55 protein-coding genes and 1 tRNA gene (1 of these 56 only partly in view) are annotated in these 57,671 nt (G+C 63.1%); 54 read left to right on the plus strand and 2 right to left on the minus strand.

Features of this window, described 5'->3' with window-relative positions:
• Nucleotides 1–69: 69 nt before the first annotated feature.
• From HMPREF3172_RS06540 to HMPREF3172_RS06610, 15 genes are all read left to right on the plus strand, one after another.
• Nucleotides 70–141 (plus strand) — tRNA-Val (locus tag HMPREF3172_RS06540).
• Between the two features lie 200 nt (nucleotides 142–341).
• Nucleotides 342–1,472: a DUF4190 domain-containing protein gene (locus tag HMPREF3172_RS06545; RefSeq protein WP_070516330.1), complete on the plus strand. Its 1,131-nt coding sequence runs from the start codon at nucleotides 342–344 to the stop codon at nucleotides 1,470–1,472.
• 276 nt (nucleotides 1,473–1,748) lie between these two features.
• Nucleotides 1,749–2,483, plus strand: a complete 735-nt coding sequence (locus HMPREF3172_RS06550) for a DUF4190 domain-containing protein (RefSeq protein WP_141741600.1) — start codon at nucleotides 1,749–1,751, stop codon at nucleotides 2,481–2,483.
• Nucleotides 2,484–2,672: 189 nt separating this feature from the next.
• Nucleotides 2,673–4,625, plus strand: a complete 1,953-nt coding sequence (thrS, locus tag HMPREF3172_RS06555; RefSeq protein ID WP_370919346.1) for a threonine--tRNA ligase — start codon at nucleotides 2,673–2,675, stop codon at nucleotides 4,623–4,625.
• Nucleotides 4,625–5,206, plus strand: coding sequence for an HIT family protein (locus tag HMPREF3172_RS06560; protein WP_070427929.1), 582 nt, complete (start codon nucleotides 4,625–4,627; stop codon nucleotides 5,204–5,206). The genes thrS and HMPREF3172_RS06560 overlap by 1 nt, the downstream gene beginning before the upstream one ends.
• On the plus strand, nucleotides 5,193–5,807 hold the full coding sequence (gene pgsA / locus HMPREF3172_RS06565) for a phosphatidylinositol phosphate synthase (protein WP_070516639.1): 615 nt from the start codon (nucleotides 5,193–5,195) through the stop codon (nucleotides 5,805–5,807). Before HMPREF3172_RS06560 ends, pgsA begins: the two co-directional genes overlap by 14 nt.
• A complete protein-coding gene (locus HMPREF3172_RS06570; protein WP_070516335.1) occupies nucleotides 5,804–6,301 on the plus strand; it encodes an NUDIX hydrolase in 498 nt (165 codons plus the stop codon). The genes pgsA and HMPREF3172_RS06570 overlap by 4 nt, the downstream gene beginning before the upstream one ends.
• A gap of 74 nt (nucleotides 6,302–6,375) precedes the next feature.
• A complete protein-coding gene (locus HMPREF3172_RS06575) occupies nucleotides 6,376–7,131 on the plus strand; it encodes a YebC/PmpR family DNA-binding transcriptional regulator (RefSeq protein ID WP_070516337.1) in 756 nt (251 codons plus the stop codon).
• Nucleotide 7,132: 1 nt separating this feature from the next.
• A complete protein-coding gene (ruvC, locus tag HMPREF3172_RS06580; protein ID WP_019175146.1) occupies nucleotides 7,133–7,735 on the plus strand; it encodes a crossover junction endodeoxyribonuclease RuvC in 603 nt (200 codons plus the stop codon).
• A 52-nt stretch (nucleotides 7,736–7,787) separates the two neighbouring features.
• A complete protein-coding gene (gene ruvA, locus HMPREF3172_RS06585) occupies nucleotides 7,788–8,387 on the plus strand; it encodes a Holliday junction branch migration protein RuvA (RefSeq protein ID WP_070516338.1) in 600 nt (199 codons plus the stop codon).
• Complete coding sequence (gene ruvB / locus HMPREF3172_RS06590; protein ID WP_070516340.1) at nucleotides 8,384–9,454, plus strand: Holliday junction branch migration DNA helicase RuvB; 1,071 nt, start codon at nucleotides 8,384–8,386, stop codon at nucleotides 9,452–9,454. Before ruvA ends, ruvB begins: the two co-directional genes overlap by 4 nt.
• A gap of 105 nt (nucleotides 9,455–9,559) precedes the next feature.
• Nucleotides 9,560–10,003 carry a preprotein translocase subunit YajC gene (yajC, locus tag HMPREF3172_RS06595; RefSeq protein WP_070427934.1) on the plus strand — a complete coding sequence of 148 codons (444 nt, stop codon included), beginning with the start codon at nucleotides 9,560–9,562 and terminating at the stop codon, nucleotides 10,001–10,003.
• 20 nt (nucleotides 10,004–10,023) lie between these two features.
• Nucleotides 10,024–11,946 carry a protein translocase subunit SecD gene (gene secD, locus HMPREF3172_RS06600; RefSeq protein WP_070516343.1) on the plus strand — a complete coding sequence of 641 codons (1,923 nt, stop codon included), beginning with the start codon at nucleotides 10,024–10,026 and terminating at the stop codon, nucleotides 11,944–11,946.
• Nucleotides 11,946–12,965: a protein translocase subunit SecF gene (gene secF, locus HMPREF3172_RS06605; RefSeq protein ID WP_070516345.1), complete on the plus strand. Its 1,020-nt coding sequence runs from the start codon at nucleotides 11,946–11,948 to the stop codon at nucleotides 12,963–12,965. The genes secD and secF overlap by 1 nt, the downstream gene beginning before the upstream one ends.
• An 89-nt stretch (nucleotides 12,966–13,054) precedes the next feature.
• A complete protein-coding gene (locus HMPREF3172_RS06610; protein WP_070516347.1) occupies nucleotides 13,055–15,361 on the plus strand; it encodes a RelA/SpoT family protein in 2,307 nt (768 codons plus the stop codon).
• A gap of 38 nt (nucleotides 15,362–15,399) precedes the next feature.
• Here the strand turns inward: HMPREF3172_RS06610 and HMPREF3172_RS06615 are convergent, their stop codons facing one another.
• Both HMPREF3172_RS06615 and HMPREF3172_RS06620 read right to left on the minus strand, forming a co-directional pair.
• Nucleotides 15,400–15,969, minus strand: coding sequence for a hypothetical protein (locus tag HMPREF3172_RS06615; protein ID WP_070427936.1), 570 nt, complete (start codon nucleotides 15,967–15,969; stop codon nucleotides 15,400–15,402).
• Nucleotides 15,970–16,070: 101 nt separating this feature from the next.
• On the minus strand, nucleotides 16,071–17,417 hold the full coding sequence (locus HMPREF3172_RS06620; RefSeq protein WP_070516349.1) for a DUF349 domain-containing protein: 1,347 nt from the start codon (nucleotides 17,415–17,417) through the stop codon (nucleotides 16,071–16,073).
• A 152-nt stretch (nucleotides 17,418–17,569) separates the two neighbouring features.
• On the opposite strand from HMPREF3172_RS06620, the gene HMPREF3172_RS06625 reads away from it, so the two are divergent.
• From HMPREF3172_RS06625 to HMPREF3172_RS06815, 39 genes are all read left to right on the plus strand, one after another.
• Nucleotides 17,570–18,289, plus strand: a complete 720-nt coding sequence (locus HMPREF3172_RS06625; RefSeq protein ID WP_256173270.1) for an MBL fold metallo-hydrolase — start codon at nucleotides 17,570–17,572, stop codon at nucleotides 18,287–18,289.
• A 47-nt stretch (nucleotides 18,290–18,336) separates the two neighbouring features.
• On the plus strand, nucleotides 18,337–19,680 hold the full coding sequence (hisS, locus tag HMPREF3172_RS06630; RefSeq protein ID WP_062021107.1) for a histidine--tRNA ligase: 1,344 nt from the start codon (nucleotides 18,337–18,339) through the stop codon (nucleotides 19,678–19,680).
• A 65-nt stretch (nucleotides 19,681–19,745) separates the two neighbouring features.
• Nucleotides 19,746–21,527 carry an aspartate--tRNA ligase gene (gene aspS, locus HMPREF3172_RS06635; protein WP_070516352.1) on the plus strand — a complete coding sequence of 594 codons (1,782 nt, stop codon included), beginning with the start codon at nucleotides 19,746–19,748 and terminating at the stop codon, nucleotides 21,525–21,527.
• Nucleotides 21,528–22,952: a replication-associated recombination protein A gene (locus HMPREF3172_RS06640; RefSeq protein WP_070516354.1), complete on the plus strand. Its 1,425-nt coding sequence runs from the start codon at nucleotides 21,528–21,530 to the stop codon at nucleotides 22,950–22,952.
• A 225-nt stretch (nucleotides 22,953–23,177) separates the two neighbouring features.
• Nucleotides 23,178–23,801 (plus strand): 30S ribosomal protein S4, encoded by a 624-nt coding sequence (rpsD, locus tag HMPREF3172_RS06645; protein WP_019175133.1) that lies wholly within the window; start codon nucleotides 23,178–23,180, stop codon nucleotides 23,799–23,801.
• A gap of 123 nt (nucleotides 23,802–23,924) precedes the next feature.
• A complete protein-coding gene (alaS, locus tag HMPREF3172_RS06650) occupies nucleotides 23,925–26,582 on the plus strand; it encodes an alanine--tRNA ligase (protein ID WP_070516356.1) in 2,658 nt (885 codons plus the stop codon).
• Nucleotides 26,579–27,055, plus strand: a complete 477-nt coding sequence (gene ruvX / locus HMPREF3172_RS06655) for a Holliday junction resolvase RuvX (RefSeq protein WP_019175131.1) — start codon at nucleotides 26,579–26,581, stop codon at nucleotides 27,053–27,055. Before alaS ends, ruvX begins: the two co-directional genes overlap by 4 nt.
• Nucleotides 27,052–28,185 (plus strand): endolytic transglycosylase MltG, encoded by a 1,134-nt coding sequence (gene mltG / locus HMPREF3172_RS06660; protein WP_070516358.1) that lies wholly within the window; start codon nucleotides 27,052–27,054, stop codon nucleotides 28,183–28,185. The genes ruvX and mltG overlap by 4 nt, the downstream gene beginning before the upstream one ends.
• The gene (locus HMPREF3172_RS06665; RefSeq protein ID WP_070516359.1) at nucleotides 28,178–29,023 is read left to right on the plus strand and encodes a shikimate dehydrogenase family protein; all 846 of its coding nucleotides are present in this window, start codon (nucleotides 28,178–28,180) and stop codon (nucleotides 29,021–29,023) included. Before mltG ends, HMPREF3172_RS06665 begins: the two co-directional genes overlap by 8 nt.
• Nucleotides 29,020–29,769 carry an A24 family peptidase gene (locus tag HMPREF3172_RS06670; RefSeq protein WP_070516361.1) on the plus strand — a complete coding sequence of 250 codons (750 nt, stop codon included), beginning with the start codon at nucleotides 29,020–29,022 and terminating at the stop codon, nucleotides 29,767–29,769. Before HMPREF3172_RS06665 ends, HMPREF3172_RS06670 begins: the two co-directional genes overlap by 4 nt.
• A gap of 10 nt (nucleotides 29,770–29,779) precedes the next feature.
• Nucleotides 29,780–30,964 (plus strand): chorismate synthase, encoded by a 1,185-nt coding sequence (gene aroC, locus HMPREF3172_RS06675; protein WP_070516362.1) that lies wholly within the window; start codon nucleotides 29,780–29,782, stop codon nucleotides 30,962–30,964.
• A complete protein-coding gene (locus HMPREF3172_RS06680; RefSeq protein WP_061943049.1) occupies nucleotides 30,961–31,593 on the plus strand; it encodes a shikimate kinase in 633 nt (210 codons plus the stop codon). Before aroC ends, HMPREF3172_RS06680 begins: the two co-directional genes overlap by 4 nt.
• On the plus strand, nucleotides 31,590–32,693 hold the full coding sequence (aroB, locus tag HMPREF3172_RS06685; RefSeq protein ID WP_070516364.1) for a 3-dehydroquinate synthase: 1,104 nt from the start codon (nucleotides 31,590–31,592) through the stop codon (nucleotides 32,691–32,693). Before HMPREF3172_RS06680 ends, aroB begins: the two co-directional genes overlap by 4 nt.
• 52 nt (nucleotides 32,694–32,745) lie before the next feature.
• The gene (gene efp / locus HMPREF3172_RS06690) at nucleotides 32,746–33,309 is read left to right on the plus strand and encodes an elongation factor P (RefSeq protein WP_061943046.1); all 564 of its coding nucleotides are present in this window, start codon (nucleotides 32,746–32,748) and stop codon (nucleotides 33,307–33,309) included.
• Nucleotides 33,306–33,785, plus strand: a complete 480-nt coding sequence (nusB, locus tag HMPREF3172_RS06695; protein WP_070516366.1) for a transcription antitermination factor NusB — start codon at nucleotides 33,306–33,308, stop codon at nucleotides 33,783–33,785. Before efp ends, nusB begins: the two co-directional genes overlap by 4 nt.
• A 70-nt stretch (nucleotides 33,786–33,855) precedes the next feature.
• On the plus strand, nucleotides 33,856–34,416 hold the full coding sequence (gene pyrR, locus HMPREF3172_RS06700) for a bifunctional pyr operon transcriptional regulator/uracil phosphoribosyltransferase PyrR (protein ID WP_070516367.1): 561 nt from the start codon (nucleotides 33,856–33,858) through the stop codon (nucleotides 34,414–34,416).
• Nucleotides 34,416–35,396, plus strand: a complete 981-nt coding sequence (locus HMPREF3172_RS06705) for an aspartate carbamoyltransferase catalytic subunit (protein WP_070516369.1) — start codon at nucleotides 34,416–34,418, stop codon at nucleotides 35,394–35,396. Before pyrR ends, HMPREF3172_RS06705 begins: the two co-directional genes overlap by 1 nt.
• On the plus strand, nucleotides 35,393–36,697 hold the full coding sequence (locus HMPREF3172_RS06710; protein ID WP_070427950.1) for a dihydroorotase: 1,305 nt from the start codon (nucleotides 35,393–35,395) through the stop codon (nucleotides 36,695–36,697). The genes HMPREF3172_RS06705 and HMPREF3172_RS06710 overlap by 4 nt, the downstream gene beginning before the upstream one ends.
• Nucleotides 36,685–37,167, plus strand: a complete 483-nt coding sequence (locus HMPREF3172_RS06715) for a PH-like domain-containing protein (protein ID WP_061943037.1) — start codon at nucleotides 36,685–36,687, stop codon at nucleotides 37,165–37,167. The genes HMPREF3172_RS06710 and HMPREF3172_RS06715 overlap by 13 nt, the downstream gene beginning before the upstream one ends.
• Nucleotides 37,164–38,309, plus strand: a complete 1,146-nt coding sequence (gene carA / locus HMPREF3172_RS06720; protein WP_070516371.1) for a glutamine-hydrolyzing carbamoyl-phosphate synthase small subunit — start codon at nucleotides 37,164–37,166, stop codon at nucleotides 38,307–38,309. The genes HMPREF3172_RS06715 and carA overlap by 4 nt, the downstream gene beginning before the upstream one ends.
• Complete coding sequence (gene carB / locus HMPREF3172_RS06725; RefSeq protein WP_070516372.1) at nucleotides 38,309–41,581, plus strand: carbamoyl-phosphate synthase large subunit; 3,273 nt, start codon at nucleotides 38,309–38,311, stop codon at nucleotides 41,579–41,581. Before carA ends, carB begins: the two co-directional genes overlap by 1 nt.
• Entirely contained in the window at nucleotides 41,578–42,414 is an 837-nt protein-coding gene (gene pyrF, locus HMPREF3172_RS06730) for an orotidine-5'-phosphate decarboxylase (RefSeq protein WP_070516375.1), read from the plus strand. The genes carB and pyrF overlap by 4 nt, the downstream gene beginning before the upstream one ends.
• Before the next feature lie 48 nt (nucleotides 42,415–42,462).
• The gene (gene mihF / locus HMPREF3172_RS06735) at nucleotides 42,463–42,774 is read left to right on the plus strand and encodes an integration host factor, actinobacterial type (RefSeq protein ID WP_061943028.1); all 312 of its coding nucleotides are present in this window, start codon (nucleotides 42,463–42,465) and stop codon (nucleotides 42,772–42,774) included.
• A complete protein-coding gene (gene gmk / locus HMPREF3172_RS06740) occupies nucleotides 42,767–43,339 on the plus strand; it encodes a guanylate kinase (RefSeq protein WP_070516377.1) in 573 nt (190 codons plus the stop codon). The genes mihF and gmk overlap by 8 nt, the downstream gene beginning before the upstream one ends.
• A gap of 15 nt (nucleotides 43,340–43,354) precedes the next feature.
• Nucleotides 43,355–43,675, plus strand: a complete 321-nt coding sequence (gene rpoZ / locus HMPREF3172_RS06745) for a DNA-directed RNA polymerase subunit omega (RefSeq protein WP_141741601.1) — start codon at nucleotides 43,355–43,357, stop codon at nucleotides 43,673–43,675.
• Entirely contained in the window at nucleotides 43,672–44,913 is a 1,242-nt protein-coding gene (gene coaBC / locus HMPREF3172_RS06750; RefSeq protein ID WP_070516380.1) for a bifunctional phosphopantothenoylcysteine decarboxylase/phosphopantothenate--cysteine ligase CoaBC, read from the plus strand. The genes rpoZ and coaBC overlap by 4 nt, the downstream gene beginning before the upstream one ends.
• Nucleotides 44,914–44,922: 9 nt before the next feature.
• Complete coding sequence (metK, locus tag HMPREF3172_RS06755; RefSeq protein WP_070516382.1) at nucleotides 44,923–46,110, plus strand: methionine adenosyltransferase; 1,188 nt, start codon at nucleotides 44,923–44,925, stop codon at nucleotides 46,108–46,110.
• A 5-nt stretch (nucleotides 46,111–46,115) separates the two neighbouring features.
• The gene (locus HMPREF3172_RS06760) at nucleotides 46,116–48,221 is read left to right on the plus strand and encodes a primosomal protein N' family DNA-binding protein (RefSeq protein ID WP_083281454.1); all 2,106 of its coding nucleotides are present in this window, start codon (nucleotides 46,116–46,118) and stop codon (nucleotides 48,219–48,221) included.
• Nucleotides 48,222–48,248: 27 nt separating this feature from the next.
• Nucleotides 48,249–49,163 carry a methionyl-tRNA formyltransferase gene (locus HMPREF3172_RS06765; protein ID WP_070516385.1) on the plus strand — a complete coding sequence of 305 codons (915 nt, stop codon included), beginning with the start codon at nucleotides 48,249–48,251 and terminating at the stop codon, nucleotides 49,161–49,163.
• Entirely contained in the window at nucleotides 49,160–50,569 is a 1,410-nt protein-coding gene (locus HMPREF3172_RS06770) for an RsmB/NOP family class I SAM-dependent RNA methyltransferase (RefSeq protein ID WP_070516387.1), read from the plus strand. The genes HMPREF3172_RS06765 and HMPREF3172_RS06770 overlap by 4 nt, the downstream gene beginning before the upstream one ends.
• Nucleotides 50,570–50,579: 10 nt before the next feature.
• Complete coding sequence (gene rpe / locus HMPREF3172_RS06775; protein WP_070423507.1) at nucleotides 50,580–51,242, plus strand: ribulose-phosphate 3-epimerase; 663 nt, start codon at nucleotides 50,580–50,582, stop codon at nucleotides 51,240–51,242.
• Nucleotides 51,236–51,907: a nicotinamide riboside transporter PnuC gene (gene pnuC / locus HMPREF3172_RS06780; protein ID WP_062021172.1), complete on the plus strand. Its 672-nt coding sequence runs from the start codon at nucleotides 51,236–51,238 to the stop codon at nucleotides 51,905–51,907. The genes rpe and pnuC overlap by 7 nt, the downstream gene beginning before the upstream one ends.
• Before the next feature lie 88 nt (nucleotides 51,908–51,995).
• Entirely contained in the window at nucleotides 51,996–52,259 is a 264-nt protein-coding gene (locus HMPREF3172_RS06785; RefSeq protein ID WP_019175105.1) for a phosphoribosyl-ATP diphosphatase, read from the plus strand.
• Nucleotides 52,260–52,270: 11 nt separating this feature from the next.
• Nucleotides 52,271–53,140, plus strand: coding sequence for an ATP phosphoribosyltransferase (hisG, locus tag HMPREF3172_RS06790; protein WP_062021174.1), 870 nt, complete (start codon nucleotides 52,271–52,273; stop codon nucleotides 53,138–53,140).
• 51 nt (nucleotides 53,141–53,191) lie between these two features.
• The gene (locus HMPREF3172_RS06795; protein WP_070516389.1) at nucleotides 53,192–54,385 is read left to right on the plus strand and encodes a CaiB/BaiF CoA transferase family protein; all 1,194 of its coding nucleotides are present in this window, start codon (nucleotides 53,192–53,194) and stop codon (nucleotides 54,383–54,385) included.
• A complete protein-coding gene (locus tag HMPREF3172_RS06800) occupies nucleotides 54,382–55,887 on the plus strand; it encodes a carboxyl transferase domain-containing protein (RefSeq protein ID WP_070516391.1) in 1,506 nt (501 codons plus the stop codon). The genes HMPREF3172_RS06795 and HMPREF3172_RS06800 overlap by 4 nt, the downstream gene beginning before the upstream one ends.
• A complete protein-coding gene (gene hisF / locus HMPREF3172_RS06805; protein WP_019175101.1) occupies nucleotides 55,887–56,642 on the plus strand; it encodes an imidazole glycerol phosphate synthase subunit HisF in 756 nt (251 codons plus the stop codon). The genes HMPREF3172_RS06800 and hisF overlap by 1 nt, the downstream gene beginning before the upstream one ends.
• A complete protein-coding gene (gene hisI / locus HMPREF3172_RS06810; RefSeq protein ID WP_061943002.1) occupies nucleotides 56,639–56,986 on the plus strand; it encodes a phosphoribosyl-AMP cyclohydrolase in 348 nt (115 codons plus the stop codon). Before hisF ends, hisI begins: the two co-directional genes overlap by 4 nt.
• Nucleotides 56,967–57,671 carry the beginning of an anthranilate synthase component I gene (locus HMPREF3172_RS06815; RefSeq protein WP_070516393.1) on the plus strand. The gene runs 834 nt beyond the window's last position, so the window shows 705 of its 1,539 coding nt (coding positions 1–705); it begins with the start codon at nucleotides 56,967–56,969; the stop codon falls past the right edge of the window. Before hisI ends, HMPREF3172_RS06815 begins: the two co-directional genes overlap by 20 nt.

The raw sequence follows: 57,671 nt of genomic DNA on the forward strand, positions 1-57,671 counted from the left end.
AAGAGGTCACTGGTTCGATCCCAGTATCGCGCACGGAGTTCGCTCCATTAACTGAATAGCCTTTTATAGGCGCGATTGGCGCAGCGGTAGCGCGCTTCCCTGACACGGAAGAGGTCACTGGTTCGATCCCAGTATCGCGCACAGACAGCCGGGGGTTTAGGCCCCCGGCTTTTTTGTGTCTCGAAGCTGTTGTTTCCCGTTTCTGGTGATTGTCGGTGAACGGGAGATGAAGTTCTCCTGGAAACTTCCGCCCGTATCGGCGATATGCTGTTCGAACCTTTAATGATCATTGAAGATCATTCGCGAACGCAGGACGCCGATCAGATACGTAAGGAAAAGACATGAGCAACAACCCGTTCGGACATGACGGATCCAATCCGCAGAACAATCCGTACGGCGGCGATTACGACCAGTCGGCGAACGGTTCAGGCAGCTACGACCATGGCAATTACGGCAACGGCGACTACAGCCAGGGTGATTACGGCAACCACTACTCGCAGGCTGACTTCGGCAGCAATTACGGGCAGGATGCTCCGCAATCGGTAGGCAGCCAGGGTGGCTACGCCGACTACCAGCAGCCGGTTGGCAGCCAGGGTGGCTACGCCGACTACCAGCAGCCGGTTGGCAGCCAGGGTGGCTACGCCGACTACCAGCAGGATCCGCAGGCTTACGGCGGCAGTGATCTCTACGGTGCTGGTGGTCCAGGCGGCCCGGTGGGTCCAGGTGGTGCCTCCAGCGCTGAAAAGAACAGTCTGGGTGTTATCTCGCTGGTCTCGGGCATCGTCGGCTTCTTCATTTGGCTGGCCGGCATAGTTGCGATCATCACGGGCTTTATGAGTCTCAAGGCCGTTAAGAACGGTCAGGCGAACAACAAGGGTGTCGGCCTGACCGGTCTTATCCTGGGCTTCTTCACGACTGTTGTCGGGTTGATTGTCACGGTTATCGTCGTGATCGTCTTTGTTATCGGCATCGGTGTCGCGGGCAAGGATCCAGGTCCGGCCGATCCTGGCGGCGGCACTGAAGCTCCGGCGGATCCGCAAGATGACGGCATCAACGCGGGGTCTGACAAAGCCGAGCTGATCGGCACCTACGAAGGCATTGAAATCCGCGCCTACGTCACCCACGGCAAGACTGATGAAATCACGGTTCCAGAAGAATTCGCCGAACGTGATGTTCTTGTCATCAAGTACTTCCTGAAGAACACGAGTGACCAGTCCGCACAGCTTGGCTACACCTCCGTCAAATGTGCTGCGGGCGGTAAGGACTGCTCTAAGAGCGTTCACGGTCGGATTGGTGATAAGCGGCTTGACAGCGCTGTTCTCAGCCTCGGTGCAAATCCCATCGGGGCCGGTGAAGAAGAAGAGTTCGTCACGGCTCAGTCAGTCGAATACAAGGATGCCGGTGACGCCGAGATTTCGCTGCTGGTCTCGGACAGGGATTTCAAGGACGAAAAGGAATTCAAGATCAAGTGATCTTGCCTGAGACAGGCCGGTGAGCGCGGGGTGGGAACTGGAAGTTCCCACCCCGCGCGGCCTTTCGGGATGCGGTCGATTGATGAGGAGCTGTAAAGTTCATCACCGTAATTCAAGTTGAGGCCCATGAGCTCGCGCCAGTTCTGGGCGTTTTTCACTGAGGAAACCGATAGGTCAATGAACAACAGCACGCCAGAATCGCCGTACGGACAGGCCCCACAGCCGCCCGGCCGCCCACCGCACTCGCCTGACAACTCCGGAAGCAGCTTTCCTTCTATGCATCAAGGGCCTGTAGGCAGCGATGACAACAAAGCTGGCCGCATCGGGCTGATCGCAGGCCTGGTTGGTTTGCTTGTCTGGATCCTCGGTCCCGTTGCGGCAGTTTTCGGATTTGTGGGCTTTCGAGCAGTCAAAAAGGGCAAAGCCGACAACAAGATTCCCAGCCTAGTGGGTCTGGTGTTGGGGCTTATTGAGACGCTCGCCCTCATCATTGTGACGATCGTGCTGGTAGTGACTCTGACGGCAGGTGGTTCTGCCATCAAGGGCGGTTCGAAGGGTGCCAGCCCGGCGGACGGAACCATCGACTCAAAGATTGACGACGCGAAGATGATCGCCGAAATCGACGGCGTTGAAATTCGCGCGGTGATTACAACGGCCACGCTTAGGTCGGACTACTTTGACCCTGAACTGCGCAGCAAAGAGATTCCGGTCGTCAAGTACTTCGTGACGAACAACTCCGACAGTATTACCTCGCCGAGGCTTCAGCACTCGTGCTCCGTACACGATGGGCTCCGGTGTGGAGACGTTCCCGATGGAACTGAAATCGACGACGACGTTGCAGACCAGCTCGGTTCAGTGGGAGGGGAGATGCGGCCGGGCGAAACGCACATCAGGGTCATCGGCCTCGGTTTCGCAGAGTCCCGCATCGACACAGCCGAGGTTACCCTCCACGTAAAGCTGGGCTACAGCGGAGACGAACAAACTTACGACATCATTACGCCGAAAAAATAAGGCCTGAACAGCAGAATCGGGGTGCGGGCGCAGGCCCTCATCCCGATTCTGCTGTTGTCTGCCCCTGCTCCTGGCCTTGTCTGACACAGCCAGCGGGTACAGTAGAAACGCTGAAACGACCACATAAAAGGAGAAGCCGTGTCTGACACGCTGACCGTCGCCGGAGAAGAGATTCCCTACACCGAAGGGATGACGAGCACAGAGCTCTTTGCATCCGATCCGACGACAGTGGCCGTCTGGATCAACGGCGCTTCCTGCGACCTTCACCGTGAGCTGCAGCCCGGCGATGTCGTCGAGCCCATCAGCATCAGCAGCGAAGAAGGCCTCAACATTCTTCGCCACTCCACGGCGCACGTTGTCGCACAGGCCGTACAGGAACTGTTTCCGGGAACCAAGCTCGGCATCGGCCCCTACATCACTGACGGCTTCTACTACGACTTCCAGGTTGAAGAGCCGTTCACACCGCAGGACCTCAAAGCCATTGAGAAGCGCTGCCAGCGGATCGTGAAAGAAGGCCAGACCTTCCACCGCACCGAAGTCAGCGACGACGAAGCTCGCACCCGCCTGGCCGACGAGCCCTTCAAACTCGAGCTCGTCGAAGACAAGGGCAAGGGCGCCGAAGGTGCCAGCGTTGAGGTCGGCGGCGACCAGCTGACCATCTACGAAAACCGCAACCGCAAGGGCGACATCGTGTGGGAAGACCTCTGCCGTGGTCCCCACCTGCCGTCTACCAAGCTCATCGGCAACGGCTTTGCCGTCACCAAATCCTCCGCAGCGTACTGGCGGGGCGACCAGTCCAACGCCAGCCTGCAGCGCGTCTACGGAACCGCGTGGCCATCGAAGGACGAACTGCGCGCCTACCAGGAGCGCATCGCAGAGGCCGAACGCCGTGACCACCGCAAGCTCGGTGCGGAACTCGACCTATTCTCCTTCCCCGACGAACTCGGTTCGGGCCTTCCCGTATTCCACCCCAAGGGCGGCGTCATCAAACGCGTCATGGAGGACTACGTCCGCCAGCGCCACATTGAAGAGGGCTTTGAGTACGTGGGCACCCCGCACATCTCCAAGGAGACCCTGTACTACACCTCGGGCCACCTGCCGTACTACGGCGAGAACATGTTCCCGCCCTTCACCGTCGACAAGCACGTTGCCGAAGACGGCACCGTCACCCACGAAGGCACGGACTACCGGCTGAAGGCAATGAACTGCCCGATGCACAACCTCATCTACCGATCCCGCGGCCGCTCCTACCGCGACCTCCCGCTGCGTCTGTTTGAATTCGGCACCGTGTACCGCGACGAACCGTCCGGTGTTATCCACGGCCTGACGCGCGTGCGCGGCTTCGCGCAGGACGATTCGCACTCGTACGTGGCAGAAGAAGACGCCGCAGCGGAAATCAAGCACCTGCTGGACTTCATGCTGTCGCTGCTGCGTGATTTCGGCCTGGACGACTTCTACCTCGAACTGTCCACCCGCGAAGTCGACGGTACTAAGAAGGACAAGTTCATCGGCTCCGACGAACAGTGGGAAATCGCCACGAACACCCTGCGCGAAGTTGCCGAAGCCACGGGCCTTGAGCTCGTACCGGACCCGGGTGGTGCAGCCTTCTACGGTCCGAAGATCTCGGTGCAGGCGCGCGATGCCATCGGCCGCACCTGGCAGATGTCGACGGTGCAGATGGACTTCAACCAGCCGGAGCGCTTCGACCTTGAATACAGCGCCTCGGACGGCACCCGCCGCCGCCCCGTCATGATCCACTCGGCCAAGTTCGGCTCGATTGAGCGTTTCATCGGCGTGCTCACCGAGCACTATGCCGGTGCGTTCCCCGTGTGGCTCTCACCGGTCCAGGCCACGCTGGTTCCGGTGGCCGACGAGTTCGACGACTACTGCCACGACATTGCCCAGAAGCTCAAGGCCAGGGGAGTGCGCGTGGAGGTCGACACCTCCGACGACCGCTTCCCCAAGAAGATCCGCAACGCATCGAAGTCCAAGGTGCCCTACACGCTCATCGCAGGCGGCGAAGACCGTGACGCAGGCGCTGTATCCTTCCGCTTCCGCGACGGCAGCCAGGACAACGGCGTGCCGATCGACGAAGCCGTCGAACGGATCGTCAAGGCGATTGAGGAACGGGCACAGGTCTGATGGCGGGAATCCCCGAACCGGAAGCAGCCGCCGGGTTTCCCGGCGAACCCGACGGACTGCAGCGACTGTGGACACCCCATCGCTTCGTGTATGTCGGCGGGGAGGACAAGCCCGCCGACTCCACCGAACAGTCCTGCCCGTTCTGCTCGGCACCTGAGCGCAGCGACGAAGACGGGCTCATCGTTGCCCGCGGCGAGCACGCATTCGTCATCCTCAACCTGTACCCGTACAACCCGGGCCACGTGCTCGTCTGCCCGTACCGCCACGTGGCCGACTACACCGACCTGACGGCCGAGGAGACCGTTGAAATCGCCCAGATGTCGCAGAAGATGATGCGTGTCATTCGGGCGGTGTCTTCGCCTCACGGCTTCAACTTGGGCATGAACCAGGGAGCCGTCGCGGGAGCGGGAATTGCCGCTCACCTGCACCAGCACATTGTGCCCCGGTGGGGAGGGGATGCGAACTTCTTCCCGATCATCGCCGAAACCAAGGCTCTGCCGCTGGTCCACGGGCAGGTGCAGAAGCTCTACAGCGAAGAATGGAACCGACAGGAACCGCACGACGGCGATGCTGACCTCTAAGCTCCGCGGTGCGGCCGAGGTCTGTACGCGTCCCGTTGCGGCCGTGCTGGGCAGGCTGGGGCTGACACCGAACGCGATCACGGTCATCGGCACCGTCGGCACCGTCCTATCAGCCGCTGTCCTGTACCCGCTCCAGCACTACTTCTGGGGCACTGTGGCTGTGACGATCTTCGTCCTGTTCGACATGCTCGATGGGACGCTCGCCCGCCTACGCGGCACCACCAGCAGGTGGGGAGCTTTTCTGGACTCGACACTCGATCGGGTTGCCGACGGTGCGGTGTTCGGCAGTCTTGCCGCCGCCGCTTTTCTCACCGACCGGCCGGTCACGGGTGGGCTGGCTCTGTTTGCCCTGGTCTTCGCCTTCACCGTGTCCTACACCCGCGCCCGAGGTGAAGCTGTCGGCGGGGACGGTTCGGGTGGTCTGATGGAGCGCACGGAGCGTTTGGTCGTGGTGCTGGTGGCCGCTGGTTGTGTCGGCCTCGGTGCGCCGTATAGTCTGCTCACTATTGCTCTTGCACTGGTTGCGGCCGGTGCCCTTGTGACTGTTTTTCAGAGAATGCGCTCAGTGTTCCTGAGCGTGAAATCGGAGGACGCGCTATGAAGGTCCGCACGGCTGCCCGCGTGGTGCTTCTCAATGCCGAAGACGAAGTCTTCATGCTCCAGTGCCGCGACCTGGGCGATGACTCGAGGCGCTACTGGTTCACCGTCGGCGGCGGAGCCGAACTGGGGGAGACCTCGAAGCAGACCGCGGCACGCGAACTCGCCGAAGAGACCGGCATCGAGTGCGACCCCTCTGAGCTTCTGGGTCCCCTGGCCACCCGCCGCGTTTCCATCCAGTTCTCGACCGGTGTCCTGGTGCAGGACGAGGTGTATTTCGGTATGCGCTGCATGGAAGACATCGACCTTGACGAAGCCATGTGGAGCGACAAAGAGAAAGCCGCTATCACCGGTTCGCGCTGGTGGTCCAAAGAGGAAGTCGAGAGCTCTTCCGAGGTGATCTACCCTCCTGAGCTTCCCTTGCTGATCGACCTTGTCAGCACGGGTGCCGAGCCCGTGTCGCCGCTCTCCCTGGGCGTTCCCAGCGGCGTGGAGTAGACGGCTGGACGCGTAAGTCCGTCAGTGGTCTTACAATGTAGGCCGGACATCAATCGAACGCGAGGAGAGAATTCGTGGCAGGTCACTCAAAATGGGCGACAACCAAACACAAAAAGGCCGCTATCGACGCAAAACGCGGCAAACTCTTCGCGAAGCTGGTCAAGAACATCGAAGTAGCCGCCCGTGCCGGCGGCCCCGATGTTGAAGGTAACCCCACCCTCTTCGATGCCATCCAGAAGGCCAAGAAGAATTCTGTACCCGCCGATAACATCGATCGCGCAGTCAAGCGCGGCGGTGGTCTTGACGGCGACGGTGTGGAGTATTTCCCCATCACCTACGAAGCCTACGGTCCCGGCGGTGTCGGCCTGCTCATCGAATGTCTGACCGACAACAAGAACCGCGCGGCTTCAGAGGTCCGCGTGGCAGTCAGCCGCAACAACGGCAACCTGGCCGATCCCGGTTCGGTTGCGTTCAACTTCGCACGCAAGGGCGTCGTCGTGGTCAAGCAGTCCGCTGCTGACGACATGGCGATTCTTGAGGCGACCATGGACGCAGGTGCCGAAGAGGTCAAGGACCAGGGCGAAACTTGGGAAGTCATTTCGGAGGCCACTGACCTTGTGCCGGTCCGCTCCGCTCTGCAGGAAGCGGGCATTGACTACGACAGCGCCGACCTGGCCTTCGTGCCGAACGTCGAAGTTCCGCTCTCAGTTGAAGATGCGCGTAAGCTCGCCACGCTCGTCGACGCGATCGAAGACCTCGACGACGTGCAGAACATCTACGACAACGCAGACATCTCGGATGAAGTAGCGGCTGCGCTGGCCGAAGACTGACATGCGTGTTCTCGGCGTCGACCCGGGGCTGACCCGCTGCGGTATCGGCGTGATCGACTCCGGGCGCGCATCCCGGCCGTCGCTTGTGGCCGTCGACGTCATCCGCACTGACGCCTACGGGGCCTCGGACGTTCGTCTGGGCCTCATTGCGGATGCCTTCGACCGTTTCCTCGATGACTGTCGGCCGGACGTCGTTGCCATCGAACGCCCATTCGCGCGTTCGGATGTTTCGACCATCATGGGGACCGCGCAGGCTTCAGGGCTGACGATGGGCCTTGCGGCCCGGCGCGGAATCCCCGTGGCCATGCACACGCCATCGGAAATCAAGAAGGCCGTGTCCGGCAACGGGCGGGCTGATAAGAAGCAGGTGACGAACATGGTCACCCGCATTCTCCGACTCGATGAGCCTCCCAAACCCGCCGACGCGGCAGACGCTCTGGCAGTTGCCATCTGTCACCTGTGGCGCGGTGCAGTGGGGGCCCAGTCGACTCCCGGTTCGACGAAGGACGTTTTGGCCCGCCGCGCTCAAGGTCTGCAGGGTTCCGGCATGACAAAGGCGCAGGAACAGTGGGCCGCGGCGATTCGGACCGCAAAATCACGCTGATGAAGTGGCATACTGTTTTCGTACGCCTGTTCTAAAAATCTGAGGGTTTTCTTTGATCAGCTTTATCCAGGGGAGCGTTGAGTCGATCCACGCTGACTCCATTGTCATTCTGACCCACGGCATCGGCCGCAAGGTCTTTGTCAGCCCGTCGCTTCTGAGCAGTGTTCGACACGGGCAGGACGTCGGGATCCACACGGAGCTGGTGGTTCGCGAAGACGCACTCACCCTGTTCGGCTTTTCTTCCCGCGATGAACGGGACACCTTTATCACTCTGCAATCAGCCTCGGGCGTTGGGCCGAAGCTTGCGATGGCGGTACTGGCAGTTCTCACCCCGGGCGAACTTGCCGCCGCTGTAGAAAACGGAGCCACCAAGGCTCTCACTCGGGTTCCCGGCGTTGGGCCCAAGGTTGCGGGTCGCCTGGTGCTGGAACTGTCCGGAAAGATCACAGCTGCGCCCACTGGGGCAGAAACTGCTCCCCAGGCTGCGGGCAAAAAGGGAATCATCGCCGAAGTCGTGCAGGCACTCATCGGCCTGGGCTGGAAAGAAGCAAACGTACAGCCGGTCGTGGAAGCTGCGGCTGAAGATGACGCCAACAGCGAGGTCAGCAGTCTGCTCAAGGCCAGCCTGCGCACACTCGGGAAGAAACGATGAGCGACGGGTACGAAATCGACTTCGGCGGCGACGAACCCACACCAGCTGAACTTGAACGGCTGATGAGCGCCGGTGCGGGTTCGGATGAACGCGCTGCCGAAGCTGCTCTGCGCCCCAAGGGCCTAGATGATTTCACGGGGCAGCCGCAGGTACGCGAACAGCTCTCACTCGTGCTCGATGCCGCACGAGCCCGCGGCAAAGCTCCTGATCACGTGCTCTTGTCCGGACCTCCGGGCCTGGGCAAGACAACTCTGGCGATGATCATCGCCCACGAAATGAACTCGCAGATCCGCATCACCTCGGGCCCGGCCGTCCAGCACGCGGGTGACCTCGCGGCGATTCTGTCTTCTCTGGAAGAAGGCGAAGTCCTCTTCATTGACGAAGTGCACCGCATGGCCCGCGCCGCAGAGGAAATGCTCTACGTGGCCATGGAAGACTTCCGAGTCGACGTCATCGTGGGCAAAGGCCCCGGCGCTACAGCGATTCCGCTTGACCTGCCGCCCTTCACCATGGTGGGTGCAACCACGCGCAGCGGTCTGCTTCCAGCACCCCTGCGCGACAGGTTCGGATTTACGGGGCACCTCGACTTCTATTCGCCAGAGGACCTGCTGATCGTGCTGCGCAGATCAGCGCGGATGCTCGGCATAGAAGCTGATTCTGACGGTCTGGCCGAAATCGCCGGCCGATCCCGCGGCACACCGCGCATTGCCAACCGCCTGCTGCGCCGCGTACGCGACTGGGCGCAGGTGCGCGGCAGCGGAATCATCGACCGCCACGCGGCCCAGGCCGCGCTGGAAGTCTACGAAGTCGACAGTCGAGGACTCGACCGGCTGGACCGCGCAGTGCTCGACACCCTGTGCCGTCGTTTCGGCGGGGGACCGGTGGGTCTGCAGACGCTTGCGGTTTCCGTCGGCGAAGAGTCCGAAACGGTTGAAGAGGTCGCCGAACCCTTCCTCGTACGCGAAGGACTGCTTTCTCGCACGCCCCGGGGCCGGATCGCAACCGCGGAAGGCTGGGAGCACATCGGTTTGACACCGCCTGAAGGCGCTCTTTCCCAGATGTTCTGACCGGGTCTGCCGCCGGTCACACTCGCCGACGGTTTTCGCAGTGATTGACGACAACGGTAGAATGTCCGAGGTTTGTTCTGACCCCACATGCGAAAGAGGTTTCCGGTGAACCCCAATCTCCTCATCATGCTCGCCCTCGGCGCGCTGCTCATCTTCATGATGGTCAGCTCCCGCCGCAAGCAGAAAGCCCGCCAGGAGCAGATCTCGCGCGGCCTTGTGCCTGGAGCGCGCGTTATGACCGGTGCGGGCATCTTCGGCACCGTCGTCTCGGTTGACGAAGAAACCAACCAGGTGACGATCGAATCCGGTCCCGGAACCCAGCTCATCGTCCACCGTCAGGCCATCGGCCAGATCGAAGTCGATGAACCAGCCGCACCGGCTGCATCGGCCGAGCCCAGCACCAACCAGGGTCCCATCCAGCGTGACGATGCCGACGAAACCCCGCTGAACAACTCCGAACCCAGCATCACCGACGCCGAACTCGACGCCCACAACGAAGCCAAGCGCGCCAAGGGCGACGACGTCGACGACTCTGACGACGCTAAGTAACACCAACCAGAAAGCAGACCGTGTCCGCTTCAGATAAAAAAGCTCGCCCGGGACGCAGCTTCGCAGTTCTGGGAATCTTCTCCGCACTGCTTGCTGGTCTTGTAGCCCTGGGAGTTGTGTTCTCCTCGGCGACCTGGGCCCCGAAGCTCGCCCTCGACCTCGAAGGCGGCACCTCGATCATCCTGGAACCCCAGATCGAAGATCAGCAGATCACCAAGGAGCAGCTGGAACAGGCTGTTGAGATCATCCGTCAGCGCGTCGACTCCACGGGTGTGTCGGAAGCTGAGATCTCCACGCAGGGTGACCGCAACATCGTTGTGAACCTGCCCGGCAACCCCGACGAGAAGACCCGCAACCTGGTCCGCTCCTCGGCTCAGCTGTCCTTCCGCCGTGTGGCCTTCGTCGGCCCGCCCGAATCCGCTGCTGCACAGGAAGAGCAGCAGAAGGAACAAGAGGACGCAAACAAGAAGAAGTCCGAGGGCCTGTCTGACGAAGACAAGAAGCGGATCGAAGACCTCATCGGTGACCAGGAGGGCGAACAGGAAGACGGCGACGCTCCCCAGGGCGGCGGAACCGCTTCTGCTCCCGCCGACGGCGAAGACGCAAAGAAGCCAGCTGAAGGTGAAACCCCTGCCGCGCCCAAGGACGGCAAAGAAGATGCGGATAAGCACCCCCGCTTCGACCCGATGACCGACACCAGCTGGCAGTCGCAGAAGGTCATGAAGGAATTCACCGAACTCGACTGCACCGACCCCGCCAACCGCACCGGCGGAAAGCAGACGCCGGCAGATGAAGTCGTCGTCGAATGTGCGCAGGACGGTTCGGCGAAGTTCGTGCTCGGCCCGGTTGAGCTTTCCGGTGAGCACGTCAAGGACGCCTCCTACGGTTTTGAAACCTCGTCATCGGGCCAGCAGACCAACCGGCTGGCCGTGACGATGGAATTCGATGAGGTCGGCCGCAAGGTGTTCGGCGAAATCACGCAGACCATCACCGGCCAGCAGCAGCCGTACAACCAGTTCGCAATCGAACTTGACGGACTCGTGCTGTCCGCCCCGGCCTCGCAGTCAGCCGTGACCGACGGCCGCGCGCAGATCACCGGCAGCTTCTCCGAAGAAGAAGCGCAGACCCTGTCCAACCAGCTGAAGAACGGTGCTCTGCCGATCTCCTTCCAGGTGCAGTCCGAAGAGCAGATTTCGCCCACCCTCGGTGCTGACTACCTGCAGAAGGGCCTCATCGCCGGTGCTATCGGCCTGCTGCTCGTGGTTCTGTACTCGGTGCTGCAGTACCGTGCGCTGTCAACCGTGACGATCGCCAGCCTCGTGGCGGCGGGTATTCTCACCTACCTCCTGCTGCTGTTTGCGTCCTGGCGGTACGGGTACCGTCTGTCGCTGGCAGGTCTGGCCGGCATCATCATCGGCATCGGCATGACGGCCGACTCGTTCATCGTGTACTTCGAGCGCATCCGAGACGAAATTCGCGACGGCCGTCGTCTGACCTCCGCGGTGGAAGTCGGCTGGGTGCGCGCACGCCAGACGATCTACGCCTCAAAGGCAGTCAACATGCTGGCGGCTGTCATCCTGTACATCCTTGCTGTCGGCTCGGTGCGAGGCTTCGCCTTCACCCTGGGCCTGACGGTGATCGTCGACGTCGTCATCGTCGTGTTCTTCACCCACCCGATGCTGCAGCTGCTGGCCCGCACGAAGTTCTTCGGCGAAGGCCACCCGATGTCCGGTATGGACCCCCGTCAGTTGGGTGTCAAGCCCTCCGCCTACCGCGGCGCCATGGGGCTTGACCTCGAAAAGGCGAAGCAGAAGACCACCGGCCGCTCCGCTGAGGAAGCCGAGAGGCGCGAAAGTGCGCGCAAGCGCAGGGAACGCGACACATCGTCATCGCTTGCCGCACGCAAAGCAGTAGCCGCCGCCGAAGAAGCAGGGGAAGACTGATGAAGAAGTTTTTTGATTTCGGCAACAAGCTGCATTCGGGCGAAGTTTCGATCCCGTTTGTGCGCAAGCGCAAGCTGTGGCTGGGACTTGCCGCGCTGCTCACCGTCCTGTCGCTCATGGTGCCCGTTGTCCGCGGTATGGCGGGTGCGGAGCCGTTCAACCTCGGGATTGCCTTCACCGGCGGTTCGGAATTCCAGGTCGACCACGTTGACTCGTCAGCCGAAGCGCAGGCCAACAAGGCCGTGACCGACGCCGTGCCCGGTGCCGAACCGCGCACCGTGCCGACCTCGAACGACTCGCTCAAAATCGAGACGCGTCAGCTCAATGACGATGAAATGCAGAAAGTGCGCGATTCGCTCATTGAGTCCTTCGAAGTCAACGCGGAGAACGTGACATCGAACTTCGTCGGCCCGCTGTGGGGACAGAACATCACCAAGAAGATGACGCTCGCACTGGTCATCTACGTGGGTCTGGCGCTCATCATCATGGCGCTGTACTTCCGCACGTTCAAAATGTCGCTGGCGGCGATCGTCGGTCTGTTCTTCGTCATGGTGCTCACCACGGGCATCTACGCGGCAACCGGCTTTGAGATCACGCCCGAGGCGATCATCGGCTTCCTCACGGTTCTTTCGTTTTCGCTGTACGACACCGTGGTGGTGTTCGACAAGATCCGCGAGACCACGAAGGGCTTTGAGGACAACCGCAAACAGACGTTCTCGTCGCTGGTTGAGCTCGGTGTTAACCAGACGACCGTCCGTTCGATCAACACGACAGCCATCGGCGCCCTGCCGATCGGTGCGATTCTGTTCATCGGCGTGTTCCTGCTGGGCGCGGGAACTCTCACCGACATCGCGCTGTCGCTGTTCGTCGGAACGATCGTCGCCACGGTCTCCACGCTGTTCGTCGCTTCGCCCCTGTACGCAGTTCTGCGCGGCACAGAGGAAAAGGTGCGCGAGCAGGAGCGTCTGGTCCGCGAGACCGAGAACCCTTCCGCCGAAAAGGAGCCGGTCGCATCGTGACCCCGTGACGGCAGGGTCCGTGTTCTGATCCCGAAGGTGCTTCCCCACGCGTACAATGGGGAAGCACCTTCGGCGTTTCAGAGGGGAAGATGACTCAACAGCCACACTCAGGTTCCGGTCGACGCGGACTCAGCCGTCGCTTTGCTTTTTGGACGGCGCGCGCGCAGAACAGCCCACAGACGCCGAAAGTCCTGGCCCCGCTGCTGCAGATCGTCAAAGAAAACCATCCGAAGCTCGACACGGATGTGATCCTCCGGGCGTACCGTTTGGCTGACAAAGCCCACAAGGGGCAGATGCGCCGAAGCGGCGACCCTTACATCACGCACCCCGTAGCGGTGGCGACGATCCTTGCAGAGATCGGTATGCCGCCCATTACGCTCGCTGCAGCGCTGCTGCACGACGTCGTGGAAGACACCGACTACTCGCTTGACTATGTGCGCGAACAATTCGGCGACGAAATCGCCGTCATGGTCGACGGCGTTACAAAGCTCGACAAGATCGAGTACGGGCAGGCCACCCAGGCCGAAACGGTGCGCAAAATGGTCATCGCCATGTCGCGCGATATCCGGGTGCTCGTCATCAAACTTGCCGACCGACTGCACAACGCGCGCACGTGGAAGTACGTTTCCCCTGAATCCTCATCGCGCAAGGCACGCGAAACCCTAGACATCTACGCACCCTTGGCTCACCGCCTGGGTATGAACACCATCAAGTGGGAGCTTGAGGACCTGTCCTTCCAGGTGCTCTACCCCAAGGTGTATTCCGAGGTTGTGCGCCTGGTGGCCGAACGCACTCCCGAACGCGACAAATACTTGGGCATCGTCGCGAAGGAACTCGGCGCGGAACTTGCTGAAGCGCACATTGACGCCGACATCACCGGCAGGCCCAAGCACTACTACTCGATCTACCAGAAGATGGTCGTCCGCGGCCATGACTTCGAAGACATCTACGACCTTGTGGGCGTGCGCGTGCTGGTTGAAACCGTCCGCGAATGCTACGCGGTCCTCGGCCTTGTCCACTCGCACTGGAGTCCGGTTGCCGGCCGCTTCAAGGACTACATCGCGATGCCGAAGTTCAACATGTACCAAAGCCTGCACACGACTGTGATCGGTCCGTACGGCAAGCCTGTTGAAATTCAGATCCGCACCCGCGAAATGCACCGGAGGGCCGAATTCGGTGTTGCAGCCCACTGGAAGTACAAGAACCGGGGCGGCACTGCAGCGACTCTCGGGGCCGCCGGAGCCCGGACTGCGAAAGTCGGCGACGGCGGTGAAGTCGACCAGGTGGCGTGGCTGCGTCAGCTGATGGACTGGCAGAAGGACGTCCAGGACCCTGATGAATTCCTCGACAGCCTGCGCTACCAGGTCAATGCGCAGGACGTCTACGCCTTCACTCCGAAGGGCGACATCATTTCGCTGCCGTCCGGTGCGACACCGGTCGACTTCGCCTACACCGTCCACACCGAGGTGGGGCACAAGACAATCGGCGCCCGCGTCAACGGACGACTGCTGCCGCTGGACACCGCGCTGAAGAACGGCGACGTTGTTGAGATCCTCACCTCGAAGGACGAAAACGCAGGACCCAGCCGCGATTGGCTGACCTTCGTCGCTTCGGCGCGTGCACGCAACAAGATCCGCCAGTGGTTCTCCAAGGAACGCCGGGAAGAGGCAATTGAAACCGGCCGCGAACAGCTGGCCCGGGCCATGCGCCGACACCACCTGTCTGCCGAAAGACTCATGAGCGGCGAAGCGCTCGAAGCCGTCACCACGGGGCAGCACTTTGACGATGTTTCCGCCCTCTACGCGGCTATCGGCAACGGCACGATCTCTGCTGCTCACGTGGTTGATCTGCTGGCTCGGGAAGTCGAAAACGATACCGAAGACGTTGAAGAGACCTCACCCGTCCCGCCCTCGAACGCCTCCGGGCGTTCCCGCGGACACCATTCCTCCACCTCGGGTGTGCGGGTCAAGGGTGTCGACGACATCCTCATCAAGCTGGCTCGCTGCTGCACTCCCGTTCCCGGTGACGACATCATCGGCTGGGTGACCCGCGGTGACGGAGTATCGGTGCACAGGACGGACTGCCGCAACGTCGCTCAGCTGAAAGCCTCGCCCGAACGCATTATCGACGTCGAGTGGGTTGACGATGCTCGCGGCGTCTACCTGGTGCAGATCCAGGTCGAAGCGCTTGACCGGGCGGGTCTGCTGTCCGACATCACCAAGGTGCTCACCGACAACCACGTCAACATCCTGTCCGCCACGATCGCCACGTCGAAGGCACGCGTCGCACAGTCGCGCTTCGTCTTCGAAATGGGGGACTCGGGCCACCTCGAAACGGTTCTCAACGCCGTGCGCAAGGTCGACGGCGTTTTCGACGTCTACCGCATCACCGGCTAGCCGCCGGGAAAACCGCCTTCCGCCAGAGCCTGTTCGGGTCACAGACCCGCGTGCGAGGCGGGGTCAACTGAACGCAGCAGCCTGCGGATTTCGACAACCCCGGGACGGCGAAAGGACTCTTCCGCCAGCGCCGCCAAAGCTCTGCGCTGCTGCGGGGCCGTAGGGGCGAGCACCGAACGAGCGGCTCGTTTACGCTGTGTGAAATCCTCGATCGGCAGAATGCAGTCGACGACTATGTCGAACAGCGTTTTGAGCGGTTCCGTCACACGGCAGTCGCCAAACTCCCGGTACTCGTCGCCGCCTAAGCTCCGTTCCCACACAGCGGTGCCTTCGGGTACGCGACGCACACGGCGTCTGACCAAAGTTGTGACGTCCAGAAGCGCGGGAGCCTGTGCGCTGCCCCACCACACCCAGTGCGCAGCCGCGTGGGAAAAGGCTGTCCCGTGAATCGGCGGGGCGCCGAGAGCGGCGGCGCGCAGCTTGGGCGTCAGCACCGCACCCGCGCGTATCCAAGAGGTTTCTGTCAGCTGTACCAGCAGGCCGTCGCGTCTGAGCGCATACAGCTGGAGTGCGCTCAGCGGCTTTCCTGTGCGAATGATCGTGTCCATGCATCCACTTTCCGCGGTGGATCCCGGTGAAACAAGAGGCCCCCGAAAGCTGTGGATAACTTTCGGGGGCCTGCTTCGGCTGAACGTACGGTCAGCGGATGTCAGCTGAAATCAGCGGCTGTGCGGCGCAGCTGTTCGAGCCACTGTTCCTTGGTTGCGAGCTCGTCACGCATCTTGGCTGCCGTGGCTGAATCACCGTCAGCTTCGGCCTTGTCTGCTTTTTCCTTCAGCTGGGCAGTCTGCTGTTCCAGCTGTGCGAGCATGCCGGAGGCACGGTCCTGCTTGTCGGGGTCGGTGCGCTTCCATTCGGCCTGTTCGGCGTCTTCGATTGCGCGTTCGACTTCGCGCAGTCCGTTTTCCATGCGGCTGATGTCAGCACGGGGGACCGGACCGGCTTCTTCCCACTTGTCCTGGATGGTGCGCAGCTGCTGTTTGGCCTTCTTGTGGTCCTCAATCGGCAGAAGCGCCTTGGCCTGGGCCAGCAGCTCTTCCTTGACTTCGAGGTTGCCTCGGTACTCTTCGTCGCGTTCGGCCTGGTCGGCGCTGCGAGCTCCGAAGAATTTGTCCTGTGCGGAGCGGAAGCGCTCCCACAGTTTGTCGTCGTCCTTGCGCTGAGCGCGCGGCGAGGCCTTCCACCGGCTCATGAGTTCGCGGAAGCGGCTGCTGGTTTCGCGCCATGCGGTCGAATCGGCAAGCTGTTCGGCTTCTTCGACGATCTTCTCTTTGATCTTCTTGCCTTCGGCGCTGCGCTTGTCGAGTTCGGCGAAGAACTCGCGGCGCATCTTCTCAAAGGATCCGCGGGCCTTTTTGAATCGCTCCCACAGTTCGGTGTCCTGGGCGCGGGGAATGCGGGGGAAGCTCTTCTGGATGTCCTTCCATTCGTCGAAGAGCTCGTTCATCTTCGCCGAGGTGTTCTTCCAGTGGATGCTGCCGGGAGCCTGGGCGATGAGCTCTTCTGCCCGCTCAATGACCGTCATCCGTTTCTGCACGCCTTCTTCGCGCGCCTTTTCGTGGTCTGCAGCCTGCTCTTTCGCGGCTTCCTTCGCACGCTTTTCGAGCGTGTCGAGGCGCTCCTTCAGGCCTTCGACATCGCCGACCACACGAGCTTCGTCAAGGTCGGTCCGCGCTTTTTCGACCGAGCGGATGATGTCATCGGCCTTTGTGCCGGCGGCCAGGCGCTCCTCCAGCAGGTCAACGGCCGATGCGTGCTCGAGGAAGCGGCGCGCGTAGAACTCAAGCGCCTGCTCTTTCGAGGCCGACGGGTATTGGCCGACAACAACCTCGCCTTTCGAGGTGGTCAGATACACATTGCCTTCGTCGTCTGCGCGTCCGCAGTTCATGGCCGCAATAAGCGCCTCTGAGCTGGGCTGAGCGGGTGCTGCTGCGGCGGCTGGGCGAGGAGCCGGCTTGGGGACGGGGCGCGGCTTGGGAGCGGGTGAGTCGGTCATCGTCTGCCTTCGGTTTTGTCTGCAATACGGCGCCCGCGGGCGCGAAACACTGCCAGCATAGCGATTCTTCGGCTTTTCTGTGCGGTTGTTGTGGACTGTTCAGCTGCTCGGACAGGGATTTGCTCTGCCCGGTCGCCCCGGCAGGCGCTTTCATGCGAGCTCCAGCACTGGTGTCGGACCCGCTGTGCGGCCTGTCTTCAGTTGTCATTAGACTGTCGCCTATGCGCATCCTCAATTCAGAAGCCCCTTTTCTGGGCGTCAACTGCTACGCGGTAGCTGCGGACAGCGGCAGCGACTGCGTGCTCGTCGACGCCGGATACGGCAACACGGATGCTCTTGCCGCTGGACTGCAGCAACACGGCCTGACTCCCGTCGCTGTTCTGCTGACCCACGGTCACGTCGATCCCGTGCTGGGTCTGCCCGACTACATGCAGCACTGGGACGTTCCCGTGTGGCTGCACGAAGCCGATGTCTACCGGCTCGATGACCCCGCCGCGACCATGTCGACACAGTTTCAGCCCATGCTCGCCGATGTTCTGCAGGGGTGGGCACCACCGAAGCCCGAATCCTTTGCTGACGGCCATGAGTGGGATCTTGCCGGCCTGCAGATCTCTGCTCATCATCTTCCCGGTCATACGGAGGGCTCAACGGTCTTCTCCGTCACAGACGGTTCCGACAGGGTGTACTTCAGCGGTGATGTCCTGTTTGCCGGTTCCATCGGCCGGACGGACCTACCTGGGGGAGACCACGCTGCCATGCAGGAGTCCCTGGCTGCACTGCGGACATTCGCGGCAGCGCCCGTGTACCCGGGCCACGGCCCCGGCACAGAACTTTCCCACGAAGTCGCCACCAACCCCTTCCTGGTCGGCTGAGTCCGGCCTATCGTTTCCGAACTACGGATTTTTCAAGGAGCACTGTCATGTCCAAAGCCGCAAAGCTGTCGGGTTTCCCCGAATGGCTTCCGCAGGACCGGATCATCGAGGAGCGCGTCCTCGATCTGCTCAAGCACACCTTTGAACTCAACGGCTTCGCTGCGGTCAACGTGCGCGCTGTCGAACCGCTTTCGATCCTCGCCAAAGACGGTGAGATCGACAAAGAGATCTTCACCCTCGGGAGGCTTCACTCGGAGGGCAAAGAGCGCAACCCGCTGGGCCTGCACTTCGACCTGACCGTGCCGACCGCACGCTACGTGCTGGAGAACGCCGGTCACCTGAACTTCCCGTTCAAGCGCTACTCGATTCAGCCGGTGTGGCGCGGTGAGCGCCCGCAGGACGGTCGCTTCCGCGAATTCATTCAGGCGGACATCGACGTCATCGGCGATGAGGTCCTCGCCGACCACTTCGAAGTCGAAATCCCGCTGGTCATGGTGCAGGCGTTCGACGCTCTGCGCGAACTCGGTGTGCCCGAGGCCGGCATTGTTGCCAACAACCGCAAACTCCTCGAGGGCTTTGCCCGCGGACTGGGGCTGGACGACGTCACCTCGGTTCTGCGCGCCATCGACAAGCTCGACAAAATCGGCCCGGAAAAGGTCGAAGAGCTGCTGATCGAAACTGCCGGCGCCGACCAGACACAGGCCAAGCAGTGCCTCCGCCTGGCAGAGATCGAATCGGGAACTTCGGCATTTGCCGAAGACGTCATCGCCCTCGGTGTTGAGCACCCGCTGCTTAACGAAGGAATCGCGACTCTCGTCGCGCTTCTCGATTCGGCCAACCGTCTGCACCCGGGAGCAGTCAAAGCCCAGCTGAAGATCGCCCGCGGCCTCGACTACTACACCGGAACCGTGTACGAAACCTTCCTCAAAGGCCACGAATCCCTGGGCTCGGTTGCCTCCGGCGGCCGCTACGACGCACTGGCCAAAACCGATAAGAAGGTCTACCCCGGCGTGGGCATGTCGCTCGGGGTCTCCCGCCTCATGTCACGCCTTGTCGGAGCCAACCGGGCGCTTACAGCCACCCGCGGTGTGCCGACCGCAGTTCTTGTCGCCGTGACGGCAGAAGACCAGCGGCCAGAAGCTGATCAGATCGCCACGGCCCTGCGCCGGCGGGGCATTCCCGTCGACGTTTCCCCATCCGCGGACAAGTTCGGCAAGCAGATCCGCTTTGCCGAACGCCGGGGCATTCCCTTCGTATGGTTCCCATCGGCCGAAACCGGCAGTGAGGTCAAAGACATTCGGACCGGCGAACAGGTTTCAGCCGACCCGGACCTGTGGGCACCGCCCGAAGAGGACATCTGGCCCCGCGTGCTCCGCGTTGACGCCGAATGAACCCGTGCCGTGACGGCTAAACTGAACACAGACACCCTCGAAACAACCTCCAAGGAGACCGCGCAGTGCTGAGAACCCGCGAAGCAGGATCCCTGCGTCTGACCGACAAGGGCCAGACCGTCACCCTCACCGGATGGGTCGACCGTCGCCGTGACCACGGCGGGGTTGCATTCATCGACCTCCGCGACGCCTCGGGCATTGTGCAGGTCGTCGTCCGCGAAGACGTCGCCGACCGCCTGCGCAGCGAATCCGTCATCAAGGTGACCGGAACCGTCGAAGCCCGCCCGGAAGGCAACGCCAACCCGCAGCTGCCCACCGGTGACATCGAAGTGGTAGACACCCAGGTCGAACTGCTCAGCCTGGCTGAAGCCCTCCCGTTCCAGGTGTCCGACCATGCAGAGGACTCCGGCCAGGTGGGCGAAGAAACCCGCCTGCGCTACCGCTACCTCGACCTGCGTCGTTCGGAACAGGCACAGCGCATGCGTCTGCGCTCCAACGCAAACCGCGCAGCCCGCCGCGTGCTCGACGACCACGGATTCATCGAAGTGGAAACCCCCACGCTCACCCGCTCCACCCCGGAAGGTGCGCGCGACTTCCTCGTGCCCGCTCGCCTTAAGCCCGGCTCCTGGTACGCACTGCCGCAGTCCCCGCAGCTGTTCAAGCAGCTGCTCCAGGTGGGCGGCATCGAGAAGTACTACCAGATTGCCCGCTGCTACCGCGACGAAGACTTCCGCGCTGACCGCCAGCCGGAATTCACCCAACTCGACATCGAAGCTTCCTTCGTCGAACAGGAAGACGTCATCGCAATTGCCGAAGACATCCTGCGCGAAGTGTGGGCTCTCATTGACGTGGAACTGCCCGCCTCGATTCCGCACATGACCTATGACGAGGCCATGGCCCGCTACGGTTCGGACAAGCCGGACCTGCGCTTCGGTCTCGAACTGACGGAATTGACGGAGTTCTTCAAGGACACGCCGTTCCGCGTTTTCCAGGCTCCCTACGTCGGTGCTGTCGTCTACCCGGGCGGTGCTTCGCTGCCGCGTCGCCAGCTGGATGCGTGGCAGGAGTGGGCCAAGCAGCACGGTGCCAAGGGTCTTGCCTATGTGCTCATCGGCGAAGACGGCGAACTCGGCGGTCCTGTCGCGAAGAACCTGTCGGATGCCGAACGCGCAGGCCTGCAGGAGGCCGTCGGCGCATCCAACGGTGACGCGATCTTCTTCGCAGCCGGCGAAAAGAACGCATCGCGTGCCCTTCTGGGTGCGGCCCGCGGAGAAATCGCTGAGCGCACCGGCCTGATCAAGGACGGCGACTGGGCCTTCGTCTGGATTGTCGACGCACCCATGTTCGAATCGGCTGAAGAGGCCGAAGCCGCCGGCGATGTCGCTGTCGGCAGCGGACGCTGGACCGCAGTCCACCACGCCTTCACGGCACCGAAGCCGGAACACCTGGACACCTTTGACCAGGACCCCGCATCGGCGCTGACCAACGCCTACGACATCGTGTGCAACGGCAACGAAATCGGCGGCGGTTCGATCCGCATCCACCGCCGCGACATCCAGGAGCGCGTGTTCAAGGTCATGGGCCTGGACGAAGAAGAAGCCCAGGAGAAGTTCGGCTTCCTGCTCGAGGCTTTCAGCTACGGCGCACCCCCGCACGGTGGCATCGCCTTCGGTTGGGACCGCATCGTGGCCCTGCTGGCCGGCACCGATTCGATTCGCGACGTCATCGCCTTCCCGAAGACCGGCGCGGGCTACGACCCGCTGACGGCTGCTCCGGCGCCCATCACCGCGCAGCAGCGCAAGGATGCCGGTGTTGACGCAAAGCCGAAGGAATCAAAGGACGCCTGATTGGCTGACCTGTTCTCCGCGGAGCCCGAACCGAACGTCGGTTCGGGCTCCGCTTCTGCTCTTGACCCGCTGGCTGTGCGCATGCGCCCGCGCACAATGGACGAAATAGCGGGACAGAAGCACCTCACGTATCCCGGATCGCCGCTGCAGCAGCTGGCCACCTCGCAGGCCGGTTCGAAAGCCGGCCCCAGCTCGGTCATCTTGTTCGGCCCACCCGGGGTCGGCAAAACCACGATCGCTCACGTGGTCTCGCACGCTCCCGACCGTTCCTTTGTCGAACTGTCGGCGATTTCGGCAACCGTGAAAGACGTCCGCCAGGTCATCGAGACCGCCCGCAATGACCGTGACCTCTACGGGCGCACAACGGTTCTGTTCCTCGATGAGATCCACCGGTTCACAAAAGCCCAGCAGGACGCACTGCTGCCGGCAGTGGAAAACCGGCTCGTTGTGCTGGTTGCCGCAACAACGGAAAATCCGTCCTTTTCTGTTATCGCCCCGCTCGTGTCGCGCTCACTCGTGCTTCAGCTCGAACCTCTGAGCGAAGACGATATTCGTTCCCTTCTTGAGCGGGCCCTGCACTCACCACGAGGTTTGGCCGACGGCTATGAACTTGAGGAAGAAGCGCTTGAGCACATAGTGCAGACCGCATCCGGGGACGCACGGAAGTCTCTGACCGTTCTCGAGGCGGCAGCCGGCATCGCTGAGGCCCGCGCCGAGGGCGGGACTCCTGTCATCGCGGAAGCCGAGGTGCTCGAAGCCGCCAACGAAGCCCGGGTTCGCTATGACAGGGCGGGGGATCAGCACTACGACGTCGTGTCCGCGTTCATCAAGTCGATTCGCGGTTCTGACCCGGATGCTGCACTGCACTACCTTGCGCGCATGATCTCAGCGGGGGAGGACCCTCGGTTCATCTGCCGCCGCATCGTGATTTCAGCTTCGGAGGACATCGGCATGGCCGACCCGCAGGCGCTGACCGTTGCAGTGTCTGCGCAGACCGCGGTCGAACGGATCGGGATGCCCGAAGGGCGGATCCCCATGGCCCAGGCAGTTGTATATCTGGCCTGCGCGCCGAAATCGAACGCGTCCTACAAGGCAATCGGGGAAGCTCTGGCCGACATCAAAAAGGGAAGCTTCGGCGAAGTCCCCAAACCGCTGCGCGATGCCCACTATCCCGGAGCAAAAGCACTCGGCCACGGAGTCGACTACCGCTACTCACACGACTACCCGTACTCCGTTTCACCCCAGGAGTACATGCCCGAACCGCTGCGCGGCAAGCGCTACTACCGGCCCACCGCCAACGGAGCCGAACGCACAATGGAAGACCGTCTGGCCGCCCTCGAAGCGCTGCGCACCGGCAGACCACAGCGCACAGACAGTGCCGAAAAAGGCGAGCCGACACAGACAGAAGGCAAACAGGAAGACTGACAGCGGCACCTCGTGAGGGGAGCGTGGGCGACGACACGCCAGCCCGCATTGTGCCCCGGGCTGTCAATGAACTAAACTGGACCGCTGTTGTGCCTCATATGAATAGGCGGTCGTGATCATTCGACCTCGCGATGATCACCTCTTTCCCACAGGGGGAAACAACAGCTTCTGATCCGACCGAGGCAAGTCGGCCGAAGCACAATACTCTGAAAATGAAAGGTGAACATGGCTCCGTCACGTTCACGCCGACAGGTCCGCCTGTCGCGCGCTCTCGGCATCCCGCTGACCCCGAAGGCTGAAAAGTACTTCGAACGCCGTCCCTACGCTCCCGGTGAGCACGGCCGTGCACGTCGCCGCAACGACAGCGACTACTCGGTCCGTCTGAAGGAAAAGCAGCGCCTCCGCGCTCAGTACGGCATCCGCGAAGCTCAGATGCTCAACCTGTTCAAGGAAGCAGCCCGCACCCCCGGTCTGACCGGTGAAACCCTGGTCGAGCTGCTCGAAATGCGCCTGGACGCCCTCGTCCTGCGCGCTGGCTTCGCCCGCACCATCGCTCAGGCACGCCAGTTCGTCGTCCACCGCCACATCATGGTGGACAATCAGCTGGTCGACCGTCCGTCCTACCGCGTCAAGCCGGGTCAGATGATCCGCGTGCGCGAACGTTCGGTCGGCATGGACCCGTTCCAGGTTGCCGCAGCCGGTGCACACCGCGACGTTCTTCCGACCGTTCCCGGTTACCTGACCGTGAACCTTGAGGCACTGCAGGCCACCCTGGCCCGCCGCCCCAAGCGCGAAGAAGTCCCCGTCACCTGTGACGTCCAGATGGTCGTCGAGTACTACTCGCGCTGATCTGCTTTATTCAAGTGCCCGGGCCGTGTCGGCCCGGGCACTTGTTGTTTGTAGGTGCACTAGACTCGACAAAGCACGCGTCCTGCCTGGCAGGCTGCCAACACCCAAACGGAAAGGCCCGGAATGAAAACTGCTGAGATCAAGCGCCGGTGGCTCGAGTTCTTCGAGTCGAAAGGGCACACCGTCGTTCCCTCGGCCTCGGTGATCAGCAACGACCCGTCGATCCTGTTCAACATCGCGGGCATGGTGCAGTTCATTCCGTACCTTTCCGGCGACGTCCCCGCCCCCTACCCGCGCGCCACGAGCGTGCAGAAGTGCGTGCGCACCGCAGACATCGAAGAGGTCGGCAAAACCACCCGCCACGGCACGTTCTTCCAGATGAACGGCAATTTCAGCTTCGGCGACTACTTCAAGCGCGAAGCCATCCAGTTCGCGTGGGAACTGCTCAGCACCCCCGAAGACAAGGGCGGTCTGGGCTTTGACCCCGAACGCCTGTGGGTCACCGTCCACCGCGAAGACGAAGCCTCGATCGAACTGTGGCTGGAAGAAACCGACATTCCGCGTGAGCGCATTCAGTCCCGCGGAAACGAAGACAATTTCTGGCACACCGGCCAGCCCGGGCCCGGAGGCTACTGCTCGGAAATCTACTTCGACCGCGGCCCCGACTACGGTGTGGAAGGCGGCCCGGAAGCCGACGAAGACCGCTACATCGAAATCTGGAACCTCGTGTTCATGGAATTCGAGCTCTCCGAGGTTCGCTCGAAGACCGATTTCGACATCAAGGGCGAACTTCCCGCAAAGAACATCGACACCGGCATGGGCCTTGAGCGCGTTGCTTTCCTTAAGCAGGGCGTCGAGAACATGTACGAAGTCGACGAAGTCTTCCCAGTCATCAAGGCTGCCGCGGACATGGCAGGCATTTCCTACGGCGATGACGAAGAAGACGATGTCCGCCTGCGCGTCGTGGCCGACCACGTGCGTTCCGCGCTCGTCATCATCGGCGACGGTGTGCGTCCCGGCAACGAAGGCCGCGGGTACATTCTCCGCCGTCTGCTGCGCCGCTCTATTCGCGCTATGCGCCTGCTGGGTGTGAAGGACGAGGTCCTGCCCTCACTCCTGCCGGTGTCGCGCGATGCCATGAAGGAGTCCTACCCCGAACTTGAAAAGGACTTCAAGCGCATCTCGCAGGTTGCCTACGCAGAAGAGCGGGCGTTCCTGCGCACACTGGAATCCGGCACCCAGCTGCTGGAGAACTCTGTTGCAGAGATCAGTCGCGGCGGAACACTGTCCGGTGATGTCGCCTTTGCACTGCACGACACGCACGGCTTCCCAATTGACCTGACTATGGAAATGGCCGAAGAAGCCGGTGTGAAGGTCGACCGCGAAGGCTTTGAAGCGCTTATGAAGGAACAGCGCACCCGCGCAAAGGCCGATGCAAAGGCCAAGAAGGGCGGACTGCAGACCGACCTGAGCGCCTTTGCCGCTCTGCGCGAAGGCGGTCCCAGCGAGTTCGTCGGCTATGACGCGCTCGTGGCTGACTCCACTGTGCGCGGCCTGGTTGCAGACGGTGCCTCCGTTCCCGTGGCACGCGCTGGCGAAACCGTCGATGCCGTTCTCGACCTCACGCCGTTCTACGCCGAATCCGGTGGTCAGACGTCCGACATCGGCATCTTCGTGGGCGACGGCTTCAAGGCGCGGGTCCACGATGTGCAGAACCCGGTTGCCGGTCTTGCCGCACACCGCATCGAGATCCTCGAGGGCGAACTTGAAGCGGGCGCCAGCCTGTCAGCGCAGGTCGACTCCGAACACCGCTACCAGGCTCAGCAGGCTCACTCGGCAACCCACATGATTCATGCCGCTCTGCGCGAAGTCCTGGGTGAAACCGCAACGCAGGCCGGTTCGCTCAACCAGCCCGGCTACCTGCGCTTCGATTACTCCTATCCGGAGGCCATGACCGCGCAGATGCGGGCTGAAGTCGAAGAAGCCGCAAACCTGGCAGTGCGCAACAACTTCGAAGTCGGCTACGAGTACATGTCCTACGAGGACGCCAAGAAGTCCGGTGCGACCGCCCTGTTCGGCGAAAAGTATCCCGAGATCGTCCGTGTGGTCGACATCGGCGGTCTGTGGTCGCGAGAACTCTGCGGTGGTACGCACGTGAAGTCGACAGCTGAGATCGGCCCGATTTCGCTGTACTCCGAAAGCTCGGTCGGCTCCGGCACGCGCCGTGTGGAAGCCAGTGTCGGCCTTGACGCGATTCGCTCGCTGTCGAAGGAACGCGCCATCGTTCAGGCGCTGTCTGACCTGCTCAAGGTGCCCGGTCCGGAAGTCTTCGACCGTGTTGGCGGTCTTCTCGGCCGCATCAAGGAAGCCGAGAAGACCATTGCGCAGCTCGAACGCGACAAGGTGCTGGCCGGTGCGGGCCAGGCTGCGCAGGATGCGCAGACCGTGGGAGATGTGCGCTTTGTCGGTGTCAACCTCGGCGAAGCCGGCGGCGGTGACGTGCGCACCTTTGCACAGGACGTCAAGCAGCGCCTGGGCGACACTGCCTCCGTCGTTGCCGCATTCGGCGCTGCCGGCGGACGCCCCACGGTTGTCGTGGCGGTCAGCCCCGCAGCGCAGGAGCTCGGCTTCAAGGCCGGTGACCTCGTCAAGACCGCAACCGGTGTGCTTGGCGGCGGCGGCGGAGGAAAGCCCGACCTCGCCCAGGGCGGCGGTCAAGACGCCTCCAAGATCGACGAGGCGATCGCGGCTGTCCGTCGTGAACTTCAGGAGCGCGGGTGACGTTTCGACGAGGACGACGCCTGGCGGTTGATGTCGGCACGGTCCGCGTGGGCGTTGCCGCGTGCGATCCCGACGGCATCCTCGCCAGCCCTGTCGGGACGCTCTATCGGCGCGAAGGCGACGAGGCCGTGCTGAAGCAGTTCGCACAGCTCATCGAAGAATACGAGCCGATCGAAATCATCAGCGGCAAACCCACATCGCTCGACGGCCGGCAGCGGGCATCCGCGAAAAAAGCTCTGGCTTTCACAGAACAGCTGTCCCGTGCCGTGGGCATGCCCATCAAACTCATGGACGAGCGGTTCTCGACTTCGCAGGCGCACGCGCAGCTTGCCGAAGCGGGACGGAACTCCAAGCAGCGTCGCGAAATCGTGGACGCGCAGGCAGCCGTCATCATCCTGCAGAGCGCCCTCGAATACGAGCGCTCCAATGGGCCGCTGACGGAATCTGTCGGCGTCGGGGAGGAGCCCGCATGAACAGCCTCGTGGACGAGTTCGGCACGGACACGATGACCCGTGCTGAACGCAGAGCACGGGAACGCCGCAAGAAGTTCCGCAGGCGCCGCCTGGTTGCGATCCTCGTGATCGCTGTGCTTCTGCTGGGCGGAGGCGCGGTCGTCGGAGTGCTCACAACGAAGAACTCTCTGGGCGATGCGCTGCTGAGCAGAGGTGACTACGAGGGTGAGGGCAAGGACGAGGTCAAAATCTCGATCGCTCCGGGCTCATCTGCTCGTCAGGTTGCCAATCAGCTGGTCGATGAGGGCGTCATCAAGGCAGCCGGTCCGTTCCTCAAGCAGATTGAGGAGCGCGAGATCGTCATTCAGGCGGGCACGTTCACTATGCGCCGCGAGATGAGCTCGAAGGCGGCAGCTGATGTTCTGGAAGCTGCTGAGGCGGCGAACAAGCTGACTTTGGCCGAGGGCAACACGATCAAGGTGCTCAAAAAGAAGCTTGCCGAGCATGAATTCTTCGAGGACGAGATCAACGCGGCCCTTGATGACAAAAAGCCGAAGGACTACGGGCTCGATGTCGATGCGCCGAGTCTCGAGGGTTATCTGCACCCGGCGACATATGAGATCCACGCTGATACGACGCCGGAAAAGCTTGTGCAGTCGATGGTCGACGGTACGAAGAATATGCTCAACGAGCAGGCCATCAGCAATGACGACGCGAACTATTTCATGACTCTGGCCAGCCTCGTGGAGATCGAAGCGACCGGTGATCCCGAGGTGCGCGCCAAGGTTGCTCGAGTGTTCATCAACCGTCTGTCCAAGGACTCCGAAACCCACGGCTACCTGCAGTCTGATGCGACCGTGGCCTATATCTTCGGAGCCCGCCAGGATCTGTCGACTACGGCCGAGCAGCGCAAATCCGACAGTCCATACAACACGTACAAGCACAAGGGCCTGCCGCCCGGACCGGTGAACTCGCCGTCCGACGGTGCCTTCGCCGCGGCAAAGAACCCGGCCGAGGGCAAATGGGAGTACTTCGTGGCAACTGACCCGGATAAGGGCGAAGTGAAGTTCGCCGAGACCTATTCGGAGCACGAAAAGAACGTTAAAGAATACCAGAAGTGGCTCAGGGAGCACCGCGAAAAGAATGGCTGACACACAGCTTGCCGTCCTCGGTTCGCCGATAGCCCACTCACTGTCGCCGGCTCTGCACGCTGCGGCATACCGCACCTTGGGCTGGGACTGGGAGTACGGGCGGTTTGAAGTCGCCGAGGCGGATCTCGCCTCTTTTCTCGATGCTCACTCAGGCTGGGCTGGGTTTTCTTTGACCATGCCGCTCAAAACCGAGCTGGTTCGCTTGGCCGGGCAGCGCGGATGGGCCGTTGATGACACCGCCCGGCTGACCGGCGGGGGAAACACGTGGGTAGGCGGTCCGGTGCCAGGGGTCTTCAACACCGATGTATACGGCATTGAACAGGCTCTGCGTGAAGTGCGCGCGGACGTGTCCGCGTGCGCTGTTGTCGGCAGCGGAGCGACAGCGAAGTCGGCGGTGCTCGCCGCTGTGCACCTGGGCGCTGAACGGGTCGATGTGTACGCCCGGTCTGCGCACAAAGCCCAGGCCCTGGCCGATTTCGCCCAGTACCTCGGCGCGCAGTCGCACACACAGGCAATAGGGGAGCTCCCCCTCGCCAGCTGCTCGACAGTCCTGTCGACCCTGCCCTCGGGGGTCCTGACCGAAGACTCCCTGGAGCTGCCGGAGAACTGCCAGACGACTGTCTTTGAGGCCGGCTATGCCCCCGGCGGCTTTTCGCTTGCCAGGGCCGCAGCCGAGCGCGGCGGAACAGCGGTGTCCGGGCAGCGCATGCTCATCCACCAGGCCATTCGCCAGATTGAGCTGTTCGGCATCGCCCAAGGACAGCTGGCAGGTTTATTCGACGCACAGACACTCACCGCTTTGGAAGAAACGATGACTCAGGAGGCGCAAACACTGTGAATGACACTCTGACGCTCGGCTTGGCGCTGCTCATAAGCTCAGCTCTCAGCGTCGGAACGAGTCTTGTCATCCGCTTCCGCTTCGCCGACATCATTCACGACGAAGCGGGACTGCGCCTGCTGATCGGCCAAGGCACTTGGCCGCACAAACCGCCGCGCTTCCTGGCGGTCGTGTTCACGGCTATCGCCTTCGTTCTGGCTTGGTTGGCCGCCTTCATCACCCCGGTTGTCTTCGGCGATGAACTGGGAACCCTCTTTCCCGTCTCCGCGCTGTCGCTTCTTGCCGGAGCCACCGGCTGGCTGTTCTGGATTGACAGCAGAATCCACCGCCTGCCGGACAGGCTCGTGCTTCCGCTGGGCGCAGCCATGTTCCTCGTGACCGCCGTCGGCCTGGTGGTGGGGTACTTCGAAACCGTCAAAGCCGCGCAGACTGCCGGCATCCGGGGCCTGATCGGCGCAGTGATTGTCGTGGCGGTCTTCGGTGTTCTCAACCTCGTGGCCTACGTGGGCCGCTGGGACACTATCGGCTTAGGCGATGTGAAACTCGGCGCGCTCATCGGACTGGCCGTCGGGATGGTCAGCCTGTGGGGCCTCATAGTGGTCTTGGCAGTCGCCAACGCATCCGCTCTGGTGTACTGGATCAACACCAAGTTCATCAAACGCGCCAAGGTCACCCACATCGCTTTCGGACCACATCTGCTTATCGGCACGTGGACTGCCGTTCTGCTCACGCCGCTGGCTTTGTAGACTCTGAAGAATGTTGAGATGGTTGACCGCCGGCGAATCCCACGGCGAAGCTCTGACGGGCATTATCGAAGGCCTGCCCTCCCACGTCCCCGTGACGTCCGAGATGATTTCGGCCGCCCTGGCCAGACGCCGCCTGGGCTACGGGCGCGGGGCGCGAATGAAGTTCGAAGCAGATGCCGTTCGCGTGCTCGGCGGCGTTGTCCACGGACGCACCCTGGGTTCGCCGATCGCAATTGAGGTCGGCAACACCGAATGGCCCAAGTGGGAAAAGGTCATGAGCCCCGACCCGGTAGACCCGGCCGAACTCGAAGGCCAGGCCCGGGCTCAGGCTCTCACTCGTCCTCGTCCCGGCCACGCTGATCTGGTCGGCATGGAGAAGTACCGCTTCGACGAGGCCCGTCCGATCCTCGAACGGGCATCTGCGCGTGAAACCGCGATGCGCGTTGCCCTGGGTGCCGTCGCACAGTCATTCCTGTCAGAACTCGGCATCACGCTGGTCTCGCACACCGTGTCGATTGGGCCTGTCGAAGGCTCCCGCGTTGCGGCCCGCCCCACGGCTGCCGATGTCGAGGCACTCGATGCGGACCCCATGCGGTGCTTTGATCAGGAACTGTCGGCTCGCATGGTCGCAGAGGTTGACGACGCCAAGAAGTCCGGCGATACCCTGGGCGGCGTCGTCGAGGTCGTTGCCTACGGACTGCCAGTCGGCTTGGGCTCTCACGTGCACTGGGACCGTCGCATTGACTCTCGCCTTGCGGGAGCCCTCATGGGCATTCAGGCCATCAAGGGCGTTGAAGTCGGCGACGGGTTCGAAACCGCGCGTCGCCGCGGATCCCAGGCACATGACGAAATCGGCCTCGACGGCGATAACGCCGTTCGCTCCAGCAACCGAGCCGGCGGAACGGAAGGCGGTATGACGACGGGCGAACCGCTCGTTGTGCGTGCAGCTATGAAGCCGATCGCCACCGTGCCGCGCGCCCTGGGCACAATCGACGTGCAGAAGCGCGAAGCAGCGAAGGCCCACCACCAGCGTTCGGATGTCTGCGCTGTTCCAGCCGCGGGCGTTGTTGCCGAAGCGATGGTGGCTCTCGTCATCGCCGAAAGCGTCACCGAGAAATTCGGTGGGGACTCGCTTGAAGAGACCAAGCGCAACCTCGACGCCTACGTGGCCCAACTGAACTTCCCGACGACATGACCGAACGGCCGCTGCCACGACCGGCCCCGCCCGTCGACCCCGTCCCGGCGGCCGGAGCGCGCATTGTCATGGTCGGCCCACCCGCGGCGGGAAAATCAACCATTGGGCGGCTGATCGCCGAGCGGCTCGACATTCCCTTTGTCGACACCGACCACCGGATTGCCGAACTCTACGGGCCGATCCCGCAGATCTTCGCCGAGCGCGGTGAGGACCGCTTCAGGGAATACGAGCGCGCCGTTGTGCGCCGTGAGCTGCGGCGCCTGCTGGAACGGCCGGGAGTCGTATCGCTCGGCGGCGGTGCGGTGCTCAACCCGGGTACGCGAGCTCAGCTCAAGCATCCTGCGATCAAGACGATCGCCATTGAGATCGACAGCACGACAGCCGTGCAGCGCCTCGGCGGTTCCAGACGACCGCTTCTGGATGACAGCGATGATCCCGGTGCCCGCTGGCAGCGGGTGTTCGACGAACGGCGCAGCCTGTACGAAGAAGCCGCAACAGCCGTCATCCAGGCCGATGACGGTCCGCCGTCAACGGCAGTCAACAGAATCATCGGGATCATCACCGGCCTGCAGCGGGCCGAAGAATACGAAAAATTCCGTGAAAGCAGCCAGGAACAGGAGTTGCAGTGACAGAAGCAGTCGTGCCGGTCAGCGCCGGGGGAGACTACGACGTTGTTATCGGACACAAGCTCATGCACCGACTGCCGGAGCTCATCGGCGGTCGCGCGCAGAAAGTGCTCATCATCTACCCGCGGGCACTGCGGACAACCGGTGACCTCGTCCGCGACGATCTCCAGGCGGCAGGCTACGAGGCTCTCGCGGCAGAGATTCCGGATGCTGAAGAGGCTAAGCACAGCCGTGTAGCCGAATTCTGCTGGAAGATCCTCGGCCAGTCCGACTTCACCCGCACTGACGTCATCGTCAACGTCGGCGGGGGAGCAGTGACCGACCTGGGCGGCTTTGTCGCCGCCACGTGGCTGCGCGGCATCCGCTACATCAACATCCCCACGACGGTGCTCGGCATGGTTGATGCTGCAGTGGGAGGCAAAACCGGCATCAATACGGAAGAGGGCAAGAACCTTGTCGGCGCCTTCCACGCGCCAGCGGGTGTTCTGTGCGATCTGGAAACGCTGGGCACTCTGCCGCCGAACGAACTGTTCACGGGTCTTGCCGAAAGCGTCAAGTGCGGTTTCATTGCCGATCCGGAAATCCTCGACATCATCGAAAAGACGCCCAAGGATTCACTTACCGACCCCGAATCGCCGGAGCTGTTTGAGATCATCCGCCGCTCCATTGCGGTCAAGGCGGCCATTGTGAGCGAAGACTTTCAGGAATCGGGCAAACGCGAATTCCTCAACTTCGGTCACACCCTGGGCCACGCGATCGAACGCCTGGAGCGCTACCAGTGGCGCCACGGGGCAGCGGTTGCCGTCGGCATGATGTTCGCCGCGGAGCTGTCGGTGCTCACCAAGAACCTGTCGGAGGAAAACGTCAACCGTCTGCGCGGCATTCTTGAGCACCTGGGTCTGCCCACCGGCTACCGCGGTGACAAATGGCCACAGCTGCTCGACACCATGCGGCGGGACAAAAAGGCCCGCGGTTCGCTGCTGCGGTTCGTCGTCCTTGAGGACATCGGCCGCCCGGCCGTGCTGGAGGCAACCGACACATCGCTGCCGTTCAGCGCGTACACCGCAATCGGAACAGATTCGCCCATCACGCGGCTGAGCTGAGCACTGATACAATCGACGGGGTTTTCGCCCATTCATTCAATGAAGGAGAAACGTGGCAACGACGAATGATCTGAAGAACGGCATGGTGCTGGTTCTCGACAACGAACTGTGGCAGGTGCTGGAGTTCCTGCACGTCAAACCCGGCAAGGGCCCGGCTTTCGTTCGCTCCAAGATCAAGAACGTTCTGTCAGGCAAGATCGTCGACCGCACGTTCAACGCGGGCACCAAGGTGGAGACAGCCACGGTTGACCGCCGCGACATGCAGTACCTCTACAACGACGGCACCGACTACGTCTTCATGGACGAGAAGGACTACGAGCAGGTGTCCATCGGCCCCGACCTCGTGGGCGACGCTGCCAACTTCATGCTGGAAAACCAGTCTCTGCAGATTGCCTTCCACGAAGGCAACCCGCTCTACGTTGAGCTCCCGCCGATCGTCGAACTGACGATTGCACACACCGAACCCGGCCTGCAGGGCGACCGCTCTTCCGGCGGCACCAAGCCGGCAACCCTGGACACCGGATACGAAATCCAGGTTCCGCTGTTCCTCGAAGAGGGCACCCCGGTGCGTGTGGACACTCGCTCCGGTGAGTACCTCGGGCGCGTTCGCGATTGAGCGCCCGCAGCCGCGCCCGCCGCAGGGCGCTTGAACTTCTTTTTGAAGCCGGGGAGCGCAAGCTGGATGAAAACGAACTCATCCAGCTGCGCTCCGGCGACCCCGAATACCCCATGAAGGAGTACGCGGTCGAAATCGTGCGCGGTGTTGTTGAGCACCGCGACGACATCGACTCCACCCTGCGGGAGTACTCGGAGTGGAACGTCGACCAGCTGCCTAAGGTCGACGTGGCCCTGCTGCGCATGGGCCTGTGGGAAGTTCTCTACAACGACGAACTCGACGATCCGGTTGCGATCGACGAAACCGTCAGCCTCGCCGCGGCCTATTCGACCGACGATTCGCCGGCATTCATCAACGCGCTCCTAGACCGTGTGAGCAAGCAGGGGAAGAAGGGCCGCGGCACTTCAGACCAGGCTGCGTCACAACCGCAGCCGGACTCAGCACAGTCCGACGAAGGCTCAGGCGAACAGGACTGATCCGGGTTCGGCTATGCTGATGGAAATCACTCCTTTAATGACCGTCCAGTGAGGCGGGGAAGGGGGACCGATGCGCACAGCCGAAGTTTTCGACGCGAGTGAGATCTCGCGCGCGCTGACACGCATTGCCCACGAAATTCTCGAATCCAACAAGGGTGCCGAAGGGCTTCTGCTCTTGGGCATTCCCACGCGCGGGGTGCCGCTGGCTCAGCGTTTGGCGCAGCGCATTTCCGCCATTGAACCGGGTGTGAGCGCTGACAAGATCGTCGGCAGCATCGACGCGACGATGCACCGGGACGATCTCAACACGGGCAAGCTCCGCCCGGCTCTGCCCACGCAGCTGCCTGAAAGCGGCATTGACGGCCGCACTGTCGTACTCGTCGATGACGTTCTGTACTCGGGACGTACGGTGCGGGCTGCACTCGACGCTCTGCACGACTATGGCCGCCCGCAGGCGGTGCGCCTTGCTGTCCTCGTTGACCGCGGGCACCGCCAGCTGCCGATTCGCGCTGACTTTGTCGGCAAGAACCTGCCCACCTCCGCCGAGGAGCGGGTTACGGTCTCGCTGTCTGAAACGGACGATGCGGATGACCGGGTCATCATCACCTCCCCGGCGGGAGGTGAGGAGTGATGCAGCACCTGCTTGGCACCTCGGACCTGGAGAAGGCTGACGCTGTTGATCTGCTCGACATTGCTGAAGCCATGACCGTCTCCGGCGGTCAGGCGGTCAAGAAGCTGCCCGCGCTGCGCGGGCGCACCGTCGTCAACCTGTTCTTCGAAGACTCCACCCGTACGCGCATTTCCTTTGAGGCAGCAGCCAAGCGGCTGAGCGCGGACGTCATCAACTTCTCGGCCAAGGGCTCGTCGGTCTCTAAGGGAGAAAGCCTGCAGGACACGGTGCAGACGCTCGGGGCCATGGGCATCGATGCAATCGTCATCCGCCACCCCGGTTCTGGCACACCGCACTTCCTGGCCGGCAGCGAATGGACTGACGCACACATCCTCAACGCCGGTGACGGCATGCACGAACATCCCACGCAGGCGCTGCTCGACGCTTTCACGCTGCGCCGCATCCTGTCGGACGAACCGGTGTCCGGTCCGGCTGAAGCGAGCTTCGGCAAGGATCTTTCCGGCATGCGTGTCGCCATCGTCGGCGATGTTCTGCACTCCCGCGTGGCGCGGTCCAATGTGCACCTGCTGGAAACCCTCGGCGCGTCTGTCGTCCTCATCGCCCCGCCCACCCTGCTGCCGTGGGGCGCAGAAAGCTGGCCGTGTGAAATCCGCTATGACTTCGATGCCGCGCTCGAAGAGTTCTCCTTCGACGCCGTCATGATGCTGCGCGTGCAGCGTGAGCGCATGCACCAGGCGTTCTTCCCCGGACCGCGCGAATACACGCGCCTGTGGGGACTGACGGAGGACCGCTACCGCCGTCTGCCCGAAACAGCCGCGATTCTGCACCCCGGGCCCATGAACCGCGGTTTTGAAATCTGTGCGGCCGCCGCCGATTCGCCCCGCGCTGCCGTCCTCGGACAGGTGGAAAACGGCGTCTACGTGCGCATGGCGGCCCTCTATCGCCTTCTGACCGGTCGCACTTCGGAGGACATGCAATGACATCTCTGCTCATCACCAACGCCCAGCTGCCCGACGGCAGCACAGGTTCGATTGCCGTTCGCGACGGCCGGATCGTCGAATCCGTCGACAGCCCCGACACCACGATCGACGCGACGGGGCTTGTGGCCCTGCCCGGTCTTGTCGACATGCACGTCCACCTGCGCGAACCCGGCAAAGAAGACGCTGAGACAGTTGCCACCGGTTCGGCCTCAGCCGCCCGCGGCGGCTTCACCGCCGTCAACGCCATGGCCAACACACAGCCTGTGGCTGACACCGCGGGTGTCGTTGAGCAGGTGTGGCGCCTGGGCCGCGAGGTGGGGCTGACCGAGGTGGCTCCGATCGGTGCAGTCACCGTCGGCCAGGAGGGCACTCAGCTGGCAGAGCTGGGCGCCATGGCCGGCAGCGCAGCACAGGTGCGCATCTTCTCCGATGACGGCATGTGCGTGCACGATCCGCTCCTTATGCGCAGGGCTCTCGAATACGTCAAGACCTTTGACGGCATCATCGCCCAGCACGCGCAGGACCCTCGGCTGACCGAGGGAGCGCAGATGAACGAGGGCACCGTATCGGCCAAGCTCGGTCTGCCCGGCTGGCCGGCCGTTGCCGAAGAATCGATCATCGCCCGGGACATCCTGCTGGCCGAACACGTGGGTTCGCGCCTGCACGTGTGCCACCTGTCAACAGCCGGTTCGGTTGAACTGGTGCGCTGGGCGAAATCGCGCGGCGTCCGGGTCACTGCCGAGGTCACCCCGCACCACCTCATGCTCACCGACGAACTCGTCGAATCCTTCGATCCGGTGTACAAGGTCAACCCGCCGCTGCGCACCCGCCGTGACGTCGAAGCGGTCCGCGACGGCCTGGCCGACGGCACAATCGACATTGTGGCCACCGACCACGCACCGCACCCCGCAGAACACAAGTGCTGCGAATGGTCAGCTGCGGCCATGGGCATGGTCGGCATGGAATCGGCTCTGCCGATCGTGGTCGAAGCTATGCGCGACTACGATTTCGGCTGGGCAGACATCGCACGCGTCATGAGCACCAACCCGGCATCGATTGCCGGGCACACCGAGCACGGCTCATTGGAAGTCGGAACGGGTGCGAACATCATTCTGGTCGACCCGAATGCTCCCGGTGTCGTCGAACCCGACACCCACGCGACCAAGGGCCGCAACAACCCCTTCCGCGGGCTCGAGATCAGCACGCGGGTCGTGCACACCATCCTGTACGGCACCCACATCGTTGAAAACGGCGACATCGTTCGCAAGCACGAACTTCGGGAGGGTTCGTGGATCGGCTGATCCCGGTGCTCGTCCTCGCCGCCATTGCAGTGGGGATCCTCGTGCTCATGCGCTGGGGATGGAAAGCTCGACAGAAACGCCAGGCCGACATTCCCGCCCCGCAGCCGGCCGCACCGACGGACAGCGGCTACGACGGCTACTACATTGCGACAACGCCGGCCGGCCAGCACCTCGAGAGGATCAACGTCCACGGTCTCGGTGTGCGAACAGGTGCCGGACTCGACGTCCAAGACGACGGGGTTGTGTTCAGCCTCGACGGGCGCGACGCGTTCCGGATCCCCGCCGAAGACATCGTGGATGTTTTCTTCGGCTCCGGCATGATCGGCAAGTTCACCGAAAAAGACGGAATCATCATCATTCGCTGGAACCTCGGAGACCACGAAGTCGACACCGGCTTCCGCCCCCGAGCACACAGTGCCAAGAAGACCATCGCCGCGGAAATCGACACACTCAAAGGTAGGAGACGATGAGCCTGCGCACACAGCCCGCCCAGCTCGTTCTGGAAGACGGCACGCACTACACGGGAGCCGGTTTCGGGGCCCTGGGCACAACGGTCGGCGAGGCGGTCTTCACCACCGCTATGACCGGCTACCAGGAGACCCTGACCGACCCTTCGTACCACCGGCAGATCGTGATTCACGCGTTCCCCCACATCGGCAACACCGGGGTCAACAGCGAAGACAGCGAATCACGCCGCTGCTGGGCAGCCGGCGTCGTCGTCCGCGACCCTTCCCGGATCACATCGAACTGGCGCGCAGAAGGTGACTACGAAGAACACCTGAAGTCCATCGGGCTGGTCGGAATCTGCGACGTCGACACTCGTGCGCTGACCCTGCACCTGCGGGACAAGGGCGCCATGCGGATGGGCATTTTCTCCGGTGATGACGCTCAGAAGCCAGTGGATGAGCTGCTTGAGATCGTCCGCCAGGCCCCGCAGATGGAGGGCGCGGACCTCGCCTCGGAAGTCACCTGCGATGCCCCCTACACGATTCCCGCTCAAACCGAGAAGCGCTTCTCGGTTGTGGCCTACGACCTCGGCGTGAAGAAGACAACGCTGGAGCAGCTGGCCCAGCGCGGCCTCGAAGTGACCGTGGTGCCGGCAAACACGACGGTTGAGGAACTCACCGAGCTTTCCCCCGACGGCGTGTTCTTCTCCAATGGTCCGGGCGACCCCTCTGCCATGAAGCAGCCGATCGCAGTGCTGCAGCACGTGCTGAAAGAGCGCATCCCGTTCTTCGGCATCTGCTTCGGCAACCAGCTGCTGGGCCGCGCCCTGGGCTTTGACACCTACAAACTTCCCTTCGGCCACCGCGGATCGAACCAGCCGGTTCTCGACGTCGCGTCGGGCCGTGTCGAAATCACCACGCAGAATCACGGCTTCGCGGTCGATGCGCCGCTGGACGAGCCGGTCACGGCACCGAACTCCGAGTACGGCAGGGTGCAGGTTTCGCACATCGGCATGAACGACAAGGTTGTCGAGGGGCTCAAGTGTCTCGACATCCCCGCGTTCTCGGTGCAGTTCCACCCGGAATCAGCGGCGGGACCCCATGATTCGCGCACCCTTTTCGACACTTTCGTCCAGCTGCTGGCTGACAACGCCAAGGAGAACTGATGCCGCTGCGTACAGACATCAAGACCGTCATGGTCATCGGCTCGGGTCCGATCGTCATCGGCCAGGCCTGCGAATTCGACTACTCGGGAACCCAGGCGTGCCGCATTCTGCGCCGCGAAGGTCTGCGGGTTGTGCTCGTGAACTCCAACCCGGCGACCATCATGACCGACCCCGAGCTGGCCGACGCCACCTATGTCGAGCCGATCGACCCCGATGTGATCGAGAAGATCATCGAAAAAGAAAAGCCGGACGCGCTTCTGCCGACTCTCGGCGGGCAGACGGCGCTCAATGCGGCGATCAACCTGCACGAATCGGGAGTTCTTGCCAAGCACGGTGTTGAGCTCATCGGCGCTGACGTCGATGCGATCCAGCGCGGTGAAGACCGCCAGCAGTTCAAAGACGTCGTCGAACAGTGCGGTGCCGAAGTCGCCCGCTCCTACATTGCGAACACAATGGACGAAGTCCTCGACGGCGCTGAAAAGCTCGGCTACCCGCTCGTGGTGCGTCCGTCGTTCACAATGGGCGGCTTGGGCTCGGGCATGGCCTACTGCGAAGAGGACCTGCGCCGGATCGCCGGTGACGGCCTGCACGACTCGCTGACAAACGAGGTGCTGCTCGAAGAGAGCATTCTCGGGTGGAAGGAGTTCGAACTCGAACTGATCCGCGACAAGAACGACAACGTCATCGTCGTGTGCGCAATCGAGAACTTCGACCCCGTCGGCGTGCACACCGGCGATGCCATCACGGTGGCCCCGTCGCTGACCCTGACGGACGTCGAGTATCAGAAGCTGCGCGACATCGGCATTGCGATCATCCGGGGTGTCGGCGTGGAAACCGGCGGCTGCAACATCCAGTTCGCCATCCATCCTGATACCGGCCGCATCGTCGTCATCGAAATGAACCCCCGCGTGTCGCGTTCCTCGGCACTGGCCTCGAAGGCGACCGGCTTCCCGATCGCCAAGATCGCGGCGCAGCTCGCGGTGGGCTACACGCTCGACGAAATCCCGAACGACATCACGGCAACAACCCCGGCGGCGTTCGAACCCGCCCTGGACTACGTGGTGGCGAAGATTCCGCGCTTTGCCTTTGAGAAGTTCCCGGCCGCTGACCCGACCTTGACGACCACCATGAAGGCCGTCGGCGAAGTCATGGCGCTCGGCCGCAACTTCACGACTGCGCTGCAGAAGGCGCTGCGCAGCCTCGAGAGGAAGAACTCCGAGTTCTCCTTCGACGCTCCGTTCAACCTCGAAGACAGCAGTGTGCGCACTGATGTCGAAGCAAAGCTCGCACACGCAGCCGAGGACCGCATCTACACGGTTCAGCGCGCCCTCATGTCGGGTATGAGCATTGACGACGTCTTCGAACACACGAAGATCGACCGCTGGTTCCTCGACCAGATTGCGCTCATCAACGAAGTTGCCGACTTCGTTCGCGAAGCCGAGGACCTGACTCCGGAGGTCCTGACGATCGCCAAGAAGCACGGCTTCTCGGACCGGCAGATAGCGCAGCTGCGCAACCTCGACCCGGCTGTTGTCATGGGGGTTCGCCACGCGCTGGGCGTTCGCCCGGTCTACAAGTCGGTCGACACGTGCGCCGGGGAATTCGAAGCGAAGACCCCGTATTACTACTCGAGCTACGACGCGACGAGCGAAGTCGCGCCGCGGGAACGCGAAGCCGTCATCATCTTGGGCTCCGGTCCCAACCGCATCGGCCAGGGCATCGAATTCGACTACTCCTGTGTGCACGCGGCTATGGCGCTCGAATCTGCCGGATACGAAACCGTCATGGTCAACTGCAACCCGGAAACCGTGTCGACGGACTATGACACCGCCGACCGTCTGTACTTCGAGCCGCTGACGCTTGAGGACGTTCTCGAGGTGTACCACGCCGAGGCGCAGGCCGGTCCGGTTGCCGGTGTCATCTGCACCCTGGGCGGGCAGACCCCGCTGGGTCTGGCAACCGCTCTCAAGGATGCGGGCGTGCCGATTCTCGGCACCCAGCCCGAAGCGATCGACCTGGCGGAGGACCGCGGTGAGTTCGGCCGGATCATGGCCGAAGCCAACCTCGTGGCACCCAAGCACGGCACCGCCGTCACCTTTGATGAGGCCGTCGACATTGCCGAGGAGATCGGCTACCCGGTGCTCGTGCGCCCCTCCTATGTGCTGGGCGGTCGCGGCATGCAGATCGTGTACGACTCCGAGCAGCTGCGCTCCTACATGGAGACCGCAACAGAGGTGTCGTCCGACCGGCCGGTGCTTGTTGACAAGTTCCTCGACGACGCCGTGGAAATCGACGTCGACGCCCTGTACGACGGCGAAGAGCTCTACATCGGCGGAATTTCCGAGCACATTGAAGAAGCCGGTGTGCACTCCGGTGACTCGACGTCTGTTCTGCCGTCGATCAGCCTGGGTGAGAGCGTTCTGCAGCGCGTTCGCGAAGCAACGCTTGCGATTGCCCGCGGCACGGGTGTGCGCGGCCTGCTCAACATCCAGTTCGCGGTTGCAGCTGACATTCTGTACGTCATCGAGGCCAACCCACGTGCTTCGCGCACCGTGCCGTTCGTGTCGAAGGCAACCCACCGCCAGCTGGCCAAGGCTGCGGCCCTCATTGCCGTCGGCAGCACCATCAGCCAGCTGCGCGGCACGATCCTCGCCGAAGAGTCCGACGGTTCGCACCTGCCGTTGGACCACCCGGTTACGGTGAAGGAAGTTGTTCTTCCGTTCCGCCGTTTCCGCACCCCGGAGGGCAAAGTCGTCGACTCGATCCTCGGCCCGGAAATGCGTTCGACCGGCGAAGTCATGGGCATTGCCCCGAACTTCCCGGAGGCATTCGCGAAAGCTCAGCTGGGCGCCTCGACCGCGCTGCCCACAGAGGGCCGCGTGTTCGTGTCGATTGCCGACCGCGACAAGCGCTCGATCGTCCTGCCGGTCAAGACCCTTGCCGACATGGGCTTTGAAATCGTCGCCACCGCCGGCACGGCAGATGTTCTGGCCCGTCACGGAGTGCCCAGCACGCGGATTGCCAAGCACTACGAAGCCGCTGACGGCGAGGACACGATTCTGCAGAAGATCGACCGGCGGGAAATCGACCTCGTGGTCAATGTTCCGTCTGGCCGCCAGGAGCGCTCCGACGGCTACGAGATCCGCGCGGCGGCCATTGCCGCGAACGTGCCGATCATGACCACGACGGCCGCTTTCTCATCGGCTGTCGGCGCCATCGACGTACGCCGTCGGGGAACTGCCGAAGTCCGTTCGCTCCAGGACTGGGCATGACGTTCAGGAACTGGCACGACGCCGCACAGGCAAGCCCCCTGTGCGTGGGAATTGATCCTCATCCACAGCAGATCGCGCAGTGGGGTCTGCCGGACACCCCGGACGCGCTCGGCACTTTCGCACAGAACGTGCTGAGCGCGGCCACAGAGCGGGCGAAGTTCATCAAGCCCCAGTCAGCTTTCTTTGAACGGCACGGCTCAGCCGGGATCGCGGTTCTCGAAGATCTGTTGGCGCAGGCTCGTGAAGCCGGCGTCATGTCGATCCTCGACGCCAAACGCGGCGACATCGGTTCGACTATGGCCGGCTACGCCGACGCCTACCTCAACCCTGCACGACCGCTGGCAGCTGACGCGCTGACCGTGTCGCCCTACCTGGGTGTCGGGTCACTGCGGCCGGCCATGGAGCTTGCGGCAGAACACGGCAAGGGCCTGTTTGTTCTCGCCCTGACTTCCAATCCGGAAGGCAGGGAAGTGCAGCACGCCCGAACCCAGGAGGGTAGGGCAGTAGCCGCCGAGGTGGTCCGGCACGCTGAGGAGGTCAACGGTCAGCTCGATGCGCCGCTGATCGGCCTGGTGGTCGGTGCGACCATCGGCACTGCCGCGGCTGATCTTGGAATTGATCTGCCGAGCTTTTCGGGACCCGTGCTGTCGCCGGGTTTCGGTTCGCAGGGGGCCGGGGTCGCCGACCTCGAGGCGGTGTTCGGGGATGCCTACAGCGACGGGAGGGTGATCGTCAATGCCTCGCGGTCCCTTTCGCGTCGCGGTCCGGACAGTGCCGACATTGCGGATGAAATAACCACGGTTATCGAAGCTTTGAGGCCAAAAGGCCGATAGACTGCGAGTGTCCCGATCTATTTAACGGATCTTGAGGAGGGGGACACATTGGTACTGACGCCATTGACTGAGGAGCAGCGATCAGCTGCCCTGCGCAAGGCCTTTGACGCTCGTGTCGAACGGGCGGAAGTCAAAGCAGATCTGAAATCAGGCAAGAAGACGCTCGCCCAGGTGCTCGCGGAAGCGGGTGACAGCGAGGCGCTGCAGAAAATGAAGGTCTATGACCTCCTGCGCGCAATCCCCAAGGTAGGGGACAGACGTGCAGAGGCCATTATGGAAGAAGTCGGCATCGCCATGTCTCGTCGTATCAGAGGCTTGGGCGTACACCAGCGAGCCGCGCTATTGGAGAAATTTGAGTGAACCAGTTCTGACCGTGCTCACCGGCCCTTCCGCGGTCGGCAAGGGCACCGTCGTCCAGCATGCCAAGAACAGCGCTGACCGCATGTGGCTGTCGGTGTCCGCAACAACACGCGATCCTCGCCCGGGCGAAGTCGACGGCGAGCACTATCGCTTTGTGACTGACGCCGAATTCGACGACCTCATTGATGCGGGCGAAATGCTCGAATACGCGGTCGTCCACGGCAAACACCGCTACGGAACGCCGGCGGGCCCTGTCGAGCAGGCCCTGGCCGACGGTCTGGCGCCGCTTCTGGAGATCGACCTCGACGGGGCGCGCCAAGTGCGTGAGCACGCGCCGAATGCGCGTTTCGTGTTCATGGCTCCACCCAGCTGGGACGAACTCGTCCGCCGGCTCACCGGCCGCGGCACCGAAACGCCCGAACAGATTGCCCGTCGCCTTGAGACCGCGCGCACTGAACTGGCGGCACAGGACGAATTCGACCACGTGATCGTCAACACCGATGTTTCAGCAGCGGCTGCCGAACTAGTAGACTTGATGGGACTGTCATCAGACACCCCTAGGTGAATGTGGAGAAATTTCTTGACTGTTAACCCCGAAGGCATCACCAACCCGCCGATCGACGATCTGCTCAATGTGACGCCGTCGAAGTACGAACTCGTCATCGAGGCCGCACGCCGCGCCCGCCAGATCAACTCGTACTACGCACAGCTGCAGGACGGACTGCTGGAAAACGTCGGTCCGCTCGTGACTCCGGAAGCCGGCGAAAAGCCGCTGTCGATTGCCCTGCGCGAAATCAACGAAGGCAAGCTCGTCAGCCGTGAGGCAACTGCAGAAGAACTCGCTCAGGAAGAAGCTCTCGCAGAAGAGTTCGACTTCAGCTTGGACCCCGACGCACTGTGAACATCGTTCTCGGCGTCACCGGGGGCATTGCCGCGTACAAAGCGGCTCACGTAGTCAGACTTCTGAAAGAAGCGGGACACAGCGTCCGCGTTGTTCCCACCGAAAGCGCTCTGCGCTTTGTCGGCGCACCCACGTGGGAAGCGCTTTCTGGTCAGCCGGTGCAGACTGACGTCTTCACCCGCGTCGAAGAGGTCGAACACGTGCTCATCGGCCAGCAGGCCGACCTCGTGCTGATCGCCCCGGCAACGGCGGACAGCCTGGCGCGCATTCGCGCTGGCATGGCCGATGATCTTCTGACTGCCACGGTGCTCACCACGACCGCGCCTGTCGTGGTTGCTCCCGCCATGCACACCGAGATGTGGTTCAACCCGGCCACCGTCGACAACGTCGCGGTTCTGCGGGCACGTGGTGTGCACGTCCTCGAACCCGCATCGGGTCGTCTGACCGGTGCTGATTCCGGGCCGGGACGTCTGCCCGAACCGCAGGACATCGTGGACTTCGCTCTGTCGGTTCACCGTGAGGCATCGCCTCGTACACACAGCTCTGACAGTGGACTGCTTGCCGGCCGCCGGGTGTTCATCAGCGCCGGCGGCACGCGCGAACCGCTTGATCCGGTTCGCTTCCTCGGCAACCGCTCATCGGGTAAACAGGGTGCGGCTCTTGCTGCGGCCGCTCACCGTTTTGGAGCCGAGGTTGTTCTGGCTGCGGCGAATGTCGATTCTGCGATTCTTGAGACCCTGCCGTCGGGCATTGACATTCGCGAAGTCGAAACCACCGCCCAGTTGGAAAGCGTGTGTCGTGCACAGGCAGCAGAAGCTGACATCGTCATCATGGCTGCCGCTGTTTCTGACTACCGTCCAGCTCAGGCAGCCGGCCACAAAATGAAGAAGGACGGCGACGCCGGACTGACAATCGAGCTTGTGCAGAACCCCGACATCCTCGCCGGTCTTGTTGCCGACCGCCGTGAGGGCCAGACGATCGTCGGATTCGCAGCTGAAACGGGAAGTCCCGAGACCACCGCTGCGGAACTGGCCAGGCAGAAGATCGTGCGCAAGGGCTGCGACATCCTCGTATTCAACGACGTGTCCGACGGCAAGACCTTCGGCCACGACACCACGCACGTCGAAGTGCTCGCCCTGACGGGTACGGGCGTCGTGGGGCTCGGCGAATTCACCGGAGAAAAAGCCGATGTGTCGGTTTCTGTCATGGAAACGATCGCGAAACACGCGGTCGAATAGGATTGAAGCGTGTCTGAACTTCGTCAATTCACCTCTGAATCCGTAACCGAGGGCCACCCGGACAAGATCTGCGACCAGATCAGCGATGCCGTGCTTGACGCCCTCCTCGAACAGGACCGTCGCGCCCGCGTTGCTGTCGAAACGATGGTCACGACCGGTCTTGTGCACGTCGCCGGCGAGGTAACGACCTCCGGCTATGCCGACATCGCACAGCTGGTGCGCGATGTCATCACCGACATCGGCTACGACTCTTCGTCCAAGGGCTTCGACGGCCACACCTGCGGCGTTTCGCTGTCGATCGGCGCTCAGTCGAACGACATCTCCGAGGGCGTGACCCGTTCGCTGGAGGCCCGCTCCGGTACGACCGATCTTTACAGCTCCCTGGGTGCTGGCGATCAGGGTCTCATGTTCGGGTATGCGGACAATTCGACTGCGACCCTCATGCCCACGCCGATCTACTGGTCGCACAGGCTGACTGAAAGGCTCACCGCAGTTCGCAAGTCCGGCACCTTGCCGTACCTGCGCCCTGACGGTAAGTCGCAGGTGACGGTGGGCTATGACGGCGACAAGGCTGTGACGGTCGAAGCTGTTGTTCTTTCCACGCAGCACGACGAGACCGTGACCCACGCTGAGCTCGCCCAAGACATCCGCGCCCACGTGGTCGACCCGGTGTTGGAAGAGTCCGGGCTTGACACCTCGCGAACCAACTACTTCATCAACCCCGCGGGCCCGTTCATCACGGGCGGACCGATGGGCGATGCCGGTCTGACCGGCCGGAAGATCATCGTCGACACCTACGGCGGTTTTGCCCGTCACGGCGGCGGCGCTTTCTCCGGCAAGGACCCGTCGAAGGTTGACCGTTCGGGCGCCTACGCAACTCGCTGGGTGGCCAAGAACATCGTCGCCGCGGGTCTTGCTGAGCGTGCAGAAGTCCAGGTGGCCTATGCGATTGGTGCTGCCAGCCCCGTCGGCCTTTACGTCGAAACCTTCGGCACCAGCGAAGTCGATCCGGTGAAGCTGGCCGGCGCGGTGCGCGAGGTCTTTGACCTTCGCCCCGCGGCGATCATCGCCGAGCTCGACCTCAATCGTCCCATTTACCGCAAGACTTCGACCTACGGCCACTTCGGCCGCGAAGACTCTGATTTCACGTGGGAGAACACTGACCGCGCCGATGCGCTGAAGTCCTATCTCAGCTGAGAACCGTGGACGACGCTCAGCTGTTCGCAGACGCTGAGGAGCCTCGCCTGAGGATCCGCGGCGGTGCACAGCCTGCTGAGGACCGTCCCGTGGCGCGCGTCCTGCTGGAGTCCCCGCTTCCGCACCTGGATCGTCTGTTCGACTACGCCGTAACGCAGGAGCAGGCTGATGAGGCGGTCATCGGAGCTCGCGTCCGGGTTCGCTTTTCAGGGCGGAAGCTTTCCGGTTTCATCGTCGAGCGCACGGACACGACCGATGTCGATGGTGAACTCGCACCCCTTGCCTCTGTCGTTTCGCCGCTTCCCGTGCTGGGTGAGGAACTGTACGGCCTCTGTCAGGCTGTTGCTGCGCGCTTTGCCGGGACGACGGCGGATGTTGTCAGGCTGGGTGTACCCGCACGCCACGCCCGCGGTGAAAAGAACGTTCTGAAGTCTGCACCCGGTGATCCTGACGGGGCAGCTGAGGCTGCCCGCGCTGTGCTTGAGGCCCCACCGGCCGACCTTGTCCCAGCCGCCGAAGCCGATTACCTCGCGGCCCTGAAGTCGTGGGCTGAGAACGCGAACTCATCTGAACGGTCAGAGCCCGAAGCTGGACCTAGGGGCGCCTACACGGTTCTGCCGGGAGATTCCGGTGGTGTCGACTGGGTGCGCTTCGGGTTTGAGGCAGCCGCGCGGGTCATCGCCGAGGGGCGGACCGTGCTGTGGCTGGTGCCCGACTATCGGGAACTCGAGGCAGTCAAACGCCAGCTGGGCGCTCTTGGTGAGTTCACCTCCGTGCTCAGTGCGGACCAGGGACCGGAAGCGCGATGGGCCGCGTGGGTTCGGGTGCTGACCGGACGGTCGCGCTTGGTGTTGGGGATGCAGGCTGCAGCTTTTGCCCCGATGCAGAGCCTCGGACTCATTCTGATGTTCGATGATGGCAATGACTCCTATCTCTTCGGCCGAGCACCGTATGCGCACGCCCGCTTCGTTCTGCAGGAACGTGTTCGCCGAACGGGTGCGGCTCTTCTGTTTCTTGACCGCACGCGCACGGTCGACGTGCAGTTTCTGATCGGCGCCGGCTGGGTGGGGGAGCTGCGCACCTCCCGCCAGGAGCGGCGCGAGTCAGCCCCCGTCGTGTTCCGCCCGCAGACAGAGCGCAGCATCAGCGATCTGACACAGCTGCCCGAGGCTGTGTTCAGCGTGATCCGGGGTGCCCTGGGCCGAGCGAAAAGCGAGGCCGCTGTCGGCCCGGTTCTCGTGCAGGTTCCGCGCACCGGCTATTCGACTTTTCTGACCTGCACGGGGTGCGGCAATCCTGCGCTCTGCCCGTCGTGCGAAGCGCCGCTGAGCGCCGCCGGGCCGGAAGGCCCTTTTGCGTGTGCGCGGTGCGGATGGCACATCGAGCAGCTGGCGTGCCGCAGCTGCCGAAGTAGGCGCTTCAGCTTCCGCAGTGCGGGACTCGACGGGATTCACGCTCAGCTGGGGCGCGCGTTTCCAGGCTTCACGGTTGTGCGCTCCGGCGGCAGCAAGATCTTCTCCAGGCTGGACGCTCCAGCGGACATCGTCGTTGCCTCAACGGGTGCTGAACCCTATGTGGACGGCGGCTATGCGGCTGCGGTTCTGCTCGACACTCTGTGGCCTGGCCCCGTGCTCAGAGCAACTGACAGGGCAATTGCCAGGCGCATGCGGGCGGCAGCCATGGTCCGCCCCTCCCGTGTCGGCGGCCGTGTTCTCATCTTGGATGATGACCCGGACGTCGTCCGCACCCTGACCCGCTGGGATCCGGAAGTCTACGCCGCGGGAGAACTCGCGGATCGTACGGAAGCGGGGTTCCCGCCGGCTTGGCGAACAGCCGAGGTCACGGGTGCACGCCAAGCGGTCGAAGACGTTGCGGAAGGCTGCTGTGAAGACTTCGACGCGCGGCTGTACGAACTGCGCGACGGCCCGCCCCGGTCGCGCTTCACCCGCCCCGGCGACGAGGTCGATGAATCCGTCGTCACGGCGGTTCTCGGCATTCCCGCTTCGACTGGCAGCACGCTCTCAGAACACTTGGCGGCCGAAACCGCCAGCCGGTCAATGCGCGGCGACGTGCAGATTCGCGTCCGCATGGACGATCCCGACGCCCTGTGACAGCAGCCGCCCACTAGACTGAACTGCGTGAGAATCCTGTTTGCCGGCACTCCGGAACCCGCCGTTCCCTCCTTGCGCGCCGTCGCCTCGCAGCACAGCGTGGCAGCTGTGCTCACCCGACCCGATGCGCCGGTCGGACGTAAGCGCGTTCTGACGCCCAGTCCGGTGAAGATGGCAGCGCAGGAACTCGGTCTTCCCGTCATTGAGGCCAGCCGTCTGGTCGGTGATGTCGTGACACAGATCGAAGAGCTTAAGGTCGATGCCGTTGCGGTCGTCGCCTACGGGGCGCTGGCCGGACCGCGGTCACTCGCGGCCGCCCGCCTGGGCTGGTACAACCTCCACTTCTCGCTTCTTCCCGATTATCGAGGTGCCGCTCCTGTCCAACGCGCCCTCATCGACGGGCACACCACCTCTGGTGTGACCGTGTTCCGACTTGATGAGGGGATGGACACTGGCGACATCGTCAGCGCACTCGAACTGCCGCTTGACCACGTCGACGCAGGCGCGGCTCTTGCCGACTATGCCGACAAGGGCGCGGCTGTTCTCGCGGATGCTCTCACCGCGGTAGAAAACGGCACAGCACAGTTCACTCGGCAGCCGACCGAGGGGACACTCGCACCCAAGATCACCGCCGCTGATGCGCACCTGGACTTCCAGCAGTCAGCCGAACAGCTCATTGCCCGCTCGCGCGGCACCTCGCCGGCCCCGGGACCGTGGAGCACAATCGACGGCAAGCGCACTAAGCTTGGCCCGCTCGCACCAGCCGAGGGCTCGCTTGAACCGGGACACACCGCCAGTGCCGATGGCGGAATGCTGATCGGCACGGGAAGCCATCCGGTATTCATCGAGACAATCCAGCCGTTCGGCAAGCAGCGCATGGCCGCCGCGGACTTCCTGCGCGGCAACCCCGGCGTCAGCTTTGACCTGGGTGAGGGCGCATGAGTCGGCCTGACGCTCGTCGCAGTCGGGGCCGGAACAACCCGCAGAAAGCGAACCTCGCCCGCATCCTCGCGTGGGAGGTGCTCGTCGCGGTTGATGAAGACGACGCCTATGCCAACCTTCTGCTGCCGCGCAAGATTGCGCGCACGCGCCTGCGCGCTGATGATGCGGCACTGGCAACCGAACTGACCTACGGAACGCTGCGCGCCCGCGGTCTCTACGACGCGATCATCGCCGAAGCGGCGTCCCGCAAAGTCAACACCCTGGAAATCCCGGTGCTTAATGCCATGCGGATGGGAGCGCACCAGCTGCTGGCCATGCGCATTCCCGACCACGCGGCAGTCGGCGAAACGGTAGCAGTCATCAAGCAGTCGCTGCCGCGTGCATCCGGGATCGTCAACGCCGTCCTGCGCCGGATTGGTGAGCGCAGCTATGACGACTGGCTGGCACTCGTGACAGCCGGTCTGCCCGAAGACCAGGCGAAGTCCCTGCGGTACTCGCACCCGGCATGGATCGTCAGCGCCCTGCGGGAGGCCCTCGAAGCTCACGGGCGCAGTTCGGCGGAAATCGATTTGCTGCTGCAGTCCCACAACGATCCTGCTCCCGTCGTTCTCACGGCACTGCCGGGACTGGACCGCAGCGAACTTCCCGGAACTCCCACCGAGCTGTCACCCCTGGGTGTGATTCTCGACCGCGGTGACCCGGGGAATCTCGAGGCGGTGCGAACGGGACGTGCGCGGGTGCAGGACGAAGGCTCCCAGCTGACAGCACTCACCCTGCTGGAGGCAGAAGCTCCCGAGGGCGAATGGCTCGACATGTGCGCCGGCCCCGGCGGCAAAACCGCAATTCTGGCCGCCACGGCAGCCGAGCGGGGTGTGCCCGTGACAGCCCTCGATGCGTCAGGTCACCGAGCTGACCTCGTGGTCGACAGCACGCGCGCTTTTGCCGACACCGTCGAAGTGTTCAAAGGTGACGGACGCGAATTCGCCGAAGCGTATCCCGGTGACTTCACCCGAGTGCTCGTGGACGTTCCCTGCTCAGGTTTGGGTGCGCTGCGGCGCAGGCCGGAAGCGCGCTGGCGGCGCAGCTCCGAAGACGTGCGCACACTGCGCCCGCTGCAGGACGGCCTTCTTCGTGCCGCATGGCAGGCGTGTGCGCCCGGCGGCGTCATCGCCTACTCCACGTGCTCACCGCACAAGCACGAAACCCTCGACGTGGTCCGCGCCTTCGCAGCAGACACCCCCGCGGTGCAGATTCTCAACACACCCGACCACCTGGCCCGGGTGACGGGACAGCCAGCCGAAAGTTTCGCCTCGTCCGCCGTGGGTGACGGTGCCGCTGCTCAGCTGTGGTCCCACGTTCACGAAACCGACGGCATGTTCATCTGCCTCATCCGCCGCCCAGCCTGAGAGGACACTCGTGTCGATTTCCATCAACCCCAGCATCCTGTCCTGTGACTTCGCGCAGTTCGACCGCGAACTGGCAAAAATTGCCGACGCCGACATGGCGCACGTCGACGTCATGGACAACCACTTCGTGCCCAACCTCACGTTCGGCCCGCCCGTTGTTGAGCGAATCAAGGCTGTCTCGCCCATCCCGCTGGACATGCACCTCATGATCTCTGAAGCCGACCGGCACGCACCGGTCTATGCCGAAATGGGCTGCGAGTCAGTGACCTTCCACCTGGAGGCCTCGGCCGCTCCGGTGCGCACAGCGCGTGAACTGCGCCGCCTGGGTGCAAAGGCCTCCGTTGCGGTCAAACCGGCGACCCCCGTCGAACCGCTCATTGACCTGCTCGGCGAATTCGACCAGGTGCTCATCATGACCGTCGAACCTGGCTTCGGCGGACAGAAGTTCCTCGACGTGTGCCTGCCGAAGGTCCGCAGGATCCGCGAAGCGATCTCGGCTGCCAATCTCGAGCTGACCGTCCAGGTGGACGGGGGGATCTCCGAGGACACGATCGGCCGCGCGGCAGAGGCCGGCGCCGACGTCTTTGTGGCAGGCTCCGCGGTCTACGGTGCCGACAATCCTGCCGCGCAGATTGCGCGTCTGCGTGAACTCGCAGGAGAACACGCTTGCTGACCGACCTCTTCGGAATCCTCAACACCCCGGCTTTCTGGCTGGCGGGCAAACCTGTCCCGTGGTCAGACCTCATCGGCAACATCTTCGCCCTGCTGACGGTGGGACTCGCACTCAAACGCAGCGTGTGGTCATGGCCCGTGCAGATTCTGGGCTCCATCCTGCTGCTGAGCGCATCCTTGTCCGCCCACCTGGGCGGCAACGCCAGCCGACAGGTGGTCATCATCGCCGCCGCCGTGTGGGGGTGGAGCACGTGGCAGAAATCGAAGAGCGAAACCGGCTCGATCGAGGTTCGCTGGGCCACCTGGAAAGAGCGCGCCGTTCTGCTGGCTGCTCTCATTGTGGGCACCGCCGTATTCGGCACGGTGCTGAAACTGGGGGACTGGTCGTGGAACCCCTACCCGGACGCGTATATCTTCATCGGCTCACTCGTTGCGATGTACGCCCAGGGCAAGGCGATCGTCGAATTCTGGTTCGTGTGGCTGGCGGTTGACCTTGTGGGCATCCCGCTGGCCGTCATGGGCGGACTGCTGTTCTCCGGAATCGTCTACTTCATCTTCCTCATCATGGTTCTCATGGGCATGCGCGACTGGGCCAAGAGATCGCGCCAGACGATTTCCTCACCGTCCTCAGCCGCCGCCACGATCCACGGTGAGGAAACAGCCTGAGCAGCCGGCACCTCGTGCGTGATCAGTTGAGATTCCCACAACGTGAGCCGCGATACATCGCGCTTGAGCCGTGTACTAATCTGGCACCGTGAAGACCTTTGACGAGCTTTTTGCCGAATTGAAGACCAAAGCGGAGACCCGCCCGGAAGGGTCGTCGACCGTCGCCGAACTTGACGCCGGAGTGCATCAGATCGGAAAGAAGATTGTCGAAGAGGCCGCTGAGGTCTGGATGGCTGCCGAATACCAGTCGGACAGCGAACTGGCCGAAGAGATCTCCCAGGCGATCTACCACCTGCAGGTCATGATGCTCGCACGCGGACTGACCCCCGAAGACATCTACCGGTACCTGTAAGAAAGGCCCCTGTGCTCAGAGTCGCCGTTCCCAACAAGGGATCACTGTCAGAAAAAGCCACGGAGATGCTCCGCGCCGCCGGCTACTCGCTGCGGCCCAACGCGAAGACGCTGGCCCACACCGACAACGTCAACGAAATCGAGTTCTTCTACCTGCGCCCGCGCGACATCGCGGTGTACATCGGGCGGGGAATCCTCGACATCGGGATCACCGGTCGCGACCTTCTGCTCGAATCCGGTGCGGAAGCCAAAGAGATCATGTCCCTGGGCTTCGGAGCTTCACGATTCCACTACGCCGGTCCCGCCGGCGCTTTTGCCGACCCGAGTGAGCTCAGCGGCAAGAGCATTGCGACCTCCTACCCGGAACTCGTCCAGCAGGATCTTAAGCAGCGTGGGATGAGCGCATCAATCGTGCCGCTGGACGGGGCTGTTGAAGTGTCCATCCAGCTGGGCGTTGCCGACGCTATCGCGGACGTCGTCGAAACCGGCACCACCCTGCGCGCCGCGGGACTGGAGACAATCGGCGAGCCGATTCTGCGCTCGGAGGGCGTTCTCATCGGCCGTGACGGTCCGCCGCGCGAAGCCGAAGACCCCAAGCAGATCGAGCTCAGGACTGACATCCTGCTGCGCCGCCTGGAAAGCGTCATCGTCGCCCGCGACTACGTGCTCATCGACTACGACGTTGCCGAAGAGAACCTCGAAGCGGCGATCGCCATCACCCCGGGCTTTGAAAGCCCGACCGTGTCAACCCTGCACGATCGCGGCTGGTTTGCCGTCCGGGCCATGGTGCCCTCAGCCGACCAGCACACACTCATGGACAAGCTCTACAGCGTCGGCGCGCGGGCAATCCTCGTCAGCCGCATTGACGCCTGCCGCATCTGACACCGGCCGCCAGCACCGACGCCGGCGGCTGCCACACCAGGAAGGACTGACATGTCGCAAGGACCACTCAACGGCTACACCGTCGTCGACCTTTCCCGCGCTCTCGCCGGCCCTCACGCAGGCCAGATCTTCGGCGACCTCGGTGCGCGGGTCATCAAGGTAGAAAATCCCACCAGCGGTGACGACACGCGCAGCTGGGGCCCGCAGTACGTGGGGCCGGAAGACCAGAAGCAGGCCACGTACTTCCTGGCGTGCAACCGCAACAAGGAATCCATCGCGCTGGATCTCAAGAGCGAGGACGGCAAGCACGTTCTCGAAGAGCTCATCAAGCGCGCAGACGTGGTCATCGAGAACTTCCGCACCGGCGTTATGGACCGCCTGGGCTTTTCCACGCAGCGCTGCCTGGAGCTCAACCCGCGCTTGGTGATCCTGTCGATCACCGGCTTCGGCCACGACGGTCCCGAGGGCGGTCGTGCCGGCTACGACCAGATCGCCCAGGGCGAGGCGGGGCTCATGTCGGTCACGGGTTCGGGCCCGGACGACTTCCAGCGGGTCGGTGTGCCGATTGCCGACCTCCTGGGCGGCATCAACGGAACCCTCGGTGTTCTTGCGGCTCTCCTTGAACGCGAACGCACCGGCAAGGGCAAGATCGTTCGCACCTCGCTCATCGCCGGCATTGTCGGCGTGCACGCCTTCCAGGCCACCTCGCAGCTCGTCGGCGGTGTAACGCCTAAGCCCAATGGCAACCACCACCCGGCGCTGTCGCCCTACGGTCTTTTCCGCTGCAAGGGCGGCGAAGGCGGTGCGGTCCAGATGTCGGTGGGCAATCAGTCGCTGTGGCAGAAGTTCTGCACCGCGTTCGACCTCGATCCCGAAGCTGAGGGCATGGCCGACAACGACGCGCGCGTGAAGAACCGCGAGGCAGTCACTGCTGCTGTCGAAGGTGCTTTTGCCGACCTCGATTCCGAAGAAGTGCTGGCCAAGCTCAGCGAAGCCGGCATTCCGGCCGGTGTTGTCCGCACGCTCGACGAAGTCTACGAATGGGATCAGGCACTCTCGCAGGGCCTCAAGATCACGGTGGACCACCCCGTTGTCGGCGACATGGACCTCGCCGGCCCGGTTCTGCGCTTCTTCGACGGCGGTGAAGAAGGCGAAGTAGAAACGACATTCTCCGAACACAAGGCACCTCCTGTTCTCAACGCAGACTCTGAGGCCATCCGCGCCTGGTTGGACGGTGAAGCATGACCAAGCGCTACTCAGCCCGTGAACTCATCGACCTCGTCGTCGACGAAGGCACCTTTGAGTCTTGGGACACCGAACCGATCACACCGGCGGCAGGAATCTCGGACGAGTACGCTGCAGAACTTGCGGCAGCCCGCGAAAAGTCTGGTGCCGACGAAGCGATTCTTACGGGCGAAGGCCGAGTGCGGGGACGTCGTGTTGCCATCGTGGCCAGCGAGTTCCGCTTCCTCGCCGGCTCGATCGGCATTGCCGCGGCAGAGCGTCTGACGTCCGCCATTGAACGCGCAACCGCGGAAGGGCTGCCGCTGCTGGCCGGCCCAGCATCAGGCGGCACCCGCATGCAGGAGGGCACGGTCGCCTTCCTGTCGATGGTCAAGATCACAGCAGCCGTCAACGACCACCGCAAGGCCGGTCTGCCGATCCTCGTCTACCTGCGCCACCCCACCACCGGCGGTGTGTTTGCCTCGTGGGGTTCGCTCGGCCACTTCTCCGTTGCCGAACCGGGCGCGCTCGTGGGCTTCCTCGGTCCGCGCGTGTACGAAGAGCTCTACGGCGAGCCCTTCCCAACCAATGTGCAGACCGGAGACAACCTCCACCGTCGCGGCCTCGTCGACGCCGTCATGGGCCCCGAACGTCTGGGGGAGACCGCAGCGAAGGCGCTCGACGTCCTCATGGGCGCACTCGAGGTGCCGGCGCCGGTCGACAATCCCGACACCTCGCCGAACCCCATGCCCAGCGGCACGAACGCGTGGGACATCATCACCGCCTCGCGCGATGAAAAGCGGCCCGGAGTGCGCGAACTGCTGCGCTACGGGGCGCGCAATGTGCTGCCGCTCAACGGCACGGGACAGGGTGAAAAAGACCGCGGCATGATCCTGGCCCTGGCCACGTTCGGCTCTGCGCCGTGCATTGTGCTCGGCCAAGACCGCCGCGGACAGCGCAAGTACGAACCGATGGGGCCTGCTGCCCTGCGCGAAGCCCGCCGCGGTATGCGCTTGGCCGACGAACTGCACATCCCGTTGGTCACCGTCATCGACACCCCGGGTGCCGCCCTTTCCAAGGACGCCGAAGAGGGCGGACTCGCCGGTGAAATCGCCCGCTCCCTGTCTGACCTCATTGCGCTGAAGGCACCGACGGTGTCGGTCATCCTCGGTGAGGGCTCAGGAGGCGGAGCTCTCGCGCTCATTCCCGCCGACCGTGTGCTCAGTGCCGAAAACGGCTGGCTGTCGCCGCTGCCGCCAGAGGGCGCATCGGCAATCGTGCATCGGACGAAAGACCGCGCCGCCGAAATGGCGCAGGCCCAGCAGGTGCACTGCGAAAAGCTCGTCAAACATGGAATCGTGGATCGGGTCATTGCGGAAAAGCCGAACGCGGCCCAAGAACCGCGCGAATTCTCCGAACGTGTGGCGCAGACCCTGGAATACGAAATCATCGACCTCATGCGCGTCCACCCGTCGCGTCGCCGCTACCAGCGGATTGACCGCTACCGAAAGCTGGGTATCTGATGCCTGCCGTGCGAATCATCCCATGTCTCGACGTTGACGGCGGGCGCGTAGTCAAAGGCGTGAACTTCAAGGGGCTGAAAGACGTCGGCGACCCCGTTGAACTCGCCGAGCGCTACGGCGCCGGCGGGGCTGACGAACTGACGTTCCTCGACATCGGCGCCTCCAGTGGGAACCGCGAAACCCTGTACGACGTGGTGAAGAAGACCGCAGAGCAGGTTTTCATCCCCCTGACAGTCGGCGGGGGAGTCCGCACCGTCGACGACGTCGACCGGCTGCTGCGCGCAGGTGCCGACAAAGCGTCGATCAACACCGCCGCCATCGCCCGCCCCGAAGTCATCGGCGAAATCGTCGACCGCTTCGGCTCGCAGGTCCTCGTGCTCTCCGCCGATGTGCGTCGCGGAGATACCGCCTCCGGCTATGAGGTGACCACGCACGGCGGCAAGAGGGGCACCGGCCTGGACGCTCTCGAATGGGTACGTGAAGCTCAGGAACGGGGCGTCGGCGAGGTCCTCCTGAACTCCATGGACGCTGACGGCACCAAGGAGGGATTCGACCTTGAGCTGATCCGCGACGTTCGCCCGCACATCACGGTTCCGCTCATCGCATCCGGCGGCGCCGGCAAACTTGAGCACTTCGCACCGGCTGTGCGCGCTGGCGCCGATGCTGTGCTGGCCGCCTCCGTCTTCCACTATGGGACGTTCACGATTGCCGATGTGAAAGACGCTCTGCGCTCTGAGGGCATCGAAGTTCGATGACTGAGATTCTTCGCCCCGAGGACTTGCGCTACGGTGCTGACGGTCTGCTGCCGGCTGTCGTCCAGGAGTACGACACTCGCGAGGTGCTGATGCTCGCCTGGGTTGACGCCGAGGCGGTGCGCCGCACGCTCGACACGCGCAAGGCCACGTACTGGTCGCGTTCACGCGGTGAGTACTGGGTGAAGGGCGAAACTTCCGGGCACGCGCAGCAGGTCATGCGTGTCAGCCACGACTGTGACGGTGACACCGTCCTGTACGAGGTGCGCCAGACCGGTCCGGCATGCCACACGAACACGCCGTCGTGCTTTTCCGACAGGAGGATGGATGATCACTCCGCTCAGTGAGTTCCGCGAACTCGGCAAACACCACCGGGTTGTTCCAGTCACGGCCACGGTTCTCGGCGACGGGGAAACTCCGATGTCGATCTACCGCGCCATTGCTCACGGTCGTCCGGGAGCGTTTCTGTTGGAGTCGGCTTCGCAGGGTTCCTGGCAGCGATACTCCTTTGTGGGTCGCAACCCGCTCTCAACGCTGAGCGCACAGCGCGGTGGAGAACTCACGTGGCAGGGAACAGTGCCCGCGGGTGCGCCGACCGGCGGCGATCCGCTGGAGGGCGTTTCGCAGGTTCTCAGCCTGCTCAAGAGCCCTCCGCCGGTGGATCTTCCCCCGATGACGTCGTCGCTCGTGGGCTACATCGGCTGGGATGCGGTTCGCCGCTTTGAGAAGCTCGGCGCTGGCCCCGACGCTGTGTCGAACATCCCGGAGATCCACCTGTCGATCCCCGGCGATGTCGTAGTGTTCGACCACTACACGGCTGAACTCACCCTGGTCGCAAACGTGCTCAACGCCGATGGATCACCAGAGCGCATCGAACAGGCCTATGAGAACGGCCGCAAGCGGATCGACGCCATGCTGCGCGACCTCAATGAGCAGCGTAAACCCATCATTTCGACGCTCGACTGGCCGGCACCGACGGTGCGGTCCCACACGGAGCACGAAGACTTCCTCGCGACCGTCGAAACGGCAAAA

It is taken from the genome of Brevibacterium sp. HMSC08F02 (assembly GCF_001807555.1).
Taxonomy (GTDB): domain Bacteria; phylum Actinomycetota; class Actinomycetes; order Actinomycetales; family Brevibacteriaceae; genus Brevibacterium; species Brevibacterium ravenspurgense.

Coding starts and splice junctions, on each gene's coding strand:
- HMPREF3172_RS06545 (WP_070516330.1), top strand. CDS start 342: ATGAGCAACAACCCGTTCGGACATGACGGATCCAATCCGCAGAACAAT.
- HMPREF3172_RS06550 (WP_141741600.1), top strand. CDS start 1,749: ATGCATCAAGGGCCTGTAGGCAGCGATGACAACAAAGCTGGCCGCATC.
- thrS (WP_370919346.1), top strand. CDS start 2,673: ATGACGAGCACAGAGCTCTTTGCATCCGATCCGACGACAGTGGCCGTC.
- HMPREF3172_RS06560 (WP_070427929.1), top strand. CDS start 4,625: ATGGCGGGAATCCCCGAACCGGAAGCAGCCGCCGGGTTTCCCGGCGAA.
- pgsA (WP_070516639.1), top strand. CDS start 5,193: ATGCTGACCTCTAAGCTCCGCGGTGCGGCCGAGGTCTGTACGCGTCCC.
- HMPREF3172_RS06570 (WP_070516335.1), top strand. CDS start 5,804: ATGAAGGTCCGCACGGCTGCCCGCGTGGTGCTTCTCAATGCCGAAGAC.
- ruvC (WP_019175146.1), top strand. CDS start 7,133: ATGCGTGTTCTCGGCGTCGACCCGGGGCTGACCCGCTGCGGTATCGGC.
- ruvB (WP_070516340.1), top strand. CDS start 8,384: ATGAGCGACGGGTACGAAATCGACTTCGGCGGCGACGAACCCACACCA.
- secF (WP_070516345.1), top strand. CDS start 11,946: ATGAAGAAGTTTTTTGATTTCGGCAACAAGCTGCATTCGGGCGAAGTT.
- HMPREF3172_RS06610 (WP_070516347.1), top strand. CDS start 13,055: ATGACTCAACAGCCACACTCAGGTTCCGGTCGACGCGGACTCAGCCGT.
- HMPREF3172_RS06615 (WP_070427936.1), bottom strand. CDS start 15,969: ATGGACACGATCATTCGCACAGGAAAGCCGCTGAGCGCACTCCAGCTG.
- HMPREF3172_RS06620 (WP_070516349.1), bottom strand. CDS start 17,417: ATGACCGACTCACCCGCTCCCAAGCCGCGCCCCGTCCCCAAGCCGGCT.
- HMPREF3172_RS06625 (WP_256173270.1), top strand. CDS start 17,570: ATGCGAGCTCCAGCACTGGTGTCGGACCCGCTGTGCGGCCTGTCTTCA.
- hisS (WP_062021107.1), top strand. CDS start 18,337: ATGTCCAAAGCCGCAAAGCTGTCGGGTTTCCCCGAATGGCTTCCGCAG.
- rpsD (WP_019175133.1), top strand. CDS start 23,178: ATGGCTCCGTCACGTTCACGCCGACAGGTCCGCCTGTCGCGCGCTCTC.
- alaS (WP_070516356.1), top strand. CDS start 23,925: ATGAAAACTGCTGAGATCAAGCGCCGGTGGCTCGAGTTCTTCGAGTCG.
- mltG (WP_070516358.1), top strand. CDS start 27,052: ATGAACAGCCTCGTGGACGAGTTCGGCACGGACACGATGACCCGTGCT.
- HMPREF3172_RS06665 (WP_070516359.1), top strand. CDS start 28,178: ATGGCTGACACACAGCTTGCCGTCCTCGGTTCGCCGATAGCCCACTCA.
- aroC (WP_070516362.1), top strand. CDS start 29,780: ATGTTGAGATGGTTGACCGCCGGCGAATCCCACGGCGAAGCTCTGACG.
- HMPREF3172_RS06680 (WP_061943049.1), top strand. CDS start 30,961: ATGACCGAACGGCCGCTGCCACGACCGGCCCCGCCCGTCGACCCCGTC.
- pyrR (WP_070516367.1), top strand. CDS start 33,856: ATGCGCACAGCCGAAGTTTTCGACGCGAGTGAGATCTCGCGCGCGCTG.
- HMPREF3172_RS06705 (WP_070516369.1), top strand. CDS start 34,416: ATGCAGCACCTGCTTGGCACCTCGGACCTGGAGAAGGCTGACGCTGTT.
- HMPREF3172_RS06710 (WP_070427950.1), top strand. CDS start 35,393: ATGACATCTCTGCTCATCACCAACGCCCAGCTGCCCGACGGCAGCACA.
- carA (WP_070516371.1), top strand. CDS start 37,164: ATGAGCCTGCGCACACAGCCCGCCCAGCTCGTTCTGGAAGACGGCACG.
- carB (WP_070516372.1), top strand. CDS start 38,309: ATGCCGCTGCGTACAGACATCAAGACCGTCATGGTCATCGGCTCGGGT.
- pyrF (WP_070516375.1), top strand. CDS start 41,578: ATGACGTTCAGGAACTGGCACGACGCCGCACAGGCAAGCCCCCTGTGC.
- HMPREF3172_RS06770 (WP_070516387.1), top strand. CDS start 49,160: ATGAGTCGGCCTGACGCTCGTCGCAGTCGGGGCCGGAACAACCCGCAG.
- HMPREF3172_RS06795 (WP_070516389.1), top strand. CDS start 53,192: ATGTCGCAAGGACCACTCAACGGCTACACCGTCGTCGACCTTTCCCGC.
- HMPREF3172_RS06800 (WP_070516391.1), top strand. CDS start 54,382: ATGACCAAGCGCTACTCAGCCCGTGAACTCATCGACCTCGTCGTCGAC.
- hisF (WP_019175101.1), top strand. CDS start 55,887: ATGCCTGCCGTGCGAATCATCCCATGTCTCGACGTTGACGGCGGGCGC.
- hisI (WP_061943002.1), top strand. CDS start 56,639: ATGACTGAGATTCTTCGCCCCGAGGACTTGCGCTACGGTGCTGACGGT.